General features: G+C 66.5%; 52 protein-coding genes and 1 pseudogene. 31 read left to right on the plus strand and 22 right to left on the minus strand.

Annotation, left to right across the window (positions count from 1 at the left end; genetic code table 11):
- Window positions 1-229 precede the first annotated feature (229 nt).
- Complete coding sequence (locus tag TSH64_RS16265; RefSeq protein ID WP_109446420.1) at window positions 230-799, minus strand: cob(I)yrinic acid a,c-diamide adenosyltransferase; 570 nt, start codon at window positions 797-799, stop codon at window positions 230-232.
- 10 nt (window positions 800-809) lie between these two features.
- Window positions 810-1,004, minus strand: coding sequence for a twin transmembrane helix small protein (locus TSH64_RS16270; RefSeq protein WP_098735145.1), 195 nt, complete (start codon window positions 1,002-1,004; stop codon window positions 810-812).
- A gap of 135 nt (window positions 1,005-1,139) precedes the next feature.
- Between TSH64_RS16270 and TSH64_RS16275 the strand changes: the two genes are divergently transcribed.
- Window positions 1,140-2,627 (plus strand): GH1 family beta-glucosidase, encoded by a 1,488-nt coding sequence (locus tag TSH64_RS16275; protein ID WP_247872974.1) that lies wholly within the window; start codon window positions 1,140-1,142, stop codon window positions 2,625-2,627.
- Between the two features lie 22 nt (window positions 2,628-2,649).
- Window positions 2,650-3,090, plus strand: a complete 441-nt coding sequence (locus tag TSH64_RS16280) for a hypothetical protein (protein ID WP_109446422.1) — start codon at window positions 2,650-2,652, stop codon at window positions 3,088-3,090.
- Between the two features lie 4 nt (window positions 3,091-3,094).
- On the opposite strand, the gene TSH64_RS16285 is transcribed toward TSH64_RS16280, so the two are convergent.
- Window positions 3,095-3,421: a hypothetical protein gene (locus TSH64_RS16285; protein ID WP_247872975.1), complete on the minus strand. Its 327-nt coding sequence runs from the start codon at window positions 3,419-3,421 to the stop codon at window positions 3,095-3,097.
- Window positions 3,422-3,665: 244 nt separating this feature from the next.
- On the opposite strand from TSH64_RS16285, the gene TSH64_RS16290 reads away from it, so the two are divergent.
- Complete coding sequence (locus TSH64_RS16290; RefSeq protein ID WP_109446424.1) at window positions 3,666-4,637, plus strand: peptidoglycan-binding domain-containing protein; 972 nt, start codon at window positions 3,666-3,668, stop codon at window positions 4,635-4,637.
- A 22-nt stretch (window positions 4,638-4,659) separates the two neighbouring features.
- Here TSH64_RS16290 and TSH64_RS16295 read toward each other — a convergent pair whose 3' ends face one another.
- The 4 genes from TSH64_RS16295 to TSH64_RS16310 all read right to left on the minus strand — a co-directional run bounded on the left by TSH64_RS16295 (window position 4,660) and on the right by TSH64_RS16310 (window position 7,288).
- Complete coding sequence (locus tag TSH64_RS16295; RefSeq protein ID WP_109446426.1) at window positions 4,660-4,884, minus strand: DUF1178 family protein; 225 nt, start codon at window positions 4,882-4,884, stop codon at window positions 4,660-4,662.
- 85 nt (window positions 4,885-4,969) lie between these two features.
- Entirely contained in the window at window positions 4,970-5,650 is a 681-nt protein-coding gene (gene nth / locus TSH64_RS16300) for an endonuclease III (RefSeq protein ID WP_247872976.1), read from the minus strand.
- A gap of 74 nt (window positions 5,651-5,724) precedes the next feature.
- On the minus strand, window positions 5,725-6,501 hold the full coding sequence (locus TSH64_RS16305; protein WP_109446428.1) for an ATP-binding cassette domain-containing protein: 777 nt from the start codon (window positions 6,499-6,501) through the stop codon (window positions 5,725-5,727).
- Window positions 6,502-6,511: 10 nt separating this feature from the next.
- Complete coding sequence (locus TSH64_RS16310; protein ID WP_012978311.1) at window positions 6,512-7,288, minus strand: ABC transporter permease; 777 nt, start codon at window positions 7,286-7,288, stop codon at window positions 6,512-6,514.
- A 316-nt stretch (window positions 7,289-7,604) separates the two neighbouring features.
- Between TSH64_RS16310 and TSH64_RS16315 the strand changes: the two genes are divergently transcribed.
- Complete coding sequence (locus TSH64_RS16315) at window positions 7,605-9,011, plus strand: diguanylate cyclase (RefSeq protein ID WP_146208033.1); 1,407 nt, start codon at window positions 7,605-7,607, stop codon at window positions 9,009-9,011.
- An 18-nt stretch (window positions 9,012-9,029) separates the two neighbouring features.
- On the opposite strand, the gene alr is transcribed toward TSH64_RS16315, so the two are convergent.
- The 3 genes from alr to TSH64_RS16330 form a co-directional block, all read right to left on the minus strand.
- Window positions 9,030-10,145: an alanine racemase gene (alr, locus tag TSH64_RS16320; protein ID WP_109446432.1), complete on the minus strand. Its 1,116-nt coding sequence runs from the start codon at window positions 10,143-10,145 to the stop codon at window positions 9,030-9,032.
- Window positions 10,146-10,150: 5 nt separating this feature from the next.
- Window positions 10,151-11,656, minus strand: a complete 1,506-nt coding sequence (locus tag TSH64_RS16325; protein ID WP_109446434.1) for a replicative DNA helicase — start codon at window positions 11,654-11,656, stop codon at window positions 10,151-10,153.
- A gap of 136 nt (window positions 11,657-11,792) precedes the next feature.
- Window positions 11,793-12,377: a TIGR00730 family Rossman fold protein gene (locus TSH64_RS16330; protein ID WP_109446436.1), complete on the minus strand. Its 585-nt coding sequence runs from the start codon at window positions 12,375-12,377 to the stop codon at window positions 11,793-11,795.
- 146 nt (window positions 12,378-12,523) lie between these two features.
- Between TSH64_RS16330 and TSH64_RS16335 the strand changes: the two genes are divergently transcribed.
- The 3 genes from TSH64_RS16335 to TSH64_RS16345 all read left to right on the plus strand — a co-directional run bounded on the left by TSH64_RS16335 (window position 12,524) and on the right by TSH64_RS16345 (window position 15,159).
- Window positions 12,524-13,009: a cytochrome c gene (locus tag TSH64_RS16335; protein ID WP_109446438.1), complete on the plus strand. Its 486-nt coding sequence runs from the start codon at window positions 12,524-12,526 to the stop codon at window positions 13,007-13,009.
- A gap of 3 nt (window positions 13,010-13,012) precedes the next feature.
- Complete coding sequence (locus TSH64_RS16340; RefSeq protein WP_109446440.1) at window positions 13,013-13,912, plus strand: cytochrome c; 900 nt, start codon at window positions 13,013-13,015, stop codon at window positions 13,910-13,912.
- 260 nt (window positions 13,913-14,172) lie between these two features.
- Window positions 14,173-15,159, plus strand: coding sequence for a LysM peptidoglycan-binding domain-containing protein (locus TSH64_RS16345; RefSeq protein WP_247872977.1), 987 nt, complete (start codon window positions 14,173-14,175; stop codon window positions 15,157-15,159).
- A gap of 19 nt (window positions 15,160-15,178) precedes the next feature.
- Here TSH64_RS16345 and TSH64_RS16350 read toward each other — a convergent pair whose 3' ends face one another.
- On the minus strand, window positions 15,179-15,577 hold the full coding sequence (locus TSH64_RS16350; protein ID WP_109446442.1) for a hypothetical protein: 399 nt from the start codon (window positions 15,575-15,577) through the stop codon (window positions 15,179-15,181).
- A gap of 89 nt (window positions 15,578-15,666) precedes the next feature.
- Complete coding sequence (gene corA, locus TSH64_RS16355; RefSeq protein WP_109446444.1) at window positions 15,667-16,686, minus strand: magnesium/cobalt transporter CorA; 1,020 nt, start codon at window positions 16,684-16,686, stop codon at window positions 15,667-15,669.
- A 150-nt stretch (window positions 16,687-16,836) separates the two neighbouring features.
- Between corA and TSH64_RS16360 the strand changes: the two genes are divergently transcribed.
- Both TSH64_RS16360 and TSH64_RS16365 read left to right on the plus strand, forming a co-directional pair.
- Window positions 16,837-17,361, plus strand: coding sequence for a hypothetical protein (locus TSH64_RS16360; protein ID WP_109446446.1), 525 nt, complete (start codon window positions 16,837-16,839; stop codon window positions 17,359-17,361).
- Between the two features lie 106 nt (window positions 17,362-17,467).
- The gene (locus tag TSH64_RS16365; protein WP_109446449.1) at window positions 17,468-18,379 is read left to right on the plus strand and encodes a ribose-phosphate diphosphokinase; all 912 of its coding nucleotides are present in this window, start codon (window positions 17,468-17,470) and stop codon (window positions 18,377-18,379) included.
- A gap of 52 nt (window positions 18,380-18,431) precedes the next feature.
- On the opposite strand, the gene TSH64_RS16370 is transcribed toward TSH64_RS16365, so the two are convergent.
- On the minus strand, window positions 18,432-18,776 hold the full coding sequence (locus TSH64_RS16370) for a hypothetical protein (protein ID WP_199237571.1): 345 nt from the start codon (window positions 18,774-18,776) through the stop codon (window positions 18,432-18,434).
- A gap of 473 nt (window positions 18,777-19,249) precedes the next feature.
- Between TSH64_RS16370 and TSH64_RS16375 the strand changes: the two genes are divergently transcribed.
- Both TSH64_RS16375 and TSH64_RS16380 read left to right on the plus strand, forming a co-directional pair.
- Window positions 19,250-19,756 carry a hypothetical protein gene (locus tag TSH64_RS16375; RefSeq protein ID WP_109446453.1) on the plus strand — a complete coding sequence of 169 codons (507 nt, stop codon included), beginning with the start codon at window positions 19,250-19,252 and terminating at the stop codon, window positions 19,754-19,756.
- Window positions 19,756-22,596: an EAL domain-containing protein gene (locus TSH64_RS16380; RefSeq protein WP_109446455.1), complete on the plus strand. Its 2,841-nt coding sequence runs from the start codon at window positions 19,756-19,758 to the stop codon at window positions 22,594-22,596. The genes TSH64_RS16375 and TSH64_RS16380 overlap by 1 nt, the downstream gene beginning before the upstream one ends.
- 11 nt (window positions 22,597-22,607) lie before the next feature.
- Here TSH64_RS16380 and TSH64_RS16385 read toward each other — a convergent pair whose 3' ends face one another.
- Window positions 22,608-23,240 (minus strand): exonuclease domain-containing protein, encoded by a 633-nt coding sequence (locus TSH64_RS16385; protein ID WP_109446457.1) that lies wholly within the window; start codon window positions 23,238-23,240, stop codon window positions 22,608-22,610.
- Window positions 23,241-23,376: 136 nt separating this feature from the next.
- Between TSH64_RS16385 and TSH64_RS16390 the strand changes: the two genes are divergently transcribed.
- Window positions 23,377-23,745: a DUF427 domain-containing protein gene (locus TSH64_RS16390; RefSeq protein ID WP_109446460.1), complete on the plus strand. Its 369-nt coding sequence runs from the start codon at window positions 23,377-23,379 to the stop codon at window positions 23,743-23,745.
- Window positions 23,746-23,890: 145 nt separating this feature from the next.
- Entirely contained in the window at window positions 23,891-24,013 is a 123-nt protein-coding gene (locus tag TSH64_RS36655; protein WP_282188153.1) for a hypothetical protein, read from the plus strand.
- Between the two features lie 148 nt (window positions 24,014-24,161).
- Here the strand turns inward: TSH64_RS36655 and TSH64_RS36400 are convergent.
- From TSH64_RS36400 to TSH64_RS35345, 3 genes and pseudogenes are all read right to left on the minus strand, one after another.
- Window positions 24,162-24,401 (minus strand): annotated as a pseudogene (locus tag TSH64_RS36400) (hypothetical protein); the annotation flags it as partial.
- 126 nt (window positions 24,402-24,527) lie between these two features.
- Window positions 24,528-25,604, minus strand: a complete 1,077-nt coding sequence (locus TSH64_RS16400) for an IS5 family transposase (protein ID WP_109446462.1) — start codon at window positions 25,602-25,604, stop codon at window positions 24,528-24,530.
- A 364-nt stretch (window positions 25,605-25,968) separates the two neighbouring features.
- Window positions 25,969-28,776: a hypothetical protein gene (locus TSH64_RS35345; protein WP_146208034.1), complete on the minus strand. Its 2,808-nt coding sequence runs from the start codon at window positions 28,774-28,776 to the stop codon at window positions 25,969-25,971.
- Between the two features lie 275 nt (window positions 28,777-29,051).
- Between TSH64_RS35345 and TSH64_RS16410 the strand changes: the two genes are divergently transcribed.
- The 8 genes from TSH64_RS16410 to TSH64_RS16445 all read left to right on the plus strand — a co-directional run bounded on the left by TSH64_RS16410 (window position 29,052) and on the right by TSH64_RS16445 (window position 38,103).
- Window positions 29,052-29,774, plus strand: coding sequence for a hypothetical protein (locus tag TSH64_RS16410; RefSeq protein WP_109446466.1), 723 nt, complete (start codon window positions 29,052-29,054; stop codon window positions 29,772-29,774).
- Window positions 29,775-29,946: 172 nt separating this feature from the next.
- On the plus strand, window positions 29,947-30,840 hold the full coding sequence (locus tag TSH64_RS16415; RefSeq protein WP_109446468.1) for an SMP-30/gluconolactonase/LRE family protein: 894 nt from the start codon (window positions 29,947-29,949) through the stop codon (window positions 30,838-30,840).
- Between the two features lie 15 nt (window positions 30,841-30,855).
- The gene (locus TSH64_RS16420) at window positions 30,856-31,806 is read left to right on the plus strand and encodes a LysR family transcriptional regulator (protein WP_109446470.1); all 951 of its coding nucleotides are present in this window, start codon (window positions 30,856-30,858) and stop codon (window positions 31,804-31,806) included.
- 188 nt (window positions 31,807-31,994) lie between these two features.
- On the plus strand, window positions 31,995-32,531 hold the full coding sequence (locus TSH64_RS16425; protein ID WP_109446472.1) for a formate dehydrogenase subunit gamma: 537 nt from the start codon (window positions 31,995-31,997) through the stop codon (window positions 32,529-32,531).
- Window positions 32,528-34,108 carry an NADH-quinone oxidoreductase subunit NuoF gene (locus TSH64_RS16430; RefSeq protein WP_109446474.1) on the plus strand — a complete coding sequence of 527 codons (1,581 nt, stop codon included), beginning with the start codon at window positions 32,528-32,530 and terminating at the stop codon, window positions 34,106-34,108. The genes TSH64_RS16425 and TSH64_RS16430 overlap by 4 nt, the downstream gene beginning before the upstream one ends.
- Window positions 34,109-34,132: 24 nt before the next feature.
- Window positions 34,133-36,988 carry a formate dehydrogenase subunit alpha gene (gene fdhF / locus TSH64_RS16435; RefSeq protein WP_109446476.1) on the plus strand — a complete coding sequence of 952 codons (2,856 nt, stop codon included), beginning with the start codon at window positions 34,133-34,135 and terminating at the stop codon, window positions 36,986-36,988.
- Window positions 36,989-37,008: 20 nt separating this feature from the next.
- Window positions 37,009-37,851, plus strand: coding sequence for a formate dehydrogenase accessory sulfurtransferase FdhD (fdhD, locus tag TSH64_RS16440; protein WP_109446478.1), 843 nt, complete (start codon window positions 37,009-37,011; stop codon window positions 37,849-37,851).
- A 24-nt stretch (window positions 37,852-37,875) separates the two neighbouring features.
- Window positions 37,876-38,103 (plus strand): formate dehydrogenase subunit delta, encoded by a 228-nt coding sequence (locus TSH64_RS16445; protein ID WP_109446480.1) that lies wholly within the window; start codon window positions 37,876-37,878, stop codon window positions 38,101-38,103.
- 26 nt (window positions 38,104-38,129) lie between these two features.
- Here TSH64_RS16445 and TSH64_RS16450 read toward each other — a convergent pair whose 3' ends face one another.
- Window positions 38,130-38,891, minus strand: a complete 762-nt coding sequence (locus TSH64_RS16450; RefSeq protein ID WP_109452725.1) for a methyltransferase domain-containing protein — start codon at window positions 38,889-38,891, stop codon at window positions 38,130-38,132.
- Between the two features lie 39 nt (window positions 38,892-38,930).
- Window positions 38,931-40,436, minus strand: coding sequence for a L,D-transpeptidase family protein (locus TSH64_RS16455; protein WP_109446482.1), 1,506 nt, complete (start codon window positions 40,434-40,436; stop codon window positions 38,931-38,933).
- A 424-nt stretch (window positions 40,437-40,860) separates the two neighbouring features.
- On the opposite strand from TSH64_RS16455, the gene urtA reads away from it, so the two are divergent.
- From urtA to TSH64_RS35890, 7 genes are all read left to right on the plus strand, one after another.
- Window positions 40,861-42,114: an urea ABC transporter substrate-binding protein gene (urtA, locus tag TSH64_RS16460; protein ID WP_247873376.1), complete on the plus strand. Its 1,254-nt coding sequence runs from the start codon at window positions 40,861-40,863 to the stop codon at window positions 42,112-42,114.
- A gap of 163 nt (window positions 42,115-42,277) precedes the next feature.
- Complete coding sequence (gene urtB, locus TSH64_RS16465; protein ID WP_109446486.1) at window positions 42,278-43,915, plus strand: urea ABC transporter permease subunit UrtB; 1,638 nt, start codon at window positions 42,278-42,280, stop codon at window positions 43,913-43,915.
- Window positions 43,916-43,919: 4 nt separating this feature from the next.
- Window positions 43,920-45,092 (plus strand): urea ABC transporter permease subunit UrtC, encoded by a 1,173-nt coding sequence (gene urtC, locus TSH64_RS16470; RefSeq protein ID WP_109446488.1) that lies wholly within the window; start codon window positions 43,920-43,922, stop codon window positions 45,090-45,092.
- Window positions 45,093-45,095: 3 nt separating this feature from the next.
- Complete coding sequence (gene urtD, locus TSH64_RS16475; RefSeq protein ID WP_109446490.1) at window positions 45,096-45,842, plus strand: urea ABC transporter ATP-binding protein UrtD; 747 nt, start codon at window positions 45,096-45,098, stop codon at window positions 45,840-45,842.
- 14 nt (window positions 45,843-45,856) lie between these two features.
- Entirely contained in the window at window positions 45,857-46,552 is a 696-nt protein-coding gene (gene urtE / locus TSH64_RS16480; RefSeq protein ID WP_109048892.1) for an urea ABC transporter ATP-binding subunit UrtE, read from the plus strand.
- A 205-nt stretch (window positions 46,553-46,757) separates the two neighbouring features.
- Entirely contained in the window at window positions 46,758-47,060 is a 303-nt protein-coding gene (locus tag TSH64_RS16485; protein ID WP_247872979.1) for a hypothetical protein, read from the plus strand.
- Window positions 47,061-47,246: 186 nt separating this feature from the next.
- Window positions 47,247-47,399 (plus strand): hypothetical protein, encoded by a 153-nt coding sequence (locus tag TSH64_RS35890; RefSeq protein WP_199237574.1) that lies wholly within the window; start codon window positions 47,247-47,249, stop codon window positions 47,397-47,399.
- A 55-nt stretch (window positions 47,400-47,454) separates the two neighbouring features.
- On the opposite strand, the gene TSH64_RS16490 is transcribed toward TSH64_RS35890, so the two are convergent.
- Together TSH64_RS16490 and TSH64_RS16495 are read right to left on the minus strand one after the other, a co-directional pair.
- The gene (locus TSH64_RS16490; protein ID WP_109446492.1) at window positions 47,455-48,336 is read right to left on the minus strand and encodes an HAD family acid phosphatase; all 882 of its coding nucleotides are present in this window, start codon (window positions 48,334-48,336) and stop codon (window positions 47,455-47,457) included.
- A 106-nt stretch (window positions 48,337-48,442) separates the two neighbouring features.
- Entirely contained in the window at window positions 48,443-49,075 is a 633-nt protein-coding gene (locus tag TSH64_RS16495; RefSeq protein ID WP_109446494.1) for a glutathione S-transferase, read from the minus strand.
- A 109-nt stretch (window positions 49,076-49,184) separates the two neighbouring features.
- On the opposite strand from TSH64_RS16495, the gene TSH64_RS16500 reads away from it, so the two are divergent.
- Window positions 49,185-50,084: a LysR family transcriptional regulator gene (locus TSH64_RS16500; RefSeq protein ID WP_098737142.1), complete on the plus strand. Its 900-nt coding sequence runs from the start codon at window positions 49,185-49,187 to the stop codon at window positions 50,082-50,084.
- A 42-nt stretch (window positions 50,085-50,126) separates the two neighbouring features.
- Here TSH64_RS16500 and TSH64_RS16505 read toward each other — a convergent pair whose 3' ends face one another.
- Window positions 50,127-51,122, minus strand: coding sequence for a formylglycine-generating enzyme family protein (locus TSH64_RS16505; protein ID WP_247872980.1), 996 nt, complete (start codon window positions 51,120-51,122; stop codon window positions 50,127-50,129).
- A 223-nt stretch (window positions 51,123-51,345) separates the two neighbouring features.
- On the opposite strand from TSH64_RS16505, the gene TSH64_RS16510 reads away from it, so the two are divergent.
- Complete coding sequence (locus tag TSH64_RS16510; protein WP_109446496.1) at window positions 51,346-51,867, plus strand: ferritin-like domain-containing protein; 522 nt, start codon at window positions 51,346-51,348, stop codon at window positions 51,865-51,867.
- A gap of 160 nt (window positions 51,868-52,027) precedes the next feature.
- The coding region (locus TSH64_RS35895) for a hypothetical protein (RefSeq protein ID WP_109452728.1) at window positions 52,028-52,771 on the plus strand (744 nt) is incomplete at its 3' end.

The raw sequence follows: 52,771 nt of genomic DNA on the forward strand, positions 1-52,771 counted from the left end.
GTTGTAGTCGACCACTCGCTTAACGGGGACGAGGACTTTCATAACTCACCCTGGCTGCTGAGCGCGCGCCTGTTACGGCGAACACCGCGAAAATTGCTGTGGTTGCGAACGGACCATAGGATCTGGAAATACCACTGTCAATGACGCGCCGGACGCGCGGGCGGCCTCATATGCCGCCCCGGTTGTCGCGGCAGGGGAGACCGCACGGTGTCAATCGGAATGCGCACGCTCAGCGGTTGGCTCCGGGCACCCACAGCACGTCGTCCGCCCCGTTGCGGTTCACCACCCGGCTCAGCACGAACAGATGGTCCGACAGCCGGTTGACGTATTTCAGCGCCGCCGCTGTCACCGGCTCGTGCCGTGCCAGATCGGTCATCAGCCGTTCCGCCCGGCGCACCACGGTGCGGGCCAGATGCAGATGGGCCGCGGCCGGCGAGCCGCCGGGCAGGATGAAGGAGGTCAGCGGCGCCAGGCCAGCGTTCATCGCATCGATCTCCGCCTCCAGCCGGTCGACCTGGGCCTGCACGATGCGCAGCGGCGGGTATTTCGGCTCCTCCTCCTCCGGCGTGCAGAGGTCGGCGCCCAGATCGAACAGGTCGTTCTGGATGCGGCCGAGCATGGCGTCGGCATCCGGCCAGTCCCGCATGTGCAGGCGGGCCATGCCGATGACGGCGTTCGCCTCGTCCACCGTGCCGTAGGCGGCGACGCGGCGGTCGCCCTTCGGCACCCGGCTGCCGTCGCCGAGCGAGGTTTCGCCGGCGTCGCCGCCGCGCGTGTAGATCTTGGTCAGCTTTACCATGGGGGAACAGTCAGCCTTGGGTCAGGATGGCGAGGACGAACAGCAGCAGGGCCGCACCCTGGAGCATCACGCGCAGCCGCATCGCCTTGTTGGAGCGGCGCGGGTCGCCCCGTCCGCCGCGGGCCATGAAGAAGAGGCCGACGAACAGCGAGCCGACCACCGCCAGCATCGCCATGACCATCAGGATGGGGAAGAGAGTCTGCATGGGGCTCACTATATCCCAGCATCCGGCCCGCGCCTATGGCGACGGAATCGGGACTTGGGGTAATCACCCGGTTGCCAAAGCCGTTGGACTGCATACAGTGCGCGGCTGCGGGGCCGAGGAAAAGTTGGACCCGTTATGACTTTGGAGAAGCAGGCGATGCAGCGGCGGACTTTCCTGAAGACGGCCCTGAAGGCGACCGCGGCCACCGCGGCCGGCGCCGGCGCCCTGGCGGTGCTGGGCCGCGAGACCGTCCAGGCCGCTCCGGGTGCTGCCGGTGCCGTTGTCCCGTCGGTGTCCTTCCCGATGGACTTCCTGTGGGGCGTCTCCACCTCCAGCTACCAGATCGAGGGCGCCGTCGCCGAGGATGGGCGGGGGCCCAGCGTCTGGGACACCTACAGCCATTCCTTCGGGCGGATCGCCAACGGCGACACCGGCGACGTGGCCTGCGACCATTACCACCGCTATGCCGAGGATGTGGATCTGATGGCGAAGGCCGGGATGAAGGCCTACCGCTTCTCCATCGCCTGGCCGCGGGTGATGCCGCAGGGCACCGGGGCGGTGAACGCCAAGGGGCTGGACTTCTACGACCGGCTGACCGACACGCTGCTGGCCAAGGGCATCCAGCCCTGGCCCTGCCTGTTCCATTGGGACCTGCCGCAGGCGTTGCAGGACAAGGGCGGCTGGACCAACCGCGACATCGCCGGCTGGTTCACCGACTACGCGCTGGCGGTGACCGCCCGGCTGGGCGACCGCGCCCGCAACTGGGCGATGCTGAACGAGCCGTCGGTGGTCGCCATCTTCGGCCACGGCACCGGCGGGCATGCGCCGGGCCTGACCGGCCGGCAGAACTGCCTGAAGGCGATCCACCACCAGAACCTCGCCCAGGGCACGGCGCTGGCGGCGCTGCGCCAGGCCGGCGGCAAGAACTGGCGGCTCGGTACCGTGCTGTCGCTCCAGCCGTCCTGGCCGGTCGGCGGTCTCGACTCGAACTATCCCGCCTCGCTGATGTGGGACGCGCTGTGGAACCGCTCCTGCCTGGATCCGCTGTTCAAGGGCCGTTTCCCCGAGCAGCTGGAGGCCGAATTCACCCGCATCGCCAAGCCCGACGATCTGGCCCGCATCAAGCAGCCGGTCGATTTCCTCGGCGTCAATTACTACAGCCGCATGCACCAGCAGCCCGACCCGCAGGGGCTGTTCGGCACCGGCTACGGCTCCGCCCCCGAGGGCACGCGCAAGACCGGCATGGAATGGCCGGTCGAGCCGGACGGGCTCAGCGAGATCCTGGCCGAGCTGCAGGAGAAATACGGCAACCCGCCGGTCTATGTGACGGAGAACGGCGCCGATTACCCCGACAGCGTCGGCCCGAACGGCCGGGTCGAGGACCGCGACCGCATCGCCTACCTGCGCGACCATCTGCTGGCCGCCGCCAAGTCGATCGACGAGGGCTGCAACCTCAAGGGCTACATGGCCTGGACCCTGCTGGACAATTTCGAATGGTCGGAGGGCTACCGCCGCCATTTCGGCCTTGTCCAGGTCGACCGCAAGACGCTGGCCCGCACGCCGAAGGCCAGCTACGACTGGTACGCCTCGGTCATCCGCAACAACGCGGTTCCGCTGGTCTGAGGGCGGCGTTAAACTGCCGGCCATGCCGACGCCCCGCCCGCAACAGCCGACCCGTTTCGCCATCCAGAAGGCGCGCGGCAAGGGCTGGAAGACGCTGGAGGTCGGGGAGGAGCTGGCCCATGCCAAGGCGCGCTTCGACCGGATGGTCGGCGTCAACCCGCGGGCCTATTTCCGGCTGATCCAGCTCGATTACAACGCCGACTCCGGCTATGAGGGCATGGAGTTCAACTGGACGCTGATCGAGCTGTACGACCCGACCCAAGGCGGCCGGGTCAGGCCGGAAGCCAAGCCGGTTTCGGCCAAGCCCGTCCCGCCCAAGCCTGGTCCGACGGCCCCGCGCAAACCGACGGACAGGCGCAGGGCCGGGGAAGCCGTCGCGTTGCCGCTGCGCATCTATCTGGCGGTGATCCTGATCGGCACGCTGGCGGGCGTCCTCGCCTATCTGCACTTCGCCGGAAGATAAGCCCTCACTCCGTCGTGTAGCCCTTGCGGCGCATGCACTGGGCGAAGATTTCCTTGCGGTAGCCGAACTGCGGCGTTTCCGGCAGCGGGCGCAGCGGATAGCCGCGCAGGCGCATGGTGGTGTCCACCTGCTCGGTGCATTCGTCATAGGCGACGGTCGGCACGTCCGGGCTGGCGGTCCATTCGCGGTAGGCGGGCGGGCTGCTGCATCCGGACAGCAGGGCCAGCGCGGACAGGGCCGCGGACAGGCAGGCCAGCCCCGGCAAGGCTGCCGGGAGTCGCGGGCGTGCGGTGTCGGTCCCGGCCTTGGCGCCGGTCATGGTCCCGGTCATGGCGTGCGTCCTGTTCCTTTTTCGCCCCCGATTTGACGCTACCACGTCCGGCCCTTTCCGATCCATTTTCGCGCACCATTTCCGGGAACGCGCCTTTTCGGCAACGCTGCGCGGCTGACAAAGCAGACGCCGAAAAATCGCCGCCGGAAATGCGACGCAATCTGGTAACACGATCTTAGTCCCCGATTCGGGGGAGTGTCGTGGCTCTGAAGTCGGTCTGATGTCACGGACGGAGGGAGAGGCAATGTCTGGGATTTCGCGGCGGGTGCATGGTGGCGCCGCGGTGGCGGCAGTGGCACTGGTGGTTTCGGCCCTGACCGTGGGAGCGCCCGGTTCGGCACGGGCCGAGGCGTCGGTCGCCGACATCCAGTGGGCGCAGACCATCCTGAAGGACAAGGGCTACAACATCGGCGGCCGGGCCAAGGGCCAGATGACGCCGGAAACCCGGTCCGCGCTCAGCGCCTATCAGAAGTCGGCGGGCCTTCCCGCCACCGGCAACCTCGACCAGGCCACCATCGCCAAGATGATGGGCGAGCGCGAGAGCAAGGCCGCGCCGACCATGGGCAGCCTGTCCAAGAGCCAGGTCGGGCAGACCCGCCACGACAAGGAGGTGGCGCCGCGCGCCGCCCCGACCGGCCGGGTCGAATCCGGCAACGAGAGCGTCGGCGGCATGGCCCAGTTCGGCGGCGCCCCGGTGTCGTCTTCTTCCTCGTCGTCTTCCTCCGCGTCCTCCTCGGCCAGCCACAGCGCGCCCGCCGCAGCTCCGGCGGCCCGCCCGTCGGCGCCGGCTGCCGCCGCAACATCCAGCGCCACGCCCCAGAGCGCGCCGCGCCCATCGGTCTCCCCATCGGCCAGCGCTGCGTCGAACGCCTCCGAAGGCCCGACTCCGCAGGCGGCACCGCGCGGGGCGGTGGCGGCGACCACGCCCGACGGCAAGCCGGCCCCGGTCGAGGAAGCGGCGGCGGTCGGCGCCGCCCCGTCGATCTGGCAGTCCAATGCGGCGCGGGCCGGGGTCGCCGGGCTGATCGCCGCGACGCTGGGCGGCATCGGCTTCGCCTGGTGGCGCAGCGGCCGCGGTGTCGATCCGCTCAGCCGGAAGCCCGCCGGCGACGACCGGCCGCGCGAAAACCGCGTCGAACCGAGCTTCGGCACCCCCCGCCGCCGCGAGGAGCTGACCACCGGCCCGCGCCTGACGGCGGAGGCACGGCGGCGCTGAACGGCGCCGCGCCCGGGTCCGGTCACATCATCATCGGGCAGCCGCCTCCGCCGCAGCCGCCAGGGCCGCAGGCGGGGGCGGGCTGGGACTTTCCGACGCGCGGCGCCATGATGGCCTTGGCGACCTCGGTGCCGCCGCAGGACGGGCAGGGAATGCCGACGGCCTTCTTGGCGTCGTAATCGGCCATATTGTCGAACCACTGGTCGAAATCATGGCCGCAGGCGCAGTGCAGGGCGTAGACGATCATCGCGGGAGCCTCGAAAAGCGGAATTTCGGCCGCTCTTCTAGTCAGCCCTCCGGCGTCCCGCCAGGATCTGCATCAATCGCAAGCGTCACCGTGACTCGGTCACTCCCACCCGCGCGCACATCGACAAGAGCGGGCAGGTTGAGCAGCGCGGCCGTTCGCCGGTACACACCCATTTGCCGAAGGGCACCAGCCGCTCGTTGATCTCGACCCAGTAGCGTTTCGGCAGCACCGCCAGCAGCGCCGCCATCGTCTTCTCGGGGTTGCGTGCCTGCACGTAGCCCCAGCGGTTGGCGATGCGGTGGACATGGATGTCGACCGCCAGCGCCGGGATGCCGAAGCCGACCGCCAGCGTCAGCGCCGCGATCTTCGGCCCCACCCCATGGAAGCGCATCAGCCCGTCCGGCGTGTCGGGCACCTCGCCGCCCAGCTCCTCGACGATGCGGCGGGACAGCGCGCGGATGTCGCGCGCCTTCGGTTCGGGGAAGGTGGCGCCGTGCAGCAGTTGGACCAGCCGCTCCTCCGGCTGGGCGGCCATGGCGGCCGGCGTGTCGGCGACGGCGAACAGCCGTTCGGCGACCTCCAGGCTCGTCTCGTCCCGCGTGCGGGCGGAAATCAGGCTGGCGACCAGCTGCTGGAACGGGGTGGCATAGCCGCGGTCGCGCAGCTCGAACATCGCCGCCTTGGGATAGGGGGCGACCGCGACCCGCAGGCGGCGGAAGACCTCGTCGATGTCGAAGTCCTGGGATGTCGCGGGCTGTATGCTCACGGGAGGCCACCGTCGGGGAACGGGCGGCAACAAGCGCCCGTCCGGTAACCGGCCAGTCCCCGCTATTGTTCCGCCTACAGCGCCTTGATCTGCATCTTGATCGGCCCGTCCGCCCGGCCATGGACGAACTGGTCGACATAGGCGTTGCCCGAATTGTCGATGTCGCGGGCGTGGCCGGTCCAGATGATCCGGCCCTGGTAGATCATGGCGATGCGGTCGGCGATCTTGCGGGCGGACGCCATGTCGTGGGTGATGGTGACCGCGGTGGCGCCGAGATCCTTCACGCACTGCACGATCAGCTCGTTGATGACGTCGGCCATGATCGGGTCGAGGCCGGTCGTCGGCTCGTCGAAGAAGATGATCTCCGGCTCGTCGGCGATGGCGCGGGCGAGGCCGACGCGCTTCTGCATGCCGCCCGACAGCTCCGAGGGCGACAGCTCCGCCACGTCGGGGGTGAGGCCGACGGCGCCCAGCTTGGCGACGGCGATCTCCTTGGCCTGGGCACGCGGCATATGGGCGCCCTGGATCAGGCCGAAGGCGACGTTCTCCCACACCGTCAGGCTGTCGAACAGGGCGGCGCCCTGGAACAGCATGCCGAACTTGTGGAGCAGCTTCTCGCGCTCGCGCGAGCGCAGCCGGGTCGTCTCGACGCCGTCGACCTGGATCGAGCCGGAATCCGGCGTCAGCAGGCCGAGGATGCTCTTCAGCATCACCGACTTGCCGGTGCCCGACCCGCCGATGACGACCAGCGACTCGCCCTTCGCCACCTCCAGGTCGATGCCGTTCAGCACCTTCTTCGGGCCGAAATGCTTGGTGACGTTCTTGAGCGCGATCTTGGGAACGGTTGTCATGAACTGGCGCTCACTTGGTCGAGAAGAAGAGGCCGGTGATCAGGTAGTTCCACACCAGGATCATGATCGAGGCCGACACCACCGCGTTGGTGGTCGCCGCCCCGACGCCCTGGGCGCCGCCCTTGGAGTGGTAGCCGTGGTAGCAGCCCATCAGCGCGATCAGGAAGCCGAAGATCGCCGCCTTGACCAGGCCGGAGATGACGTCGACCGGCTGGAGGAATTCCCAGGTGCGGTTGATGTAGCTGGCGGCGTTGAAGTCCAGCCGGTAGACGCCGACCAGAAAGCCGCCGAACACGCCGATGATGTCGGCGACCACCACCAGCAGCGGCACCATGGTCAGCCCGGCGATCAGCCGCGGCGCCACCAGATACTTGTAGGGGTTGGTCGACAGGGTGGACAGGGCGTCGATCTGCTCGGTCACCCGCATGGTGCCGATCTCCGCCGCCATGGCGGCGCCGATGCGGCCCGCGACCATCAGGCCGGCCAGCACCGGCCCCAGCTCGCGGGTGATCGACAGCACGACGACGGTGGCGATGGCGCCCTCCGCCTGGAAGCGGGAGAAGCCGCTGTAGCTCTGCAACGCCAGCACCATGCCGGTGAACAGCGCGGTCAGCCCGACCACCGGCAGCGAATAATAGCCGATGTCGATCATCTGCCGCAGGATCTGGCGCGGATAGAGCGGCGGGCGCACGCAGTGCGACAGGGCGGACCCGGTGAACAGGGCAAGGCGTCCGGTCGCTTCCAGGAAGATCAGGAAGGCCCGGCCGGTAGCGGCGAGGAAACCCATCAGTCGGCCCGCATCCTTGGTTAGAGACTCGTTTGGGCGATGCGGTCATAGCACCGATGAAGGGCTAGGTCATCCTTGGACTTTGCAGGGGAGGGACGTTGCGGCACCATCTGGGCTGGTCCGGTCGGCGGTCGCGGCCGCAGCGGCTGGCAGTCCGGGATCTCCGGTCAAGGGGCGGGAAGGGCCGCCCGCACAGCCTCGTAATAATCACATCTATTTTCATAGTCGATTCTTATTTGTACGGAAAGCATCATACTCCAGTATAAAGGACTAAGCTGCAGCCGGCCATTTTCCGTCACTTCTACACAAGAGCATCGTGGGCTACGCCATGGAGTCTGATCGATTCAAGCTGCTGCTGGATGGCCGACCCGACGACACCCGTGGAGACGAGGAAATGGGACCGGGCAACCCCATTCCGGCGTTCACCGGCGAGACGTGCCGGTCTGCGGAAGCGCATGAGTCGGGCCGCTCCGTCAGCGATGTAGCCGTCACTCCGGAGGGAGTGGTCCTCGACGTCACGGACGGGTGCCTGTCGAGGACAGGGTATTGCCGGGCCGATCTCCTTGGGCGACCGATTGACACCATCCTCGACAGCGCAAGCGGGGCTGCTATCAGGGAGTTCATGCAGGCGCCCGGCCACATCCATGGCGCCATCGTTGATGCAACCTTAGCTTGCGGAGACGGCTCGACATGCCGTGTGGAACTCACGGTGCGGTGCCGGACGGACGCGCCGGGGGTGTTTTCGATTGCCATCAACGGGTTCGCTGAAATGGCGGAGTGCGGGCATCGTGCCATGCTCACCCAAGTTTCGGTTGATAAAGTTTCGGATATGATCATCTGGCTCGATGCGGATGGGCGGTATGTCTTCGTCAATCGGGCGGCGACGCGGATGTTCGGCTATTCGGCAGCGGAGTTCGGCCGGAAAAGAGTCTGGGACGTCGATCCGTTGTTCAATGAAGAAATATGGCGTGAGCATTGGCAGGATCTCGTCGACCAGGGCGTGGTCAGGATCGAAACGATAAACAAAACAAGAGATGGCGTTGAGGTTCCTATCGAAGTGACGGCAAATCTTGTCGAATACAAAGGCAAATTCTACAATTGCAGCATAGTCAGGGATATCACCGAGCGCAGAAGAATGGAGGCGGAATGGCGGTTTTTGAATGAGAAAGCGCTTCAGCTCAGCCTTACGGACGCGTTGACTGGAATTGGAAACCGTCGCCGATTCGACACGGCATTCGATGCCGAGTTGAAAAGCCACTTGCGCTCCCGTGCACCGCTCTCCCTCATCCTCTGCGATGTCGATGCTTTCAAGGCCTTCAACGATCGTTACGGTCATGTGGCCGGTGACGATTGTCTTCGGCAGATCGCCGGGGTGCTGTCCAGAGCCGTTCAACGGTCGGGCGATCTGGCGGCACGGTTCGGTGGCGAGGAATTCGCGTGCATCCTGCCGGCCACTGAGCTGGAGGGTGCGATGCGGGTTGCCGAAGGGATCCGAACCGGGATCATGGCGCTGGCGATCCCGCATGCAGGGTCGCCTGCCGCCGAAATGGTGACTGCGAGTTTGGGCGTGCTGACGATTCGTTCCTTGGACAACGCGCCACGCCCCGAGATCCTGGCCGCCGCCGACGCCTACCTTTACAAGGCCAAGAACAAGGGGCGCAATCGCGTCGTCGGCGGAGAATTCATGCGTCCGGGATCCCGGCATGAAAAGGCCGGCCGATAGCGTCGTCCGGCCATCGGCTCACGATGCATAGACCCGGTGATAACGCCGGCCGAGCGAGGTCAGCACCTCATACCCGATGGTCCCGGCCTCCGCCGCCACCGTGTCGACCGGGCGGCTGGGGCCGATCAGCTCGACCATGCGGCCGGCTTCGGCCACGCTCTCCGGCAGGCCGGTCACGTCGATGGTGATCAAATCCATCGAGATGCGGCCGACAATGGGGGCGGCGACGCCATCGACGAAGACATGGCCCTTGCCGCTCAGCGAGCGCAGGTAGCCGTCGGCATAGCCGACGCCGATGGTGGCGATCCGCGCCGGGCCGGTCACCCTGTGGGCGGCGCCATAGCCGACCGTCATCGGCGCCGTGCAGTTGCGCACCTGCAAGAGCCGCGCGTCCAGCCGCACCGTGCCGCGCATCGGGTTGGGCAGATGCGGCGTCGGATTCACGCCATAGAGCGCGCAGCCCGGCCGGGCGAGGTCGAAATGATGGTCCCTGCCATGGAAGATGCCGGACGAGTTGGCGAAGCTGGCCTTCGCCTTGGGCAGCCGGGCCAGCGCGCCGCGGAACCGCTCCAGCTGCTCCCCGGTCATCGGGCTGTCGAACTCGTCGGCGCAGGCGAGGTGGGTCATCCAATAGCGGACGTCGATGCCCTCCAGCCACTCAGGATGGGCGGCGAGATCGTCCAGCTCGTCGGGGCCGAGCCCCAGCCGGTTCATGCCGGTGTCGATGTGGATCACCGCCGGCAGCACCTCGCCGCGCGAGGCGGCGAAGGCCCGCCACGCTGCGATGTCGCCGAGGTGATTCAGCACCGGCAGGATGCGCCCGGCGATGAACTCCCCCTCGTATCCGGGCGGCAGGCCGCCCAGCGAGAAGACCTGCGCCTCGGGGGCCACCGGCTCCAGCGCCCGGCGGACGGCCAGAGCCTCCTCCAGCTGGGCGACGACGAAGGTCCGGCAACCGGCGGCGGCCAGCGCCGGCACCACCTGCGCCACCCCCAGCCCATAGGCGTCGGCCTTGACCACGGCGGAACAGTCCGCCGGGGCCACCCGGTCGCGCAGCTGCGTCCAGTTGGCGACGACGGCGCCGAGATCCACGGTGAGGATTGCGCAGGCGCGCGGGCTCAGGTCGGTCGTCACTCTGGTCACTCGTCGGTCTGGTGGTGCTGGTCGAGATCGCCGAACTTGGTGAACTGGCCGTCGAAGTAGAGACGGACGGTGCCGATCGGACCGTGACGCTGCTTGGCGATGATCACCTCGGCGGTGTTGTGCACCTCGCCCAGGCGCTGCTGCCAGCGCTGATAGCGGTCGTTGAACTTGTCGTCGCTCTCGTCGGGCCGGCGCGAGGGCTCGGCGCGCTCAAGATAATACTGTTCGCGGAAAACGAACATCACGACGTCGGCGTCCTGCTCGATCGAGCCCGATTCGCGAAGGTCGGCCAGCTGCGGGCGCTTGTCCTCGCGCAGTTCCACCGCGCGGCTCAGCTGCGACAGCGCCACCACCGGCACGTCCAGCTCCTTGGCGATGGCCTTTAGGCCGCGGGTGATCTCCGAGATTTCCTGCACCCGGTTCTCCGCCCCGCGCGACGACGAGCCGCGCAGCAGCTGGAGGTAGTCGACCACCACCATGCTGAGCCCCGAGGTCCGCTTCAGCCGGCGGCAGCGCGTGCGCACCGCGGCGACCGACAGGGCCGGCGTGTCGTCGACATAGAAGGGGCAGCGGGCCAGATCCTGGCTGGCCTGGACGAATTTCGGGAAATCGGTGTCGCGGATCTCGCCGCGGCGGATCTTGTCGCCGGGCACCTGCACCTCGTCGGCGAGGATACGGGTGGCGAGCTGTTCCGCCGACATTTCCAGCGAGAAGAAGCCGACGACGCCGCCCTCCTGGCCGCTGGAGCGCATGTGCGCCTTGGCGGCGTTGAAGGCGATGTTGGTGGCCAGCGCCGTCTTGCCCATCGAGGGGCGGCCGGCGAGGATGATCAGATCCGACGGGTGCAGGCCGCCCAGCTTGCGGTCGATGTCGATCAGGCCGGTGGTGACGCCGGTGACGTGGCTGGACCGGCGGAAGGCTGCCTCCGCCGTCGTGATGGCGTGCTTGACCGACTCGCCGAAGGCCACGAAGCCGCCCTGCACGTCGCCGGTGGAGGCGAGGTCGAACAGCTGCTTCTCCGCCTCGCCGATCTGGTCGAGCGCGGTGATGTCGAGGTCGTGGCGGTACGCCTCGTTCACCATGTCGGTGCCGACCTCGATCAGCTGCCGGCGGATGAACAGGTCGTGGATGGTCTTGCCGTAGTCGCCGGCATTGACCACCGTCACCACGTTGGCGGCCAGTTCCGCCAGATAGGCGCTGCCGCCTTCGACCGCCAGTTCGGGATCGTTGTCGAACAGGGCCTTCAGCGTGACCGGGTTCGCGATCTGGCCGCGGTCGACCATCTTGGTGATGGCGGCGAAGATGCGCTGGTGGGCCGGGTCGTAGAAATGCTCCGGCCGCAGGAACTCGCCGACCTTCTCATAGGCCTTGTTGTTGACCAGGATCGCGCCCAGCAGCGCCTGCTCCGCCTCCTCGTTGTTGGGAGGCGTTCGGTATTCCGCCGTCGGCTTGACCGCGGAGGAGGGGCGGGGATCGAACAGCGATGAGGTCTGGTTGCTCATGGAGGACACAGTATCAGAAACAGAACGCGAACGCTCGGTGAAGGGCGGGGAGCCATCCACAAAAGCTGTGCACAGAAGTTATCCACAGGTTGGGAAGTCTGGGGATAACCGTGGGAAGGGCTTCGACGCCTAAGCCTCACATCTTCCCGGGCTGGGCCGGATGGGCCTGGTCGGGCATCGCCCCCAGCGCCTCGAACACGCCGTCGACATGGTCGGCGACGCGGTAGAGGGCGGAGCGGTCGATGCGGGCGAAGCCCTGGGCGACCATATGGTCGATCAGCCCCAGGAGCGGGCGCCAGTAGCCGTCGATGTCGGCGATGACGATGGGCTTGTCGTGCAGCTGAAGCTGCTTCCAAGTCAGGATCTCGAAGGCCTCGTCCAGCGTGCCCAGGCCGCCCGGCAGGATGACGAAGGCGTCCGACCGCTCCACCATCATGCGCTTGCGGGTGTGCATGCTGTCGACGACATGCAGCTCGGTCAGGCCGGTGTGCTCGACTTCGGCCGACTGGATGTGTTCCGGGATGATGCCGACCACCTCGCCGCCGGCGGCAATCGCGGCGTCGGCGGCGATGCCCATCAGCCCGACCCGGCCGCCGCCATAGACCATGCGGATGCCGCGCCGCGCCAGCCCGTCGCCCAGCGCGTGGGCGGCCTCCTTGTGGACATCGGCGACACGGGACGATGCACCGCAATAGACGCAGACGGACGACAGGCTCTTCATCGCGGGTCAACCTTTCTCGCCACCGTCCTCCAAAGGAGGCGGGGCCGCAAAAAAATCTGGCGAATGCCATGGAATATCGGGTGGGGGCGGCGCGTCAACAGCGGCACAGGCACCGTTTAAGCCACGGCATCATCGGGAGGGACCACATGAGCAACCGGGTCGTCAATGTTCTTGCGGCGGCATCCGTCGCCGGTCTGATGTTCACGCTGTTCGGCATGTCGGCCGGCGCCGCCGGCGCGGCCGATCCGGCCGAGCAGGTCAAGGACCGGCAGCAGACCATGAAGAAGCTGGGCGGCGGCATGGGCGCCGTCGCCAAGTTCGTGAAGAACGAGGGAGCCACCGCCGAGGACGCGGCCAAGGGGGCGGAAGCCGTGCTGGCGGTGTCGAAGATGGACGTGAAGAAGATCTTCCCCGAAGGCACCGCCGTCGGCGTGGCCGACAGCGCCGCCAAGCCGGAGCTGTGGAAGAGCTGGGCCGAGACCCAGAAATACTGGAGCGCCGTCCAGCCCGCCGCCGAGAAGCTCGACGCCGCCATCAAGACCGGCGACCGCGCGCAGATCGCCCAGGCGCTCGGCGCCACCTCCAAGACCTGCGGAAGCTGCCACGAGGACTTCCGCGTCAAGAAGAACTGACCGGTGCGGCGCCTCCTGACCGCCGCCGCCCTGCTGCTGCCGCTCGCCTTCGCGGGCGGCAGTGCGCGTGCCGCCGGCCCCCTTCAAACGGGTGAGGGTCCCGCCAACGATTCCGTCAGCCGGGGCGCCTACATCTTCAACGCCGCCGGCTGCCTCGGCTGCCATACGGACGAGAAGGGCGGCGGCCAGCCGCTGGCCGGCGGCCGGGCGCTGGCGACCCCCTTCGGCACCTTCTACACCCCGAACATCACGGCTGACCCGGTGAACGGCATCGGCCGCTGGAGCGACGCCGACTTCATCCGCGCGGTGCGCGAGGGCGTGCGCCCGGACGGCGCCGCGCTGTTCCCGGCCTTTCCCTATGCCAGCTACACGCGGATGACCGACCGCGACCTGCTGGATTTGAAGGCCTACCTGCTCAGCCTACCGGCGGCATCCACCGCCAACAAGCCGCACGACCTGTCGCCGCCCTTCTCCTGGCGCTTCCTCGTCCCGGTCTGGCAGTGGATGTATTTGACCCCCGGCCCGGTCGCCGACGACCCGGCCAGGCCGCCGGCCTGGAACCGCGGGCGCTATCTGGTCGATGCGCTCGGCCATTGCGCCGAATGCCACAGCCCGCGCACCCAGCTCGGCGGGCTCGATTCCGACCGCTATCTCGCCGGCAACCCGCAGGGGCCCGACAACGACAAGGTGCCGGGCATCACCGGATCCAAGGCCAAGGGCAAGGGGATCGGCGACTGGTCCGACGGCGACCTGTCGCTGTTCCTGGAAGCCGGCCTGACCCCCGACGGCGATGTCGCCGGCGGCGCCATGGGCGAGGTCGTGCGCAACACCACCTCCAAGCTGACGGCGGACGACCGCGCCGCCATCGTCGCCTATCTGCGGACGGTGCCGGCGAAGGAGTGAGTCTTCGCGGCAACAGGCGCCGATTTGGTGCGGACTCATGATCCGTTCGGGCAATCGAGCCCGTTTGGCGGAGGGGTCCGCTCCAACGGCGCCATTCTTTTGCGACCTGTCCTTCTGCTATAGTCAGCCATCCTGCCAGGGTGGCGGGCCGCCGGATGGGTGCTCAGGTGAAACGAAACGCGTTGTTCGCAGCTTTGGGCGTGGCTCTGATGGGTGGGGCGGCGGCGATTGCCCTTTGGCCCGCCGGGAAACCGGCGACTGTGGCCCCCGCTGCCACGACAGCTCCGGCACAGACGGCGGCGCGGACCGAGACGCAGAAGGCTGCACCGGCGACCCCGGCGGCGGCAACACCGGAACCGGCCAGGGAACAGGCGAAACCCGCCGCACCTAGCTTCGACGTGGTGCGGGTGGCGCCGGACGGGGCGACGGTGATGGCCGGCCGCGCCGCTCCCGGATCGGAGGTCACCGTCACCGACGCCGGCACCCGCGTCGCCTCGGCCAAGGCCGACCAGCGCGGCGAATGGGTGATGCTGCCCGACAAGCCGCTGTCGCCCGGCACCCGTGAGTTGAACCTGACCGAAACCCGCCCTGGCGCCGATGCCCCGCTTCCCGCCGACAAGGTGGTGGTGGTGATGGTGCCGGAACCCGCGGCGAAGCCCGGTCCCGAGTCGCCCCTGCCGGCGGCACCGGTCGCGGTGGCGGTGCCGCGCGACGGGCTGGCCGGTGCGGCGCCGGCCATGGGCGGCAGTTCGCTTTTGCAGGCCCCGCCGATTCCCGACAATGGCGCGCCGCCGCCGCCGGGCGGCGTGTCGGTGGAGACGATGGACTACGATCCCGCCGGCCGGGTGGCGCTGGGCGGGCGGGCGGCGCCGAACAGCGCGGTGCAGCTCTATCTCGACAACATCCTCGTCGGCAGCGCCCACAGCGACCCCAAGGGCAACTGGCGCCTGACCCCGGAAAAGCTGATCGACCCCGGCCTCTACACGCTCCGCGCCGATCAGGTCACCCTGTCCGGGAAGGTGGTGTCGCGGGCCGAACTGCCGGTCCAGGTCTCCGCCATGCCGGCATCCGCCACCGACGGGCGCAACATCGTCGTCCAGCCCGGCAACAGCCTGTGGCGTCTGGCGCGCCGCACCTATGGCGACGGCATGCTCTACACCACCATCTACACCGCCAACCGCGAGCAGATCCGCGACCCGGACATGATCTATCCCGGCCAGATCTTCACCCTGCCGCAGGTGAACTGAGGGGGCGCGGCCGGGTCCGTCAGCCCGCCGGCGTTCGCCCGATGGCGGCCCAGCCGAGCGGGGTGAGGCGCAGCAGCTCCGGCCCCTCGCCGGCCGCGTTCGGCTCCAGGCTGACCAGTTCGCGGTTCTCGAACCAGGCCCAGCGCGTCACGTCCGCGGTGGTGCCGGTCCAGCCGTCGGCCAGCCGCTTCAGAACATCGATGTCGGCCGCCGCGATGGGGAAGCGCGGCTTCGCCACCGGCTTGGCGGCCGGTGCCGCGGCCACCGGCAGCGGCGGGGCGTCGGCCCCGGCGCGGGTGCGGATCCAGTCGGTCTGGTAGCCGCGCAGCGCCTGTTCCAGTTCCGTGCGCGCGGCCTCCACCGGACAGCGCAGATAGGCGTCCAGCAGGGCGTGCAGCCTGTTCGTCGCGTCGGTCATGTCCCTCACCAAACTCCAAAACCAACCATGTCAAACGAGCCGGCCGGAACCGGGCCACCCCGATCCGTCGCCGCTCCGCCGGACCGCCGTCACAGCCATCCCGTCCGCCGGAAGCGGACATACAGCGCGGTGCAGACCACGGCGATCACCGCCAGCACCGCCGGGTAGCCGTAGCGCCAGTGAAGCTCCGGCATATGCTCGAAGTTCATGCCGTACAGGCCGGCGACGGCGGTCGGCACGGCGAGGATGGCGGCCCAGGCGGCCAGCTTGCGCGTCACGTCGTTCTGCCGCGCGGTCGCCAGGATCATACTGGTTTCGAAGGCGAAGGACAGCACCTCGCGCAGCGAGCCGATCTGCTCGTTGACGCGGATCACATGGTCCTGCACGTCGCGGTAATAGGGCCGGATCGCCTGGTCGATCATCGGCAGGTCGAAGCGCTCCAGCCGCGAGCAGACCTCCAGCAGCGGCGAGGCGTTGCGGCGCAGCCGCTCCAGGTCGCGGCGCAGCTGGTGGATGCGCTCGATCTCCCCCGTGCTGGGCGGGCGGGCGATCAGCATGGCGTCCAGCTCGTCCACCGTGGTTCCCATCTGGTCGAGCACCGGGAAGTAGCAGTCCACCACATAGTCCATGATGGTGTAGACGATGAAGTCCTCGCCATGCTTCAGAAGCTGCGGCGCGCTTTCCGCCCGCGCCCGCACCGGCGAATAGCTGGTCGAGGCGCCATGCCGCACGGTGACGACATAGCCTCGGCCGGCGAAGACATGGGTCTCGCCCAGCACCAGCTCGCCGTTTTCCAGCCGGGCGGTGCGCAGGACCATGAACAGGCTGTCGCCATAGACGTCCAACTTCGGCCGCTGGTGGGCGTGCAGGGCGTCCTCCACCGCCAGCTCATGCAGGCCGAACTGCCGCTTCACCTCCATCAGCAGGGCCTCGTCCGGCTCCCACAGGCCGATCCAGACGAAGTGGTTCTCCTTGGCCGCCCAGGCGCCGGCCTCGTCGATGGGCACCTCGGCGATGCGCCGGCCGTCGCAATAGGCGGCGCTGGCGACCACGCCGTCACGGGGATGGCCGGAGGAAGGGGAAGGGGAGGGGGGAGGCAACTGCGTCATGGAGTGGAAAACCGGAAGAGGGGCGGCAGGTCGCCGCCACTCTAAAGAGGTTCCCCGGCAGCGTCGACGAATCCGCTTCCCTCCTCCGGGCGGACCGGCCGCCTCGCGCGTTCTCATTGCCAAGGACCAGCTTGCAGGAAGGCGAGGGCGATGTTCGAATCGGCGTCACGCGTGATGTATTTCCTGGCGGCGGCGACGCTCGGCCTGTTCGCCATGATGTTCATCGCCCTGTCGGCCCTGACGGTGGTGGAGGGGGTGGTGGCGCTGGACAGCGCCGTCCTGACATCGGCCATGCTGGACGGGGTGGGGATGATCGTGCTGGCCATCGCGGTGTTCGAGATCGCCAAATACCTCTATGAGGAGGAGATCGTCCGCGAACGCGAGCTGCGCCGCGCCGACGAGGCCCGCCGCACCCTGACCAAGTTCCTGACCACGATCATCATCGCCGCCAGCCTGGAAGGGCTGGTCCTGGTGTTCGAGGCGCGCACCAGCGAGATTTCCGCCATCGTCTATCCGGTGATGCTGCTGGGCGTGGTCACGCTGCTGGTCGTCGGGCTCGGCGCCTTCCAGCTGCTGGCGCGCAAGGCGGAGAGCATCCATGTCGATCCCGCCGCGTCGGAAGCGGACGAGGCCGATGAGGACAAGCGGCCGGCGGTGGAGGCCGGTGGCGATTAGGCCGACCATGTCGGCCTTTTGCCGTGCCGCCTTTTGCCGTGATTGACCCGCCCCTGCCGCCTGCGCCAAGCTTGCTGCCGTCCAAGGTGGTAGAGGGAGAAGGGGCATGGCCCGCAATACGGGCAATTACACGGCCGTCTATGGCTTTCCGGAATCGGCGGACGCCGCGCGCCGTCTGGCCCAGGCGCTGGAGATCCCCTGCCACATCGCCGAGCTGCACCGTTTCCCCGACGGCGAAAGCCTGGTCCGGCTGCCGGAGCCGGTGGAACGCGCCATCGTCTACCGCTCGCTCGACCGCCCGAACGAAAAGCTGGTCGAGCTGACGCTCGCCGCCTCGGTGCTGCGGCGCCAGGGGGCGACCGAACTCTGCCTGGTGGCGCCCTACATGGCCTACATGCGCCAGGACGCCATCTTCAGGCCGGGAGAGCCGGTCAGCCAGACGGTGGTCGGCGACTGGCTCGGCCGCTGTTTCGACCGCTTCGTCTGCGTCGAGCCGCATCTGCACCGCACCCACACGCTGGACGAGGTCTTCGTCGGCCGCCCGTCCGCAGCACTCAGCGGAGCCGCCCCCATCGCCGAGCATCTGCGGGCGAACGGCGTGGCGTCGGGCACCGTCATCGTCGGCCCGGACGAGGAGTCCGCCCCGCTGGTGGAGGCGGTGGCCGGCCCGCTCGGCCTGACCGGCATCGTCGGCCGCAAGGAGCGGCGCGGCGACCGCGACGTCACGGTGGCGCTGCCCCCCGACGCGCCGATCCACGGCCGGCCGGTGGTGATCGTCGACGACGTCATCAGCTCCGGCGAGACGATCTTCTCCTGCGCCCGCGCCGCGCGGGTGCTGGGGGCGAGCCGGGTGCAGGTCTATGGCGTCCATGCGCTGTTCAGCGACATCGTCGCCGAACGCTTCACCGCGGAGGGGCTGGGCCGGCCGCTGTCCTGCGACGGCGTGCCGCACCCTTCCAACGCCCTGTCGCTCAGCGGCCTTCTCGCCGACGCCATCGCGTCGTTCGGACGCGGATAGGCCGCCCCGTCCCGGCGGCGGCCGGCGACGCTTCGGATCCCCTGGGACGGCCTTACAGGGTCGGCCGGGGGACCGGCGTGCCGGCCGGGATCAGCTTGGCTCCCTTAGGCCGCTTGGGGCAGTCGCCGGACGAGTACCAGCGCGTGATGACGCCCTGTTCGACCAGGAAGCGCTGTTCGCAGCTGGCGTAATCGGGAACATAGCCCCACTCTTCCGAGTGCCGGCCGTTCGTCAGCCATGAATACTGATACCCGATCATCTTCGATCCGTTGTTCAGCACATGGCTGTTCTGCGGCGGGCCCCATGACAGGACCAGATCGTCTTCGGACGCTCCCACCCAGGACGCCGTGACGTCGGACGTGGTCTGGTAGCGCTGGCCCGAAACCAGATTTGACAAGGGCGAGCCGGCACATCCTTGAAGTGCGAGGCAGACCAGGACAACGGATACACGTCGCATGTCGGATCTTTCATCGGATTGAGACAAGATTGGAATGACCTGCGCCGGACGAAATAATCCGTGGGCAAAGCCGAGTAGGCCGTAATACGTGCTCAGTAACAGGATGGTTGCGCAAATTTAAAGTATCGTTTCCATCGATTCAACTTGGACGCACTCCCTCTGAGTGCCTAACCCGAATAGGGAAAGGATTTCGTCTTGACTTGAGTTGTTGCCTATCTTCGCCGGTCGATTTTCCCACCGATGCGGCGGGGTGGAGCGTGGAAAACACAGCAAGCGCGACGCTGTCCGCCGGCCGCCGCTCGGTAACACTAACGTTCGTGGTAGGATCTGGTGTAATCTGGCCTCCGGACCGGTGAGTGCGGCGGTCCGGATCTGGCGATGCGCGGGGGCAGTCCGTTGAGCGGAGGCGTGTGATGTCGAAGGTGACGGACGTCGTTCTTCGGATGGCCCGCAAATTGACCGAGGACATCGCGGCGCTGGCCCGCCTGCGGGCCGCCGGCAAGCCGAAGACCTTTCCGCGCTTCCGCGAAATCCGGGCGGCCTATCTCGACATCCAGGGCCTGATCTTCTCGATCCAGGAAAGGCTGGAGGTCGCCGGCAAGGAGCTGCCGTCGAATTTCCCTCAATGGGTGCTGCGGCAGAAGCTGAGCGCCATCGCCATCTTCACCGACATCAGCCATTCCTTCGTCAGCGACCCGCCGCTGGCGCTGACCGCCTCGCTGGGCGCCTTCGACGTGCTGGTGGCGGAACAGAAGGCCTTCAACGAAACGCTGCACACCTTCGACACCATGCTGATGGAAGCCGGCATCGACGACAAGATGGCCGACGAGCTGGACGCCACCCGCAGCAAGATCGAACAGATCCTCGGCATGATCGAAAAGCTTCTGTTGACCAGCCCGAAGATCCTAGAGGAGTTCTGATGCCGGAACCGGCAGCCGATCCCAAGGCAGATCCGATTGCGGACAGCCCGTCGGCCTCCGGTCCGAACCCGACAGCCCGTCGCGTCCTGCGCAATCCTCACATGCCGGTGGCCGTCCCCCTGCTGGCCCTGATTGTCGGCGCCGGCCTGTCCCTGCTGGCGATGCTCCAGTCCGAGCATCTGCTGGCGCGCGAGGAGGCGCACCGCTTTTCCGCGCGGGTCGAGGAAATCCACGGCCAGCTGGCCGACCGCATCAAGGTGTACGAGCAGGTGGCACGCAGCGCCGCCTCGCTGGCGATGACCTTCCCCGACATGCATTGGACGCAGTGGAGCCGCTTCGTCGAGGCGCTGGACATGCCGCAGCGCTATCCCGGCATCATCTCCATCGCCTATGCCCGCGCCGTCGCGGCCGAGCGGTCGGGCGATCTGGTGGCGTCGATGCGGGCGTCCGGCCTGACGGCCTTCCGCATCTGGCCGGAGCATGCCGGGGCGGACCGGGTGGTCAACATCTTCACCGCCCCGGTCAACGAGGCGAATGTGCGGGCCATCGGCTTCGACATGATGTCGGAGGCGGTGCGGCGCTCGACCATCGAACGGGCGCGCGACAGCGGCGAACCGGCCGCCACCCGCGCCATCACCCTGAAGATCGACGAGGCGGCGGGGGCCAGGCCCGCCTTCATCCTCTATCAAGCGACCTACCGCGGCGATCCCCTGCCGCCGTCGCTTGAAGCGCGCCGCGCCTCCTTCACCGGGGTGGTGCTGACCCCGGTCCGGATCGGCCCGCTGGTGGACGGGCTGATCGACGGCCAAAGTCCCGACACCGGTCTCGAGATCTACGACGTGCCGCCGGCGGAGGCCGAGTTTCCGCTCTACCGCAGCCACCGCCCGCTGGAATCCGCGCCCACGATCACCCTGAACCGCGAGCTGCCGGTCGGCGGGCGCATCTGGACCGTCCGTTACGACCGGCTTCCCGACGGACTGTTCACCGCCCATGACTGGGTGCCCGGCGCCCTGCTGGCGGTCGGCCTCGCGCTCAGCATCGCGCTGTCGCTGGTCCTGCGCATGGCGCTGGTGACCCATTCCCGCGCGGTCGAGCTGGCCGGCGAGATGACCGCCTCGCTGCGCCTGCAGGAGGCGGAGCGGCAGCAGCTGTTCACCCAGGCGCCGCTGGGCATCGCACTGCTCGGCACCGACGGGCTGGTGCTGGACTGCAACCCGGCCTTCGCCGCCGCCGCCGGCCTGCCGCGGCAGGGGCTGGTCGGCACCGACGCCCGGCTGCGCTTCGGCGACCAGGCGTCGGTCGTCGCGCTGGAGGCGGCGCTGCATGGCGAGAGCGGCAAGCTCGAATCCGACCAGCCCCTGCTGATGGGCGGCCGGCGCAGCCATTTCAGCCTGCATTTCCAGCCGGTCACCGCCGGGGGTGCTTTAAAATTCGTCCTGGCCTTCGCCGAGGACATCGGCGAGAAGCGCCGGGCCGAGCAGCACATCCAGTATCTCGCCCATTTCGATGCGCTGACCGGCCTGCCCAACCGCGTCCTGCTCTACGACCGCATCGCCCAGGCGCTGCGCGAGGGGCGGCGCGACGGCACCAAGGTGGCGGTGCTGTTCATCGACCTCGACCGCTTCAAGGTGATCAACGACAGCCTGGGCCACAGCTTTGGCGACGAGGTGCTGCGCTCGGTGGCGCGCCGGCTCCAGGCGGGGTTGCGCGAATCCGACACGGTCGGCCGGCTGGGCGGCGACGAGTTCCTGATCGTCGTCCGCCGGGTGACGGAGCCGAAGGACGCCGCCCGCGTGGCGGAGAAGGTGGTGGCGCATCTGGCCAGCCCCTTTGCCGTCGGCGGCCAGAATTTCGTGGTGACGCCCAGCATCGGCATCAGCCTGTACCCCGACGACGCCGACGATCCCGAAGGGCTGATCCGCTGCGCCGACATCGCCATGTACCATGCCAAGGAGCAGGGGCGGAACGGCTTCCGCTTCGTCACCAGGGAGATGGGCGCCAAGTCGCGCGAGCGCCTGGATCTGGAGAGCGCGCTGCGCCAGGCCATCCGCGAGGGCGAGCTTTTCCTGGTCTACCAGCCCCAGGTCGACACCCTGACCGGCCGCATCGTCGGGCTGGAGGCGCTGGTCCGCTGGCGCCATCCCGAGGAGGGGCTGATCCTGCCCGGCCGTTTCCTGCCGGTGGCGGAGGAGACCGGGCTGGTTCTGGCGATGGGCGACTGGGTGCTGTCCGAGGCCTGCGCCCAGATCCGGCGCTGGCGCGCGCGGTTCGGCCTGTCGATCCCGGTGGCGGTCAACGTGTCCGGCGCCCAGTTCCGCGACGGCCAGCTTCCGGTCACGGTCGCCCGCGCGCTCGACGCCAACGGCCTCAGCGGCTCCGAGCTGGAGATCGAGGTGACGGAAAGCACGCTGATCGACGACATCGAATCGGCAGCGGCCACCCTGGCGGCCTTGAAGCAGCGCGGCGTGCTGATCGCGCTGGACGATTTCGGCACCGGCTATTCCAGCCTCAGCTACCTGCATCGCCTGCCCATCGACAAGCTGAAGATCGACCGTTCCTTCATCCACGACCTGTCGACCGGCGCCAGCGACGCGTCGGTCCCGCGCGCCATCGTCGGTCTCGGCCGCAGCCTCGGCCTGTCGGTGATCGCCGAGGGGGTGGAGACCCAGGAGCAGTTGCAGCTTCTGCGCGATCTGGCCTGCGAAAGCTACCAGGGCTTCCTGTTCAGCCGCCCCATCCCGGCCGAGGAGGTGGAGCGGCTGCTGGAGACGCGGACGGCGGTGCAGCCCCCCATGCAGCCGCCCGTGCAGCCCCCCGCGCATCCGGTGTCGGCGGAATAGGGCGCCGCGTCTCACTCATACACGGCGTCGCGCGGGCCGGTATCGCCCAACGCCATCTTGACGAAGGCGTCGGCCGTCAGGTCCGCGTCGAGCAGCGCGCCATGGTGGGCGAAGCGGTCGCTCCGGTCGAGCCACAGCCGGTCGCACAGCGCATCGAGCGAGCCGGAAGCGCCGGGGAAGGCCGCGTGCGACATCTCCTTGGTGCAGATGAACCGGTCCGCCGGGAAGGTTTCGGCCCCCCATGCGGCGCGTCCGCAGCGCGCGAACTCGTGGTTCAGGAAGTCCATCTCGTTCTCATAGGCATGGGCCACCAGAAGATCCTCGCCCAGGAAGGCGAGAAGCGCGTCGGCCACCTCGGGAAAGCGGGGCGCCGCCTTCAGGTCGGCGGGCTTGATGCCGTGCACCTTGATGGCGTCGGGATGGAGAGGGGCGTCGGGGTTGACCCGCGTCTCCCAGCTGCGCGCCTTCCTCCAGCCATCCCCCTCGCGGAGAAGCTCGAGACACCCGATTTCGATGATGATGCCGGGCTGGCGCAGGCCCTTGGGCGCCTTGCGGATGTCCTGGAGGCTCGGCAGGCGCCGTCCGGTCGTCTCGATGTCGATCGCGACCAGCCGGTCACGTCCTTCCCATGGCTGCATGCTCATTGAGATCCAATCTTTCCTCGGTGGAGCCACCTGTGGCACGGATGTGAAACGAGGACAACGCTCCGTCACACCGCCCAGAGTAGCATGGCGGAAGCGCCATGACCGGCGCGACCGCTGGCGAGCAAGGAGTATCGCTGTGAAAATTCCCGGTCCCGAGCATCCCATCGCGATCGTCCCCAACCCGAACCGGATCCGTGTCGTCTTCGCCGGCCGGGTCGTCGCCGAAACGGCACGCGCCCTGACGCTGACGGAGGCGACGTTGCCTGCGGTCCACTATATTCCCCGCGCGGATGCCGACATGACGGCCTTCGAGCGCACAGCGCACACGACGCATTGCCCTTACAAGGGCGATGCGTCGTACTACAGCCTGCGCGTGGGTGACCGCGTCGCGGTCAACGCTGTCTGGACCTACGAGACTCCCTATCCCGCCGTGGCCGCGATCCGCGACCATCTGGCGTTTTATCCGGACCGCGTCGATTGCATCGAAGAGCACGCGGTCCCATAGCGGCAGCCGGCGGAAGGCTCGGCCTGCGGTGTGGTTGTGATCGCGATGCCCGGACGCCTCCGTCCCGCGCGCCATCGTCGGTCTCGGCCGCAGCCTGGGCCTGTCGGTGACCGCCGAGGGGGTAGAGACGTAGGAGCAGTTGCAGTTGCTGCGCGATTTGGCCTGCGAAAGCTACCAGGGCTTCCTGTTCAGCCGCCCTATCTCGGTCGAGGAGCTGAAGCGGCTGCTGGAGAAGCTGACGGCGGTGCAGCCGCTGTCTGCGGAGTGATGGGCGGGGAGTGAGGGCTGACGCCTGCTTTCAGAAGTTCAGGCGGCGTTGAGGGTGGGAATCTCGGCGAGGTCGGCAGCATCTCGCGGCCAAGCTGGTCGAGGTCGTGCTTAGCTTGCAGGGTCAGCCACAGCTCTGGCCCGTTGCCGCACAGCTTGCCGAGCCGCAGCGCCATGGCCGGCGTGACCGGCTGTTCTTCCCGCAACAGGGTATGCAGGGTTTGGCGCGACACCCGCAGCAGTTTGGCGATCTCGGAAGCAGGCCGGTCCAGAGTCGGAAGTACGTCTTCGCGCAGGAGGGCGCCGGCATGGAGCGGGGCAAGGCCACGCCGGACTGAAGAGTCCGTCATCAGTGATAATCCTCTAGCAGGTCGCGGAAAAACGAACATATTTCGGCTTTTTGCCTCCGCTGAGGCTTGGAAATGGCGGTTCAGCCGCCCGTTTTTGTTAGAATGGAGCGCCTTTTCGCGCTCTGAGATGCCCGGAGCCACCGTTCAGGGGGACTCCAGGCGTAATTATGCCGCCGCCAGCAGCTTGGGCAGGCGGATCAGGTTGTAGGCGGTAGCGGTCAGGGTGAACATCCAACCGACGCGGGCCGTGCCGCGATGACGCGTTTTGCGCAAGCCAGCTCCCTTGATCCAGCCGAACAGCTCCTCAATCCGTTTGCGGATGCGCAAGGACACGGCATAGCCAGGGTGGCGGGTGGTCCGGCCGTCGATCGCCGAGCGGCGATTGCGCGTGTTCTGCGCGACGTGCGCAGCGGCGCCCAACTCGCGCATGTTCGCCACGAAATCCTTGGTGTCGTAAGCCTTGTCGGCGCCCACCGTGATGCGGTGACGGCCGGGGATCGCCTCGACCATGGACACCGCCGCCTCGCGTTCGGCCAAGCCGGTGGCTGCCGTCAGCCGGACATTCACCACCAGGGCGTTCCGGTTCTCCATCAGGGCGTGGCCCATGAAGGCCAGCTTCGCCGGCTGCCCGTTGCCCTTGCGGTACAGCCGCGCTTCGGGATCGCTGGTCGAGGCATGGGTCTCGTTGGACCGCTTCTCACCATGGAAGTCGCGGTCGCCGTTGCGCCCCGGCCCCGGCGGCTCGCCGCTACCGTCCTTGGGCCGGAAGCTCTTCACCGACGCCCAGGCTTCGATCAGCGTCCCATCCACCGAGAAGTGCTCGTCAGACAGCAGCGCCTTGACCCGGGGTTGACCCAGCACGGTGGCCAGGAACTTGGCCGCCACATCGCCGGCCAGCAGGCGCTCACGGTTCTTGGTGAACACAGTGACGTCCCACACCGGGACGTCCATCGACAAGCCGACGAACCAGCGGAACAGCAGGTTGTAGTCGAGCTGTTCCATCAGTTGGCGTTCCGAGCGCACCGAGTAGAAGGCCTGGAGCAGCAGTGCCCGCAGCAGCTTCTCCGGCGGGATCGACGGTCGCCCGATCGTCGAGTACAGCCCCTCGAACGCCGGCGACATCACCTCCAGCGCTTCATCAACGATGGCCCGGATCGGTCGTAGAGGATGGCTCGCCGGAACACGGGCCTCACAGCTCACATAGCTGAACAGACCCTCGCTGTGTTCGTCCGATCCCCGCATCGTCCCCTCGTCGGCCGCATTCTCTTCGAACGGAGAGAATCACGACCGGCAGGCCGGGCATAGCCTTTTTCCGCGGCCTGCTAGATCGTTGGCGATGGCATGGGGGGCTTCCCAGGCGAAGGTAACGCGCCAGTTGGCCGTGACCAGCACCGACCAGCGCGGCGGAGCACCTTCCCGCCCATGGAAGTGGAAGCCGGACAAGTTCTGGTCATCCGGCTTCCCGACGGCAAGGTGGCCCCTATGTCCGCCAGCGTCCTCGACAACGGTCAGCACCCTAGCGGTGCGTCATGGCCGTTGACCAGCAGTTGTTCGGGGTCGTGAGCACTATCAATACTGCTGATTATAGATGTACACACTCATTCTGTCACCACTTTTCAATAAAAGTTACAAATTCAGCTAGTGAGTTTCTCCCTGGAACTGGTTTTGCCGAAAATTCAAGGGGGAATCCTATTTCTAGTTCTTGAAAATTAATATTCAAGCCAACAGCGCTAGGTATTAAAAAGTATTTTTCTCCGTCTAAGCCGGAAATAAAACCATAATTACTAAATTTCTTCTGTAAAAATCCAATTTTTCTTCCTGGAGGTAGCCAGTCTGGAATTATTAACCTTACATTTATTGCGCATATTCTAGAGTCATTCTGCCCAATATCAAATATAACACCTTTGCCGTTAAGCCATTCTGTAAATGGAGCTACACTTTTAAACTCAGTGATCGAAAAGAAAAAACGGTCTCCTTCAAAATCGATGAATCCAAATTTTTCACGTACGTTGTGAATAATTCCTTCAATATCATTTTTCTTATCTGGCAGTTGGACTCTTCTTGGAATATAGCGCTCCATCAAAGATTCTCCCTGAAAATATAATAAAAACCATTCTTTAAACTCTCTAACCTCTCGTATTTCTGGAGTACCATCATAAAATTTCACAAGATTAACAAATAATCCATTAGCCCGCGATATATTATTTCGTGTGATTCGATCAATCTCGCTTTGGTTTACGGCCTCGTACGCCGTACGAAAATCCTTCATTGCTGAGAGACAGGCAGGCATGTTGTCTTTAGACGACTCAAAGTCAGCAAGACGAAGATAGTACTGGAAATTTGCGTCGATAACCCGTCGTTGTAAACGTGGCTGCAAGTCTTTCATACGCAATAGTATATTTAGGCGTTCACGAGCTTCAGGAAATTTGCGACGGAACAGATCCAAGCGCGCTGCGCCAAGTAATAGATGCGGACTTCCAGGATCGTGTTGCAACCCACTTTCATATTGTTCTAGAGCAGCTTGTACTTCATCTAGGCAACGGAAGAGAAAGTCACCATACCATAACCGTAATGGAGCATGAGTAGGCGCAAGAGAAACTGCCGCTTCGTAAGCTGCTTGAGCTTTAACATAATTCTGCTGGAGAGCCGCGACGCTAGCTTCAACTCGGCGTACCTCAAAGAATGTTGGAGCTAAATCTAATGCTGAATTAACTTTATCCTCAGCGCCAACATAATCTTTCTTCTTAATATGAGATATGGATTCAAGAAGAATTCTAGCAACAACATAATCGCCCTCAGAATGAACTGTTATATTATCCATATCGTATGGATTCTTGTTAAGGAGCGCTTCTACTTCTTCTCTTGCGGATATAAGTTGTTGTTTTCGTTTCAGGTATGTGCGTTGCACTTCAATGCTCGGACGCACATAATTTCTTAGGTAAAGAGTAGCGAGCTCTGAAAGAGAATACGTCTCCCCTTCATACCCCTGTTTTGATGGGCGAGATGTTATCAAGTTAGATGAAAGTAGGCTAGAAAGAGTAGACTGTACTGTTGAGCTATCCATATCAGTAAGGTAAGATAATGTCGCTTGGCTTCTAGCGCCTCCTACGCAAACAAGCGCTGACATAATTTTCTTTGCTTCATCATTTAAGTGATTATATACATTAGACAAGCAAAACTCTAGTATAAGTCTCGGATTTGCTAGAATTGATTCTGGCCTCTGACCGGAGCGAATAGCTTGTATAAACCATTTTATAAAAAGAGGATTGTGCTGCAGCTTTCTACAGTAATCAGATACCCTATCTGAAGATGCTTGAGCATAATCAGAAAGTCCCCACACGCGAGACGTTAAGCGAAAATAATGTTGTGCCTCCTTTTGATCAAAAGGAGGTAGGTTTATTGGAAAGTCAAACGCACCTATGCTTACACGTGAAGTAAAAAGAACTTTGCTGCCACGTGGAATCTTCCTCACTAGATTCCTAATATTATCATCCAAAATCGTTTCTAAATTATCAATTATTAAGAGTATTTCAAATGCAGCGAGATTTTTTATTAACTGTTCAAGAGGGTCTGCCCCTTTATTTGTCGCGATAAAAGACGAGGCTGCAGTAAAAATCCCCAATGAGTCAGTAATAGCGTTATCAATCGAAACAATTTCGGTAGGAGTTAATTTATTAGCTTTTGCAGTAGTCCAGACAATAGCTTGAAAGGGACAAGTTGGGTCATCTAGTAAATCATAAGAAACTTTTAGCGCAAGGGCACTCTTCCCTAACCCCCCTTCGCCAGTAATTGTCACTACTGGGTAGGATCCTAATATAGCTTGCTTTGTTGCCTCAGCTATATCACCTCGTCCAATAAAACCGGTATCATCAAAATCAGGAGATGGGAGGTTGTTAAGAATATTGCTCTCAGGCTCTTCAAGGGGACGAATTGATAGGCGAGTAACATAGTTTTTGTCTTCATTAATATGAGAAAGCATAATCCGAAGATTATTCCAAATATCAACCCGTCCTTTTGCAAGGTGCTTGGCCAGATCGGAAATGCGCCCGTAATCATCAAAATGTAATGGGCGAGAATGCATTACTCTGTTCCGTATGGGTACAGCGGATTTTAGCTGTTCAACGATCTGCTTAAAATATTTGTCTGTATCAGATCCGAGAGTCTTTCCGAATGTTATGCAAATATCAATAACTTCAGATAAGTTTGTATACAGGAGAAGATCTTTGCTTTCAAAATCTGTAACGGCGTCTTGGTCTCGTGCTCGACGGTCTCCGAGCTGCGTCATTATCACAGGGTTGAACAGGCGCTCGATGGGAAATTGACAAAGTATATGGTTTCGGATCAGAGCTCTTAGGTCTTCTTCGATTGCAGAGATGATAGCGAAAAGGCTGAGCCGGTGGATGGTTGCAGACATAACCTCTCCTTGTATAGGTATAATGTAGTTCGCAATTTTATCTTCATTCTCTCATTATGCGCAATGTCTTGCGATATCAAAAATATGGTTAAACACGGGGGCAGGGCCGATGGCTCCTACCCTTCGCTCTTTCATAGTCAGGCCGACGTTTAGAGTGCGGATCAAAACCGCTCTGAGGCTGAGGGAAACTCGCCCGCGCTTTCGCAAAACCTCACCATTCAAGGAAAATTTTCCTGTAACCTCTCTGCAAGCCCCCTCGCTTGTGGAGTCCCGCCATGCCCCTCGATCCCCGCAGCTTCACCACCGACAATTTTCCCCGCTGGGCCGAGGAGCCGCCGACTCCGTCGGAAGGCTCGCTGGTTCCCGGTTCGCAGTTCCACGAGGAACAATGGATCATGGCCGCCGGCATGCTGGCCCGCGGCAACAGCTTCCTTCAGGTGTCGCGCGCCATGGGGTGCAGCCGGACGACGCTGTGGCGCGCCTATTACGGCTCCAAGGATTTTCGTCACAGGGTCTGGTGGGAGCGGCAGGCGCTGAACCGCGAGGCCGAACTGCGGCTGTCCTCGCTGCGGGTGCTGGTGGCCGAGCAGATCGAGCGGCTGGTTTCCTCCGGCGATCCCGCCACCGTGCGCTGGCTGGCCGAGCGGCTCGGCCTGTTCGCCGGCCTCGACCTGCCCGCGGCCAAGCGGCAGGCCGCGCAAGCCGACCGGCACTCCGCCCAGCACTCCGCCGAACCGCCCGCCCCCAGGCCGGCCCCGAAGCCCGAGGACCCGCCCGCCGTCATCGTCCCCGAACTGGACGACGACGACATCCCCGGCGCCCTCCGCGAGCGCCATCCGCCCAGCCCGGCCCTGGTCGCCGCCGTCGTCGCCCAGCCGGAGGCCGCCGGGCCGAAGGGCGTCTTCCCCTACACCCTCAACCAGTATGAGGAGTACCCCAACCTCAACCCCGGCCCGGTCAGCCGCCGCGGCGTCGGCGCCTTCTCCTGGCAGCGGTAGGGGGCGGCCGGACGATGGAACATCCGCCGGATCCTGTTCCACGCCGTTCCATCCCCCGCCGGGCGCGGGACCGGTCCCGCCGGGGCGCTCGCCAGAGGCCTTGCCAGAGTCCTTGATCACGCGGCCGAACTGTCCGACCCTGCGGGTCCGTTCGACTCCCGAGGATCCTGCGATGACCGCCAGCCCCGCCTTCACCTGCGTGCTCGATGCCCGTGCCAGGCTGGGGGAGGGGCCGGTCTGGTCGGTGGACGAGCAGGCGCTCTATTGGGTCGACATCAAGGGCAAGGCGCTGAACCGCTTCGATCCGGCGACCGGCGCAGCCCGTGCGATGGCTCTGCCGGAGGAGATCGGCTGCGTCGCCCCGCGCAAGGGCGGCGGCTTCATCGCCGGTCTGCGCTCCGGCCTGTGGCAGCTGGACGGGGAGGGGCGGCCGGTGACTTGCCTCGCCGCCAATCCGGAGGACCAGGGCGCCAGCCGCTTCAACGACGGCAAGACCGATCCCGCCGGCCGCTATCTGGCCGGCACGCTGGACGAGCCGAAGGCCGGCGGCAAGGCGCATCTCTACCGCTACGACCGCCGCGGGCTGGCGGTGCTGGCCGGCGGGCTGCTGACCTCCAACGGGCTGGCCTTCAGTCCGGACGGGCGGACGCTCTACCATGCCGACACGCCGACCTTCACCGTCCGCCGCTACCGCTACGATCCGGCGACCGGGGCGATCTCGGACGGCGAGGTCTTTTTCCGGCTGGAGCCGAAGGACGGCGACCGCGGCCGGCCGGATGGGGCGGCGGTGGATGCCGAGGGCTGCTATTGGTCGGCGCTCTACGAGGGCGGGCGGGTCGCGCGCTTCTCGCCGGACGGGGAACTGCTGTCGGAACATCCGCTGCCGGCGCGCTGCCCGACCATGGTGGCCTTCGGCGGTCCCGACCTGCGCACGCTCTACGTCACCACCGCCAGCGCCGGCCGCCCGGCCGACGAGCTGGAGCGGCTGCCGCAGTCGGGCGGGCTGTTCGCCATGACGGTCGATGTGCCGGGCCTGCCGGTCCCGCCCTTCGACCCGGCGGCTTGAGCCAGGGGAGGGGCGATGTTCCGCAAGTTCGTCTATCTGCTGGCACTGGCGCGCGAGAAGCATTTCGGCCGCGCGGCGGAGAGCTGCCACGTCTCGCAGCCGACCCTCTCCAACGCCATCCGCCAGCTGGAGGAGGAGCTTCAGGTCCCCATCGTCGAGCGCGGCCAGAAGTTCGAGGGCTTCACGCCGGAGGGGCTGAAGGTGCTGGAATACGCCCGCCGCATCGTCGGCGAGCGCGACAGCCTGCGCCACGAGCTGCTGGCGCTGGCCCAGGGCGTCACCGGCCATCTGCGGCTGGGCGCCATCCCCACCGCCTTGCCGGTGGTTCCGCATGTGCTGACCCCCTTCACCACCCGCTTTCCGCACATCCGCTCCAGCGTCGTGTCGCTCAGCTCGCGCGAGATCCAGCGCGGGCTCGACGAGTTCGAGCTGGACGCCGCCATCACCTATCTCGACAACGAGCCGCTGAACAACGTCCGCACCCTGCCGCTCTACACCGAGCGCTACCACCTGCTGGCCCGCCGCGACGATCTGGCGGAGGAGCTGATCGCGCAAGGGGCGGTGCCGTGGGAGAAGGCGGCGGCCTTGCGGCTCTGCCTGCTCACCCCCGACATGCAGAACCGCCGCATCGCCGACACCGCCTTCCGCATGACCGGGCGGACGGTGGAGGCGGCGATGGAGACCAACTCCATCGTCACCCTCTACACCATCGTTCGCGCCGGCAGCTGCGCCAGCATCGTGCCGGGCCAGCTGCTGACCTTCGTGCCGCCGCATCCCGACATCGTCGCCCTGCCGCTGGTCGATCCGGAGCTGAGCCACGTCGTCGGCCTCGCCTATGCCGACCGCGACCCGCCGCCGCCGCTCGCCAAGGCGCTGGCGGTGGCAGCCGCCGATGCCGACATCGCCCAGCGCGTCGCCATCGGCGTCGCCGACGCCATGATCCCCTGGCGGCTGGCGATCCGCTGAAGGGGCGCCGCGGCGCTTGATAGCCAAAAGCTATCACGCCATCAGAAAATACAATTTGCTGGTATACCGTATCCTCCGCCACTCTGACGGTGCCGGGCGACGAGAGACGTCCGGAAAAAGCCAACAGAGCCAAGCCAGAACGACGCCGACCCCAAGAGCGGCGCGGACGATCGCAAGGAGGGACACCCGTGAACGCTTGCCATCCGTGGAGCGCTGAGCGCGCCATGACGATTGTCGAAGACAATCGGCATCTGCGCGGCGCCCTGCTGCCGATCCTCCACGCCCTGCAGGAAGAGTTCGGCTACATCGACGAGGAAGCCATCCCCCTGCTGGCGACGGCGCTGAACCTCTCGCGCGCCGATGTGCATGGCGTGGTCTCCTTCTATCACGAATTCCGCCGCGAAAAGCCCGGCCGCCACACCATCAAGGTCTGCCGGGCCGAGGCCTGCCAGTCGATGGGCGCCAACGCGCTGGTCGACCACATCAAGTCGCGCCTTCAGGTCGATTTCCACGGCACCACCGCCGACGGCGCCTTCACGCTGGAGCCGGTCTTCTGCCTGGGCAACTGCGCCCTGTCGCCCGCCGTCATGATCGACGAGAACCTGCATGGCCGGGTCTCCCCCGACCGCTTCGACGAGCTGGCGGCCGAGACGCGGACCAACCCGCACGCCCACAACCAGATCCCCCGCGCTCTCAGCCACTCCCACAAGGGGCACGCCCAATGAGCGGCCATCTGATCACCGTCTTCGTCCCGCGCGACTCTGCCGCCCTGTCGGTCGGCGCCGATGCGGTTGCCGCCGCCATCCGGGCCGAGGCCACCAGGCGCGACCTGCCGCTGCGCATCGTCCGCAACGGCTCGCGCGGCATGCTCTATCTGGAGCCGCTGGTCGAGGTGGAGACCCCGGAAGGCCGCGTCGCCTACGGCCCGGTCACCGCGGCCGACGTGGCCGGCCTGTTCGACGCGGGCTTCCTGACCGGTGGGGAGCATGCGCTGGGCCACGGCCTGACCGAGGAAATCCCCTATTTCAAGAAGCAGGAGCGGCTGACCTTCGCGCGCTGCGGCATCATCGATCCGCTGTCGGTCGAGGACTACCGCGCCCATGGCGGCTTCCGCGGGCTGGAGAACGCGCTGGCGATGTCCCAGGCGGAGATCGTCAAGGCGGTGACCGACAGCGGCCTGCGCGGCCGCGGCGGCGCCGGCTTCCCCACCGGCATCAAGTGGAACACGGTGATGCAGGCCCCGGCGGACGAGAAGTTCGTCTGCTGCAATGCCGACGAGGGCGACAGCGGCACCTTCGCCGACCGCATGATCATCGAAGGCGACCCCTTCTGCCTGATCGAGGGCATGACCATCGCCGCTATCGCGGTGGGGGCCACCTCCGGCTACGTCTACATGCGCTCGGAATACCCGCACGCCACGGCGACCCTGCGCCATGCCATCAAGCTGGCCTATGACGAGGGCTGGCTCGGCGACAACATCCACGGCACCGACCGCACCTTCCATCTCGACGTCCGCGTCGGCGCCGGCGCCTACATCTGCGGCGAAGAGACCGCGATGCTGGAAAGCCTGGAGGGCAAGCGCGGCATGGTGCGCGCCAAGCCGCCGCTGCCGGCGCTGGAAGGCCTGTTCGGCAAGCCGACCGTGGTCAACAACGTGCTGTCGCTCTGCTCGGTGCCGATCATCCTCGACAAGGGCGGCGAGTATTACCGCGACTTCGGCGTCGGCCGGTCGCGCGGCACGCTGCCCTTCCAGCTCGCCGGCAACATCAAGAACGGCGGCATCGTCGAGAAGGCCTTCGGCATCACCCTGCACGAGCTGCTGTACGAATATGGCGGCGGCACCATCACCGGCCGGCCGATCCGCGCGGTGCAGGTCGGCGGTCCGCTGGGCGCCTACCTGCCGCCCTCGCAGTTCGACCTGCCGAAAGACTATGAGGCCTTCGCGGCGCAGGAGGCGATGGTCGGCCACGGCGGCATCGTCGTCTTCGACGACAGCGTCGACATGGCCCAGCAGGCCCGCTTCGCCATGGAGTTCTGCGTCGCCGAATCTTGCGGCAAGTGCACTCCCTGCCGCATCGGCTCGACCCGCGGGATGGAGACGCTGGACAAGATCATCGCCGGCAAGAACGTCGATGCGAACCTGACCCTGCTCGCCGACCTCTGCGACGTGATGGTGGACGGCTCGCTCTGCGCCATGGGCGGCATGACGCCCTATCCGGTGCGCAGCGCCGTGAAGCACTTCCCGGAAGACTTCCGCAAGAAGCAGCACGCCGTCCGCGTCACCCACATCGCCGCCGAATAACGAGCGACCCCAGGAGCACCCGAGATGACCCTCATCCACGAGACCGACTACGGCACCCCGGCCCGCGTCTCCGAGACCCTGGTGACGCTGGAGATCGACGGCCGCAGCATCACCGTTCCCGACGGCACGTCCGTGATGCGCGCCGCGATGGACGCCGGCATCACCGTGCCCAAGCTGTGCGCGACCGACAGCCTGGAGCCCTTCGGCTCCTGCCGCCTCTGCGCGGTGGAGATCGAGGGGCGCCGCGGCACCCCGGCCTCCTGCACCACCCCCGTCGCCCCCGGCATGAAGGTCTATACCCAGACCGACAAGCTGGCCAAGCTGCGCCGCGGCGTGATGGAGCTGTACATCTCCGACCACCCGCTGGACTGCCTGACCTGTGCGGCCAATGGTGACTGCGAGTTGCAGGACATGGCGGGCGCCGTGGGGCTGCGCAACGTCCGGTACGGTTTCGAAGGCGAAAACCACCGTGCCGCCGCGAAGGACGAAAGCAACCCGTACTTCACCTTCGACGCTTCCAAGTGCATCGTCTGCTCGCGCTGTGTCCGTGCCTGCCAGGAGACCCAGGGCACCTTCGCGCTGACCATCGACGGACGCGGCTTCGCCTCCTCGGTGTCGCCGGGCGCCAACGAGAGCTTCATGGACAGCGAGTGCGTGTCCTGCGGCGCCTGCGTCCAGGCTTGCCCGACCGCGACCCTGACCGAGAAGTCGATCATCGAGCACGGCCAGCCCGAGCACAGCGTCATCACCACCTGCGCCTATTGCGGCGTCGGCTGCTCCTTCAAGGCCGAACTGCAGGGCACCACGGTGGTCCGCATGACGCCATGGAAGGACGGCGGCGCCAATGAGGGCCATTCCTGCGTCAAGGGCCGCTTCGCCTGGGGCTATGCCACCCACAAGGACCGCATCATGAAGCCCATGGTGCGCGAGAAGATCACCGACCCGTGGCGTGAAGTGTCGTGGGAGGAGGCGGTCGCCTATGCTGCCGAGCGGCTGAAGGCGGTGCAGGCCAAGTACGGCCGCGGCTCCATCGGCGGCATCACCTCGTCGCGCTGCACCAACGAGGAGGTCTATGTCGTCCAGAAGATGATCCGGGCCGCCTTCGGCACCAACAACATCGACACCTGCGCCCGCGTCTGCCATTCGCCGACCGGCTACGGCCTGTCGCAGACCTTCGGCACCTCGGCCGGCACCCAGGATTTCAAGAGCGTCGACAAGTCCGACGTCATCCTGGTCATCGGCGCCAACCCGACCGACGGCCACCCGGTGTTCGGCTCCCGCATGAAGAAGCGCCTGCGCGCCGGGGCCAAGCTGATCGTCGTCGATCCGCGCCGCATCGATCTGGTGCGCAGCCCGCACGTCCAGGCCGAATACCATCTCCAGCTCCAGCCCGGCACCAACGTCGCCGTGGTGAATGCCATCGCCCATGTCATCGTCACCGAGGGGCTGGTCAACCGCTCCTTCGTCGAGGGGCGCTGCGATCCCAAGGAGTTCGCGAAGTGGGAGGCGTTCATCGCCGAGCACCGCAACTCGCCGGAGTACCTGGAATCGCGTACCGGCGTCCCGGCCGATCAGGTCCGCGCCGCCGCCCGTCTCTATGCCACCGGCGGCAACGCCGCGATCTATTACGGCCTCGGCGTGACCGAGCACAGCCAGGGCTCCAGCACGGTGATGGCGATCGCCAACCTCGCGATGGCGACCGGCAACATCGGCCGCGAGGGCGTCGGCGTGAACCCGCTGCGCGGCCAGAACAACGTGCAGGGCTCCTGCGACATGGGCTCCTTCCCGCACGAGCTGCCGGGTTACCGCCATGTGTCGGACGATGTTGTGCGCCAGGAGTTCGAGACCGCCTGGGGCGTCACGCTGGATCCGGAACCCGGCCTGCGCATTCCCAACATGTTCGACAGCGCGCATGACGGCAGCTTCCGCGGCCTGTTCGTGCAGGGCGAGGACATTGTCCAGTCCGACCCCAACACCAACCACGTCACCTCGGCCCTGGAATCGCTGGACATCGTCATCGTCCAGGACCTGTTCCTGAACGAGACGGCGGCCTTCGCCCACGTCTTCTTCCCCGGCACCTCCTTCCTGGAGAAGGACGGCACCTTCACCAACGCCGAACGTCGCATCAACCGCGTCCGCAAGGCGATGCCGTCGAAGGTGGGCCGGGACGAGCATTGGGTCGCCTGTGCGCTGGCGACGGCGATGGGCTATCCGATGCACTACGAGACCACGTCCGAGATCATGGACGAGATTGCCCGGCTGACCCCGACCTTCCGCGGCGTCAGCTTCGAGAAGCTCGACCGCGTCGGCAGCGTCCAGTGGCCCTGCACCGGCTTCGAGGACGACGACACCGGCATGGCGATCATGCACGAGGAGAGCTTTGCCCGCGGTCTCGGCCGCTTCGTGATCACCGAATATGTGCCGACCGACGAGCGGACCACGCGGATGTACCCGCTGGTGCTGACCACCGGCCGCATCCTCGCCCACTACAATGTCGGTGCCCAGACCCGCCGCACCGCCAACGTGGCCTGGCATCCGGAGGATGTGCTGGAGATCAACGCGGTGGACGCGGAGATCCGCGGCGTCAAGGACGGCGACATGGTGTCGCTTGCCAGCCGCATGGGAGCGACGACGCTCCGCGCCGTCATCTCCGACCGCATGCCGGCCGGCGTCGTCTACACCACCTTCCACCACCCGGTGACCGGGGCCAACGTCATCACCACCGAGAATTCGGACTGGGCGACCAACTGCCCCGAATACAAGGTGACGGCGGTGCAGGTCGCCCGCAGCAACCAACCGTCGGACTGGCAGGTTGACTACGCGAAGAACGACGTCGAGCGCAAGCGCATCGCCGCCGCCACCGTGATCGCCGCCGAGTGACGGCCTGAGGAGTGGGAAGCATGACCGCGATGCCTTCTGGGTCCATCCCTCCCGACGATACGTCCCCGCTCTCCACGGCGATGTGCTCCATCGCCGTCACCGGCACCGGCTTTTCCGCCGGTGTCGGGATGGAGGAGGGCGCGGACGTCGAATGGCAGGTGCCGGAGGAAACCGCGGTCGCTTTCGAATACAACGGCCGGTCCCATGCCGTGATGATGGCGACCCCCGCCGATCTGGAAGACTTCGCGCTTGGCTTCAGCCTGGCCGAGGAGATCGTCGGGGCCGCCGCCGATATCGAGAACATCGCCGTGCGGGAAACCCCGCTGGGCTTCGTCGTCAACCTGACGGTCGATCCCCTGCGGCTCCTGCGCGGAAGTCTGCGCAGCCGCTCCATGGAGGGGCGGAGCGGCTGTGGCCTGTGCGGCGTGGACAGTCTTGTCCACGCCGTTCGGGAGCCCCGCAAGATCGAGACCTCGCTGGACGTCGAGCCGGCCGCCGTGGCCGCCGCCTTCCGCGCCCTGCCGGACCACCAGCCGATGAACCGGGCCAACCGCTCGGTCCATGCCGCCGCCTGGTGCGCGCCCGACGGCGCCATCCGCATGGCCCGCGAGGATGTCGGCCGCCACAACGCGCTGGACAAGCTGATCGGCGCCGTCGTGCGCTCGGGCGCCGACCCGGCCACCGGCTTCGTGGTGATGACCAGCCGTTGCAGCTTCGAACTGGTGCAGAAGACCGCCGCGGTGGGCATCCCGCTGCTGGCGACCATCTCGGCGCCGACTGCGCTGGCGCTGGAGCTGGCACGCAACGCCAACCTGACCCTGGGTGCCCTGTCGCGCCGCGACACCGTCATCCTGTTCCGCTGACACCAACCCCTTCCGGAGACACCGATGAGCCACACGAACCACGCCAAGGATCTGGTCCGGATGGCGAACCAGATCGCCGTCCATTTCGCCACCTACCCGCATGAGGAAGCGGTGACGGAAACCGCGACCCACATCCGCAAGTTCTGGGATCCGCGCATGCGCGCCGGCCTGTTCGCCCATGTCCAGTCCGGCGGCGAAGCCGACCTGCACGAGGTCGCCCGCGGTGCGGTTGGGGTGCTTCAGGCGCGCTGAGATCGAACGGGCGTCGCCGGGAGCCGTCAGACCTTGCGAAAGGCGAACATCGCCGTTTCGTAGGGAAAGGCGATCTCGGTTGCGCCCGCCAGTTCCGGCGTGTTCGCGATCAGCGCGCGGACATCCCGTTCGACCTCCGCCTGCAGGTCGGAGGGAAGAGCCGCAATGAAGCTGACCGAAAGCGTGCGCCTGACGATGACGTCGTCCGGGCTGCCGACATGGGCATGGCGGACACAGCGTTCGTCGATGGGCTCGAAGCCCGGTGCCGGGAACACTCGGCGCCAGTCGCCGGTCCGGTAGCGCGGGGTGCCGGCCTCCCAGGGGTCGGTGATGGCGGACAGCGCCGCCACCCAGGGCCTGCTTTCGTCCCGGACGTTCCAGATCAGTCCCAATCTGCCGCCCGGTGCCAGGACCCTGCGCATTTCCTGGAGAGCGGCGGTCGTGGCGAACCAGTGGAACGCCTGCGCGCAGACCACCGCATCGACGGAGCCGTCGGGCAGGGGAATCGTCTCGGCGGTCCCGGCCAGGACGGTCAGGTCGGGGAAGCTGTGGACCAGCTGCTCGCGCATGCCGGCAATCGGCTCGACGGCAACGACCTCGCCGCCGCACTCCTTCTGCACCGCGATGAACTTGCCGGTGCCGGCACCGACCTCCAGGACTTTCCGGCCAGGACCGACGCCCAGCACGTCGCGAAGCCATGCCAGGGCTTCGGCCGGATAGCCTGGGCGGCCTAGGACATAGGCTTTGGCACCGGTTTCATAGCCGCTGGAAGAGTGGTGAACCGGCATGTCGACCTCCAACCTTCCTTGCGGCTTGGAAACCTATCCTCACATGCCGGTCGACGTCGGCAGCGGCTTGGCCGGAGCCGGGGTGGAGGCCGAGGACAGCGACGTCGGCGCATGGGCGGTCGGGACCGGCAGCGGCGCCGGCTTGGACAGCGGGCGCGGCGTCGACACCGGTGTCACCGGATTGGCAGTTGCCGGGTTGGCCGACATCGCCGGTGCCGCAGAGCCCGACTGGCCCGACGGCGTCGCCAGCGTGGGCGGATCCTCGTAGATGTCGGGATGGACGCGCACCACGCCGGCGGTGTCGACCGAGGCGTTCCAGTAGACGAAGCGCACGGGGATGGCGTTCGGCAGCCGGATCGTCTTGGTCTCCCCGGTGTCGAGCTGCTGGCCGATGCCGGCCGGCGTCATCTTCGCGGCACCCAGCAGCGTCTCCGCCATCATCCGGGCATCCTCCAGCCGCACGCAGCCGGAGCTGGCGGCGCGCAGGTCGCGGCTGAACAGGCGCGGGTCGTTGGTGCCATGCAGGAAGATGCCGTCGCCGTTGGTCAGGTTGAAGCGGAAGCGGCCCAGCGCGTTGTCGTCGCCCGGCCTCTGGACGATGCGCACGCGGCCGGGATCGACCGACCACCAGTTGACCGACTGGGTGTTGGCGACCTCCGACCCGTCCAGATAGACGGCGGCGTTCTTGATGCCGGTGGTGCCCTTCTTGCGCAAGGCCGGCAGCTTGTCCTCGCTCAGCACCGTCGGCGGCACGGTCCAGGTCGGGTTGATGGTGACGCTGGTCACCTTGTCCTGGAGCAGCGGCGTCTTGCGCGACGGCCGGCCGACCACCGCCCGCATGGTGAAGGTCGGGCGGCCATGCTCGATCAGGGTGACGGACTGGCCGGGCAGGTTGACCAGGATGGTGGTGTCGGGGATGGAGGCCTGCTGCGCCCGCATCGCCGCGGCGGCGCGGCGCAGAAGCGCCACGGTCTGCGCCGGGGTGCGGTCCATCGCCTGACGGGTCACCTCGCCGACCTTGCCGTCGGGCTGCAGCCCCTCGGCGAGCTGGAAGGCGCGCACGGCGGTCTCAACATCGTCGTTGAAGCTGTCGGTCCACTTGTCGGCGGACAGGAAGCCCATCTCGATCAGGCGGCGCGACACCTTGCCGACGCGGTCGGCCAGCGGCGAGCGCACGGTAATGACCACCGGCGGCGCCGGCTCCACCGGTTCCAGGCCGGGCAGGGTGGGGGCCTGCGCCTGCTGCACGTCGGCAGGGGGCACGTCCATTGCCGGGGCGACGCTCTCGACCATGCCGCCGTCACCCTTCTTGACGACGGCGCCGTAGCCGATGCGGGTGACCTGTGCCTTGGGCGCGTTCTGCACCTCCAGGGCACGCTGTTCCAGCGCCGCGGCCCAGCCGGCAACCAGCGGCGGCTTGGCGGCGTGCACGGCCTCCTTCGCCGCCGCGGCAAGCGCCGGACCGCTCAGGACGATGCCGACCAGCCCGCCGACCATGCAGAGGGCGGCGGAACGGCGGGAGATCGGGCGACGGATGTCATGCATGGCGACGGGACCGGAACGTGAACGGAAAGGATCGACCGCTGCAACCTTCGACAAGCCTCCCGTGAATCGCAAGCGACATTTGGTGACGACAGCCCTGCTGTTCACACTGTTGCTCCCTTGCATCGCCGCTTCACCCGTCAAGAGATGTTGCCGTTACACGCGCTCATCCACCGGTTGGACGCCGTGGCGACCGATTTATTCCGAACCTTCGCAGGAGGTAACGCCGCGAAGTCGGACATGGAGCCGGGGGCGTGGCCGTATGTGTCATTTGACGTAGATACCGCCTTTCGCATGCGCGGTAGCTTTTCCTTCGACGATGTGGCGAAGCCCCGGAGCAACCGGGGCGCCAAAGGAAGGGGGCAACTTCATGCGGACCAAGCAACTGACGTCGAGCTTCGGGATCAGCGCGCTGGCCGGTCTGGCCATGGGTGCGATGGCATCCTTCGCGATGCCCGCCCAGGCGGCGGACGACACCATCAAGGTGGGCATCCTGCACTCCCTGTCCGGCACGATGGCGATCAGCGAGACGACGCTCAAGGACGTCATGCTGATGCTGATCGACGAGCAGAACAAGAAGGGCGGCCTGCTGGGCAAGAAGCTGGAGCCGGTGGTGGTCGATCCCGCCTCCAACTGGCCGCTGTTCGCCGAAAAGGCGCGCGAGCTGATCAGCAAGGACAAGGTGTCGGCCGTGTTCGGCTGCTGGACCTCGGTCAGCCGCAAGTCGGTTCTGCCGGTGTTCGAGGAGCTGAACAACATCCTCTTCTACCCGGTCCAGTATGAGGGCGAGGAGTCCTCGCGCAACGTCTTCTACACCGGCGCCGCCCCGAACCAGCAGGCGATCCCGGCCGTCGACTATCTGATGTCGAAGGAGAAGGTCCAGCGCTGGGTGCTGGCCGGCACCGACTACGTCTATCCGCGCACGACCAACAAGATCCTCGAAGCCTACCTGAAGAGCAAGGGCGTCAAGCCCGAAGACATCATGATCAACTACACGCCGTTCGGTCATTCCGACTGGCAGTCGATCGTGGCGGACATCAAGAAGTTCGGGTCGGCCGGCAAGAAGACCGCGGTGGTCTCCACCATCAACGGCGATGCCAACGTTCCCTTCTACAAGGAACTGGGCAACCAGGGCGTCAAGGCGCAGGACATCCCGGTCGTCGCCTTCTCCGTCGGCGAGGAAGAGCTGGCCGGCATCGACACCAAGCCGCTGCTGGGCCATCTGGCCGCGTGGAACTACTTCCAGTCGGTCGAGACCCCGGCCAACACCGACTTCATCAAGGCCTGGAAGGCCTACACCAAGAACGACAAACGCGTCACCAACGACCCGATGGAAGCCCACTACATCGGCTTCAACATGTGGGTGAAGGCGGTCGAGGCGGCCGGCACCACCGAGCAGGACAAGGTCATCGACGCCATGGTCGGCGTGGCCGTGCCCAACCTGACCGGCGGCTATTCGGCGATGCTGCCGAACCACCACATCACCAAGCCGGTGCTGATCGGCGAAGTGCAGGAGAACGGCCAGTTCGACGTCGTCTCCAAGACTTCGGGCCTCGTCCCGGGCGACGAGTGGTCGGACTATCTGCCGGACAGCAAGGATCTCATCGCCGATTGGCGCAAGCCGATGTCCTGCGGCAACTTCAACGTGAAGACCGGCAAGTGCGGCGGCAAGGGGTCGTGAGGGCCGCGTTTTCTCTCTGACCTGCCCTTTCTGAGCTTGAGTGGTTGCGACGCTTGCCCTTTCCCCTTTCCCGCCGGGCGGGGGAGGGGAGAGGGCAAGCGTTTCGCGTTTCCAGCCCCCCGCACCGCTCCTCCCGCACCGCCCCTGCACCGAAGGACTCCCGATGCGACGCGCTCTCCGCTGGCTGATGGCCGTCTGTGTGGTGGTCGCCACATCGACCGCCGCTTACGCCGCCGATCCCCGAGCAACTGATCTGCGCCCGCTCGTCCAGGCCCTGGGCAGCGGCGGCTATTCCGGAACCGAAAAGGCCCTGACGCAACTGTCGGAGGCCGGCGACCCGGCCGCCGTGCCGGTGATCGAGGCGCTCCAGGCCGGCGATCTCTATGTGCGCAAGGCCGACGGCACCGTCGTCGTCGCCCGCAAGGCCGGCGATGCCTTCACCCTGACCGACCCGCTGACCCGCGCCGCGCTCGGCGACGCGCCGGCCGCCGCGGTCGAGAAGATCCGCATCAACAATTCGCTCCGCCGCGCCATCAGCGCCTCTCTCGGTGCGCTCACCCTGATGAGCCCCGATGCCGGCGTCCGCCGCTCCGCCGCCGACGCGGTGTTCAAGAGCCGCGACGCCTCCGCGCTGGAGACGCTCGGCGCCGCCATCGCCAAGGAGCAGGACAAGGGCGTGCGCGCCGCCATGGAGCAGGCGCGCGCCGCCATCCTGCTGACCGGCGAGGCCGCGTCGAAGATGACCGACGCCGAAATCCAGTCGGCGACCGACACGCTGACCGCGCGCGGCGACCGCGACGCGCTGGTGCTGCTGAACATGGTCGCCGGTTCCGGCGCGTCCGACATCACCAAGAAGTCGGCCGCCGCGGCCGTCTCCACCCTGGAACAGAAGCTGGCCTTCTGGGCCGCGCTGCAAAATCTCTGGTACGGGCTGTCGCTGGGGTCGGTGCTGCTGCTGGCCGCCATCGGGCTGGCCGTCACCTTCGGCGTGATGGGCGTCATCAACATGGCCCATGGCGAGATGGTGATGATCGGCGCCTACACCACCTTCCTGGTGCAGGAGTTCTTCCGCGCCCATGCCCCCGGCCTGTTCGACCTGTCGATCCTGGTGGCGCTGCCCGCCGCCTTCCTCGTGTCGGGCGGTGTCGGCATCGTCATCGAGCGCAGCGTGATCCGCTGGCTCTACGGCCGTCCGTTGGAAACGCTGCTCGCCACCTGGGGACTGTCGCTGGCGCTCCAGCAGGCGGTCCGCTCCATCTTCGGCCCGACCAACCGCGAGGTGGGCGCACCCAGCTGGATGTCCGGCGCCTTCGAGCTGGGCGGCCTGACCATCACCTACGGCCGGCTGTGGATCGTCATCTTCGCCTTCACCGTCTTCGCGGCCCTGCTGGTGGCGCTGAAGCGCACCTGGTTCGGCCTGTCGATCCGCGCGGTGACGCAGAACCGGCCGATGGCCAACGCCATGGGCATCCGCACCGCGCGGGTCGATGCGCTGACCTTCGGCCTCGGCTCCGGCATCGCCGGGCTGGCCGGGGTGGCGCTGAGCCAAATCGACAATGTCAGCCCGAACCTCGGCCAGGGCTACATCCTCGACAGCTTCATGGTCGTGGTGTTCGGCGGGGTGGGCAACCTGTGGGGCACGCTGGTCGGCGCGCTGACGCTGGGGACCATGAACAAGTTCCTCGAACCCTATGCCGGTGCGGTGCTGGGCAAGATCCTGGTGCTGATCTTCATCATCCTGTTCATCCAACGGCGTCCGCGCGGCCTGTTCGCGCTGAAGGGCCGCGCGGTGGAGGCCTGATCCGATGCTGCTGCGCTTTTTCCTGATGGGGCTGGACCGCAAGGCCGGGATCGTGCTGACGATCCTCGCCATCCTGGCGGTCGCCGTCCCGGCAATGACGCTGTGGGTCCCGGCGGACTCGCCCTTCCACCTGTCGATCTTCACCGTCTCGCTGTTGGGCAAATACCTGTGCTTCGCGCTGCTGGCGCTGGCGCTGGACCTCGTCTGGGGCTATTGCGGCATCCTGTCGCTCGGCCACGCCGCCTTCTTCGCCCTCGGCGGCTACGCCATGGGCATGTACCTGATGCGGCAGATCGGCCCGCGCGGCGTCTACGGCAACCCGGTCCTGCCGGACTTCATGGTCTTCCTGAACTGGAAGGAGCTGCCCTGGTACTGGTTGGGCTTCGACCATTTCTGGTTCGCCGCCATCATGGTGCTGGTGGTTCCGGGTGCGCTGGCCTTCGCCTTCGGCTGGTTCGCCTTCCGCAGCCGCGTCACCGGCGTCTACCTGTCGATCATCACCCAGGCGCTGACCTTCGCCCTGCTGCTGGCCTTCTTCCGCAACGACATGGGCTTCGGCGGCAACAACGGCCTGACCGACTTCAAGGACATCCTCGGCTACGACATCCAGGCCGACACCACCCGTGTCGCGCTGTTCGTGGCGACGGTGGCGGCGCTGGCGCTCTCCTACATGATCGCGTCCGGCGTCATCGGCTCGAAGCTGGGCAAGGTGCTGGTGGCGCTGCGCGACGCCGAGAGCCGCGTCCGCTTCATGGGCTACGACACCGAGAGCTACAAGCTGTTCGCCTGGACCCTGTCGGCCTGCATGGCCGGCGTGGCCGGCGCCCTCTACGTCCCGCAGGTCGGCATCATCAACCCGTCGGAGTTCGCCCCGGCCAGCTCGATCGAGGCGGTGATCTGGGTCGCCGTCGGCGGGCGCGGCACGCTGGCCGGCGCCATCCTGGGTGCTGTTCTGGTCAACATGGGCAAGAGCTATTTCACCGGCGCCCTGCCGGAGCTGTGGCTGTTCGCCCTTGGTGGCCTGTTCGTGGCGGTGACCCTGTTCCTGCCCAAGGGTCTGCTCGGGATGGGCGCGCAGTTGAAGGCGAAGCTGCCGGGCCGCAAGGCCTCCCCTCTCCCCACCGCCCAAACCGCGAACCAAGCCACTGGCCAGACCGCTGGCCAGAAGGGAGCCTGACCCATGAGCGCGGAATCGACCCTTCTCTATCTCGACGGCGTGTCGGTCAGCTTCGACGGCTTCAAGGCGCTGAAAGGCCTGTCGCTGGTGATGATGCCCGGCGAGATGCGGGCGATCATCGGCCCCAACGGCGCCGGCAAGACGACGATGATGGACGTCATCACCGGCAAGACCCGTCCCGACACCGGCACCATCCTGTTCGAGGGCGACACCGACCTGACCCGCCTGCGCGAGGCGGCCATCGCCAACCTCGGCATCGGTCGCAAGTTCCAGCGCCCCACCGTCTTCGAGCCGCACACGGTGTGGGACAATCTGGAACTGGCGCTGAAGGCGCCGCGCCGGCCGCTGAAGACGCTGACCTACGCCATCAGCCGCGACGACCGTGCCCGCATCGAGGAGATCCTCGACATCACCCGCCTGTCGGCCCTGCGCAGCCGGCAGGCCGGCAGCCTGTCGCACGGGCAGAAGCAGTGGCTGGAGATCGGCATGCTGCTGGCCCAGGATCCCAAGCTTCTGCTGGTCGACGAGCCGGTCGCCGGCATGACCGACGCCGAGACCGAACAGACCGCCGAGCTGCTGTGCAGCATCGCCGGCAAGCATTCGGTGATCGTGGTGGAGCATGACATGAGCTTCGTCCGCGCGCTCGGCGTCAAGGTGACGGTGCTGGCCGAGGGCTCGGTCCTGGCCGAAGGCTCGCTGGACGCGGTCAGCGCCAACCAACAGGTCATCGACACCTATCTCGGCCGCTGACGGGAGACCCCAGCATGTTGGACGTTCGTTCCCTCGATCTGCATTACGGTGCCGCCCAGGCCCTGCGCAGCGTTTCCATGAAGGCCGAAATCGGCAAGGTCACCTGTCTGGTCGGGCGCAACGGCGTCGGCAAGTCCAGCCTGCTGCGCGCCATCGTCGGGCTGAAGCCGGTGTCGGGCGGCTCCATCGGCTGGGATGGCGCCGACGTGACGAAGATGGCGCCGGCCGACCGGGCGCGGCGCGGCATTGCCTATGTGCCGCAGGGGCGTGAGATCTTCCCGCTGCTGACAGTGCGTGAAAACCTGCTGACCGGCTACGCCCCGCTGCCGCGCGCCCAGCGCTCGATTCCCGACGAGGTGTTCGAGCTGTTCCCGGTGCTGAAATCCATGCTGGAGCGCCGCGGCGGCGACCTGTCGGGCGGCCAGCAGCAGCAGCTCGCCATCGGTCGCGCCCTGGTGACCCGTCCGCGCCTGCTGGTGCTGGACGAGCCGACCGAGGGCATCCAGCCGTCGATCATCAAGGACATCGGCCGCGCCATCTCCTACCTGCGCGACAAGGGCACCATGGCGATCCTGCTGGTCGAGCAGTATTTCGACTTCGCCCGCGACCTTGCCGACGACTGGGTGGTGATGGAGCGCGGCGAGGTGATGCTGTCCGGTCCGCGCAGCGGCCTGGACGAGCAGGAGGTCCGCAAATACCTGACGGTATAACCCCGATGGCATGGCGTTCCGGCCGGTGACGGGCGGAATATCCGCGGCCCCGTTGCGTCCTTGATCCATCGGGCCTGCCGTCCGGCGGGCCTGTTTCGGGAGGAACTGCGCAATGAAGTCCGCACTCCGTATCGCCGCTGCCGCCATTGGCCTGGGGGCCGTCCTGTCCGGCGCCCCGGCGTTTGCTCAGGACAAGGAACCGGCCATGACGGGAAAGACCGCGATGGGTCCTGTCCTGACCGACGCGAAGGGCATGACGCTCTATGTCTTCGACAAGGACGGTGCCGGCAAGTCCGCCTGCAACGGGCCTTGTGCGACCAACTGGCCGCCGCTGATGGCTCCCGCCTCCGCCAAGCCGATGGGCAAATACAGTGTCGTCACCCGCGACGACGGAAGCCGGCAGTGGGCCTACAACGGCAAGCCGCTCTACAGTTGGGCCAAGGATGCGAAGCCCGGCGACACCACCGGCGACGGCGTGAACAACGTCTGGCACGTGGCGAAGCCATAACGCTCCGTTCCTCGGCGGCGCCATGGCACTGCCGCCCAGCGCCATGGCGCCGCCTTTGCAGGAGTATACTTATCCGGTCGAGGTAATGCGCAAACGCCGACTTCGCAGGCGGCGCTCTTTAACAGTCGTTAAGGATCGAAACCGCATGATGGCTTCAACGTCATCTTGCTCATGGAGCAGCGGGCCATGTCGATCTACAACGCCACCTCGTTCGAAGCCGTTCCCGTCACCGAACCGAAGGTCCGCAAGATGCGCGGCCTGCCGCGCCTCGCGGTGTGGACGGTGATGATCGGCACGCCGTGGCTGCTGATCGTGGAAGCGGTGCGCCTGATCTTCTGAAGGTCAACCTCCAGGCCCGGCGCACCGTCCTTTCAGGCCATTATTGGGCAGGCCGTTATTGGGCCGGTGCCACCCAGGGCTCCAGCGCGCCGATCTTCTTGGCCCGCTTCTCGTCCGCCGACAGTTTGAAATTATGTCCGAAGGGCGCGCTCTCGAACGAGCCGTAACCGGGATTGGCCAGCATCAGCCAGTCGCGCCCGAAATGCTCCTTCGCCGCCTCGAACGCCTTCAGTCGGTCGGCCTCGCTGCCGTTGTAGGCATCGCTGAAGTCGCCGAAATTGTCGCCGAACAGCAGGACAATCCGGTAATCCTTGGCGATGTAGGCGCGCCGCGTCCCCTTCGCCGATCCCCAGTCCGGCTTTTCCTTCGACATCAGGAAGGTATCGACATTGCCGCCCATCGGGAAGCCCAGCGCCTGCGCGTTGCGGCGGGTCGGCTCCTCCTGGTCGGCGTTGCGGTTGGTGACGTAGAACACCTTCACGCCCTTCGATTCTGCATACTGGGTGAACTCGACCGCCCCCGGCACCGCCGTCGCCTTCTCCGCCTTCACCCAGGCATCCCACGTCTTGGGCGAAAATTCGCCGTTGGTGGTGACCAGCCCGGCCTGATAGGCGGAGTTGTCCATCGCCGTCTCGTCCAGGTCCAGCACCACCGCCGGCGGCAGATCCTGGTAGTTGCCGGTCTGCTCGGTCGCCGCGGTCCAGGTCTTTTCGGCCAGCGCCTTGTCCAGCTGCATCCGGCCCAGCGCATAGACCGCCAGCGAGTTCGCCTTGTATTCGACCGACCGCTGCATCCACAGCTCGGCATTCAGCAGATCGCTTTGCGGCACCGGGCCTTGGGGAGCCGGATCGGCCGCCAGGGCGGGGCCGGCCAGAAGGGAAAGGGCAACCGCACCGGACAGCAGCGACCAGCGCCCGGAACAGGCGGAATTGCGCATCGACTCATCCATCCATCAAGTGTCATGGAACTGTCATCGAAGCACAGATTCGGGTGCTTGGCGACGGTCCCGTGACGCTTGCGTCACGGTAATCGGCGGCGGGTCTTCAGGCCTGCTGGGGGATGGCGCTTTCCGGCATCGGGGTCAGCGCCGGGATCGCTTCCACCCGTTCCAGCCAGCGCCGCACCGCCGGATAGGGGGCGAGCGGGATGTGCCCTTCGGGAGCGCGGGCGACATAGGCGTAGCAGGCGATGTCGGCGATGGTCGGCCGCTCCGCCGCCAGCCAGTCGCGATTGCTCAGATGGCTGTCCATGAAGCGCAGCAGGCGTTCCGCGACCCTCTGCGCGTCGGCCAGCGTCCCAGGCCCGCCCCACAGGGTCAGGATGCGCGCCAGCGCCGGTCCGAAGCGCAGGTCTCCGGCGGCGACCGACAGCCAGCGCTGCACCTGCGCCGCCTGGTCCGGCGTCTTCGGGTTCCACAGGCCGGAAGCGTCGTAGCGGTCGGCGAGATAGACGAGAATGGCGACCGAGTCCGGCAGGACGAGATCGCCGTCGACCAGCACCGGGATTTGTCCGAAGGGGTTCAGGGCGAGGAAGGCATCCGACCGGCGAACCTCGGCGTTTGCTTCGACATAGCGATAGGGCAGGCCAAGGATGTTCAGGAAGGCTTCGACCCGGTGGGCATGCCCCGACAGCGGCGTGCCGTAGAGCGTAATGGCGGGATCGGTGCTGGTGCCCATGGCAAGGCCTCTTTCTCTGTGGATCGCGGATGCCCACAGCCAACCACTTGCGCCGCTCCGCAGGAATGGGTTTTGATGAAAAGGGACTCTTTCAGGAATTGGAAGAATTGTGGACCGGCTGGATGAACTGACGATCTTCGTCGCGATCCTGGAGACCGGCAGTCTGGCTGGGGCGGCCAAGCGGCTGCGGCGGTCGGCACCCGCCGTCACCCGCGCGCTGTCGGGGCTGGAGGAGCGGCTGGGTGTGCGGCTGATCGAGCGGACCACCCGCAATCTCGCCCCCACCGATGCCGGCCGGCGGCTGGCCGAGCAGGCCCGCCGGCTGCTGGCCGATTATGACGAGGCGCTGGCCGCCACCGGTACCGACCGGCCGATGCGCGGGCGGCTGCGCGTCACCGCACCGGTGATGTTCGGGCGCAAGCATGTGACGCCTCTGGTCCTCGACTTCATGCGGGAGTTTCCGGACATCCGCGTCGAGCTGACGCTGTCCGACGGCAACCTCGACCTGATCGAGGAGGAGCTGGACGTGGCGATCCGCATTGGCCCGCTGCCCGATTCCGGCCTCGTCGCCCGGCGGGTGGGGCAGGTCGGGCGCTTTCTGGTCGCCAGCCCCGGCTATCTGGCGCGGCGCGGCACGCCGTCGATGCCGGAGGATCTGTCCGGCCACGACATCATCCTGACGACGGCCCGGCCCGGTCCGCCGGACTGGCGCTTTCTGATCGACGGGCGGGAGCGGGTGCTGCGGGTGACGCCGAAGCTGGCGGTCAGCCACATCGAGCCGGCGTTGCTTGCCGCCCGCGACGGGCACGGCATCGCCCGTCCGCTGTCCTATCAGGCGGCGGACGATCTCGCCGCCGGCACGCTGGTGCGCCTGATGCCGCACGCCGAGCCGGAGCCGCTGCCGGTCCATGTCGTGGTGCCGACCGCAAGGCTGATGCCCGGCCGGGTGCGTGCCTTCCTCGACCATGCGGTGCAGGGCCTGTCGGCTCTGGAGGTGCTGCGCAGCTGATCCGCAGCCACGTCAGGGGTCACATGGTCAGGAATCGCATGGTCAGGGATCGCGGGCGACGCGGATGCCGTAGGCGGCATAGCCGCTCTCCGCCGCGTCCACCCGGCGCACGGCGGAGCGGACATAGCGCGGGTTGCTGTGCCATGACCCGCCGCGCATCGTCCGCTGCGAACAGCTCTCTCCGGACCGGCCGTCCGATGCGCAGTCCTCCACCCACTGCCAGACATTGCCCAGCATGTCGTAAAGGCCGAAGCCGTTGGCGCGGTAGCTGCCGACCGGCGAGGTGAACAGGGCGCCGTCGCGGCAGTTCGCCACCTCCCAGTCGGTGAAGCGGTCCTTGGCCGTCAGGTCGGCGACGTTCGCCGCATCGCAGCCCCTGGCCGGATCGTCACCCCACCAGCGTGCGGTCCGGGTGCTGGCGCGGGCCGCATATTCCCACTCCGTCTCCGTCAGCAGGCGATAGCGCTTGCCGGTCCGGCGGCTGAGCCAGTCCACATAGGCCTTGGCGTCGTACCAGCTCACACAGACCGCCGGGTCGTTGTTCGTCTGCGCGAACCCTGGCCGGCGCCAGGAGAAATGCCAGCGCGGCAACAGCTCCGTCTCTCCGGCATAGCCGCGGCAGACCGTCCGTGGCCGATAGCCGCTGTCCTGGATGAAGCTGGCATATTCGCCGCGGGTGACCGGATATTTGCCGACGGCGATGGGATGCTGGACCGACGCGGGGGTTTGCGGCGGCTCGTCGGGAAAGCGTTCCGTCTCCGTCGCCGGAGAGCCCTGGAGGTAGCTGCCGGCCGGGATGGTGACCAGGACGGGGGCGTCTGGATGGTCCCAGACCTCACGTGCCGGGCTGCCTGCCTGCCAGACATGGTAGGTCGCCAGCCTTTCGGTCCGCCAGGCGGTCAGATCGTCGGGCTCCACCCGGCGCCAGGCGGCCAGGGCCGTCAGCATCAGGATGAGGGCGACGACTGCACCGACGGAGCCGGGCAGGGTGACGGTCATGGCGGGGATGTCTTTTGCTGAGGTGCCGGTGCGGATCATGGAGCCATTTCCCCGCAGCCCGCCGCATCCGGCAACCGCGCGTCCGTGTCCCGGTCGGGGCACTTCCAGCCGCTACCCCAACCGGGCTTCAACGGGTACTGGGGCACCACAGCCGGAGGTTTGCCCCTTTGCGGTATGGCGCAAGCGGTAAGCATCGAAGACGGTGCCCTGCTGTTGGTGCGGGCAGACGTTCAACGGAGCGTTGATGCCACAGGAGAAACACATGGCTGCCTATCCCGCGGACCTCACGCGCGCGCTGTTCGTTACCGGCCTGCGCAACGCCCATGCGGTGGAACAGCAGGCTCTGGCCCTGATGGACCGCCAGCTCGACCGTCTGGTGAATTATCCCGAGGTCTCCGACCATTTGCGCATGCACCGTGGCGAGACCGAAGGCCAGATCACCCGCATCGAGCAGATCCTGGACCAGCTTCAGGAAACCCATTCCGGGCTGAAGGACACCGCCCTGTCGATCATGGGCAATCTGGCCGCACTCGGCCACAGCTTCGCCGAGGACGAGATCCTCAAAAACTCCTTCGCCAACTACGCCTTCGAGAATTTCGAGGTGGCGAGCTACCGGTCGCTGCTGACAGTGGCGGAGGCCGGCAACTTCGCCTTCGCCACGCCGCTGCTGCAGACTTCGCTGCGCGAAGAGGAGGCGATGGCCTCCTGGGTGCTCGAAAATGTGCCGACGCTGACGCTGAAGTACCTGTCGCTGAAGGCCAGCGACCGGACCGCCGGCCGCTGACGCCCGTTCCGCGTTGATGATGGCCGGGGCCGTCAGGTTTTCCCCGGCCATCGCGCTGCTGCAATGCAGCATTCCCGTCGCGTGCGGATTTTGAACGGTGACGAGTCGGGGGGCTTTGCCGTAAGAAACTTGGCGGGGTTTCAAAACGGATGGTTTGCCCGTGCTTCGATCGGTCTCTCTCTGCCTGTTCATCGCCGCGGTCGGCGGTCTTGCGGGCTGCACCTCCGACTATTCTCCCAACACCTACGCCTCCAGCGCGGTCCAGCAGGCCAACAAGGTCGAGCCGGGCATCGTCGTCGGCTTCCGTCAGGTGGCGATCAGCGCCAACGGCACCGTCGGCGCCGTCAGCGGCGGTGCGGCCGGCGGCATCCTGGGCGCGCAGGTCGGGACGGGCGGCATGAACGCCGCGCTCGGCACGGTCGGCGGCACGGCGATCGGCGGCCTGCTGGGCACGGCGATGGAACACATCGCCGGCGACACCAACGGCTGGGAATACATCGTCCGCAAGTCGAACGGCGAATTGCTGTCGCTGACCCAGAAGGAGCCGCAGCCGCTGCCCATCGGGCAGAAGGTGCTGGTCATCACCGGCAGCCAGGCCCGCATCGTCCCCGACTATTCCACCCCCGCCGACCCCGAGCCTGCGAAGGCCGATTCGGCGAAGTCCGAGGCCGCCAAGGCCGAGCCGGCCAAAACTGAAACGCCCCGGCCCGAAACCCCGAAGTCGGACATCAAGGCGGTGCCGCTCGCTCCGCCTGCCGAGCCCGCCCCGGCAGCCGCTCCCGCCGAGCAGTCCGCCACCAGCCCGGCGCAGCCTTCCAGCGGCGGTGGGCCGGTACGCCTGACCGCCCCCACCGACAATCCCCCCACCAGCCCGGTCCCCACCGTTCCCACGGCGGGGGCGGGA

It is taken from the genome of Azospirillum sp. TSH64, assembly GCF_003116035.1.
GTDB lineage: Bacteria > Pseudomonadota > Alphaproteobacteria > Azospirillales > Azospirillaceae > Azospirillum.

Bases quoted from the DNA above. Each gene is read 5' to 3' on its own strand.
- TSH64_RS16420 (WP_109446470.1), top strand. From the start codon at position 30,856: ATGTTCCGCAAGTTCGTCTATCTGCTGGCACTGGCGCGCGAGAAGCAT.
- urtC (WP_109446488.1), top strand. From the start codon at position 43,920: ATGCTGCTGCGCTTTTTCCTGATGGGGCTGGACCGCAAGGCCGGGATC.
- TSH64_RS16400 (WP_109446462.1), bottom strand. From the start codon at position 25,604: ATGCGGGGATCGGACGAACACAGCGAGGGTCTGTTCAGCTATGTGAGC.
- TSH64_RS16485 (WP_247872979.1), top strand. From the start codon at position 46,758: ATGACGGGAAAGACCGCGATGGGTCCTGTCCTGACCGACGCGAAGGGC.
- TSH64_RS16365 (WP_109446449.1), top strand. From the start codon at position 17,468: ATGGCCCGCAATACGGGCAATTACACGGCCGTCTATGGCTTTCCGGAA.
- TSH64_RS16330 (WP_109446436.1), bottom strand. From the start codon at position 12,377: ATGAAGAGCCTGTCGTCCGTCTGCGTCTATTGCGGTGCATCGTCCCGT.
- TSH64_RS16445 (WP_109446480.1), top strand. From the start codon at position 37,876: ATGAGCCACACGAACCACGCCAAGGATCTGGTCCGGATGGCGAACCAG.
- TSH64_RS35890 (WP_199237574.1), top strand. From the start codon at position 47,247: ATGTCGATCTACAACGCCACCTCGTTCGAAGCCGTTCCCGTCACCGAA.
- TSH64_RS16490 (WP_109446492.1), bottom strand. From the start codon at position 48,336: ATGCGCAATTCCGCCTGTTCCGGGCGCTGGTCGCTGCTGTCCGGTGCG.
- TSH64_RS16295 (WP_109446426.1), bottom strand. From the start codon at position 4,884: ATGATCGTCTACGCCCTGCACTGCGCCTGCGGCCATGATTTCGACCAG.
- TSH64_RS16280 (WP_109446422.1), top strand. From the start codon at position 2,650: ATGCCGACGCCCCGCCCGCAACAGCCGACCCGTTTCGCCATCCAGAAG.
- TSH64_RS16305 (WP_109446428.1), bottom strand. From the start codon at position 6,501: ATGACAACCGTTCCCAAGATCGCGCTCAAGAACGTCACCAAGCATTTC.
- urtD (WP_109446490.1), top strand. From the start codon at position 45,096: ATGAGCGCGGAATCGACCCTTCTCTATCTCGACGGCGTGTCGGTCAGC.
- urtA (WP_247873376.1), top strand. From the start codon at position 40,861: ATGGGTGCGATGGCATCCTTCGCGATGCCCGCCCAGGCGGCGGACGAC.
- TSH64_RS16505 (WP_247872980.1), bottom strand. From the start codon at position 51,122: ATGATCCGCACCGGCACCTCAGCAAAAGACATCCCCGCCATGACCGTC.
- TSH64_RS16270 (WP_098735145.1), bottom strand. From the start codon at position 1,004: ATGCAGACTCTCTTCCCCATCCTGATGGTCATGGCGATGCTGGCGGTG.
- TSH64_RS16285 (WP_247872975.1), bottom strand. From the start codon at position 3,421: ATGACCGGGACCATGACCGGCGCCAAGGCCGGGACCGACACCGCACGC.
- TSH64_RS16325 (WP_109446434.1), bottom strand. From the start codon at position 11,656: ATGAGCAACCAGACCTCATCGCTGTTCGATCCCCGCCCCTCCTCCGCG.
- corA (WP_109446444.1), bottom strand. From the start codon at position 16,686: ATGACGCAGTTGCCTCCCCCCTCCCCTTCCCCTTCCTCCGGCCATCCC.
- TSH64_RS16455 (WP_109446482.1), bottom strand. From the start codon at position 40,436: ATGCATGACATCCGTCGCCCGATCTCCCGCCGTTCCGCCGCCCTCTGC.
- TSH64_RS16510 (WP_109446496.1), top strand. From the start codon at position 51,346: ATGGCTGCCTATCCCGCGGACCTCACGCGCGCGCTGTTCGTTACCGGC.
- TSH64_RS35345 (WP_146208034.1), bottom strand. From the start codon at position 28,776: ATGTCTGCAACCATCCACCGGCTCAGCCTTTTCGCTATCATCTCTGCA.
- TSH64_RS16415 (WP_109446468.1), top strand. From the start codon at position 29,947: ATGACCGCCAGCCCCGCCTTCACCTGCGTGCTCGATGCCCGTGCCAGG.
- TSH64_RS16375 (WP_109446453.1), top strand. From the start codon at position 19,250: ATGTCGAAGGTGACGGACGTCGTTCTTCGGATGGCCCGCAAATTGACC.
- TSH64_RS16265 (WP_109446420.1), bottom strand. From the start codon at position 799: ATGGTAAAGCTGACCAAGATCTACACGCGCGGCGGCGACGCCGGCGAA.
- fdhF (WP_109446476.1), top strand. From the start codon at position 34,133: ATGACCCTCATCCACGAGACCGACTACGGCACCCCGGCCCGCGTCTCC.
- TSH64_RS16350 (WP_109446442.1), bottom strand. From the start codon at position 15,577: ATGACCGACGCGACGAACAGGCTGCACGCCCTGCTGGACGCCTATCTG.
- TSH64_RS16380 (WP_109446455.1), top strand. From the start codon at position 19,756: ATGCCGGAACCGGCAGCCGATCCCAAGGCAGATCCGATTGCGGACAGC.
- TSH64_RS16410 (WP_109446466.1), top strand. From the start codon at position 29,052: ATGCCCCTCGATCCCCGCAGCTTCACCACCGACAATTTTCCCCGCTGG.
- TSH64_RS16360 (WP_109446446.1), top strand. From the start codon at position 16,837: ATGTTCGAATCGGCGTCACGCGTGATGTATTTCCTGGCGGCGGCGACG.
- TSH64_RS16335 (WP_109446438.1), top strand. From the start codon at position 12,524: ATGAGCAACCGGGTCGTCAATGTTCTTGCGGCGGCATCCGTCGCCGGT.
- TSH64_RS16385 (WP_109446457.1), bottom strand. From the start codon at position 23,240: ATGAGCATGCAGCCATGGGAAGGACGTGACCGGCTGGTCGCGATCGAC.
- TSH64_RS16290 (WP_109446424.1), top strand. From the start codon at position 3,666: ATGTCTGGGATTTCGCGGCGGGTGCATGGTGGCGCCGCGGTGGCGGCA.
- fdhD (WP_109446478.1), top strand. From the start codon at position 37,009: ATGACCGCGATGCCTTCTGGGTCCATCCCTCCCGACGATACGTCCCCG.
- TSH64_RS16450 (WP_109452725.1), bottom strand. From the start codon at position 38,891: ATGCCGGTTCACCACTCTTCCAGCGGCTATGAAACCGGTGCCAAAGCC.
- TSH64_RS16430 (WP_109446474.1), top strand. From the start codon at position 32,528: ATGAGCGGCCATCTGATCACCGTCTTCGTCCCGCGCGACTCTGCCGCC.
- TSH64_RS16495 (WP_109446494.1), bottom strand. From the start codon at position 49,075: ATGGGCACCAGCACCGATCCCGCCATTACGCTCTACGGCACGCCGCTG.
- urtE (WP_109048892.1), top strand. From the start codon at position 45,857: ATGTTGGACGTTCGTTCCCTCGATCTGCATTACGGTGCCGCCCAGGCC.
- urtB (WP_109446486.1), top strand. From the start codon at position 42,278: ATGCGACGCGCTCTCCGCTGGCTGATGGCCGTCTGTGTGGTGGTCGCC.
- TSH64_RS16310 (WP_012978311.1), bottom strand. From the start codon at position 7,288: ATGGGTTTCCTCGCCGCTACCGGCCGGGCCTTCCTGATCTTCCTGGAA.
- TSH64_RS16275 (WP_247872974.1), top strand. From the start codon at position 1,140: ATGACTTTGGAGAAGCAGGCGATGCAGCGGCGGACTTTCCTGAAGACG.